The following is a 57671-nucleotide window of genomic DNA, read 5'->3' as shown; positions in this document are numbered from 1 at the left end:
CGCCGTGGCCGTGCGCGTCGTGCACGGCGTGCTGGATATGCTCGGAGCCGGCCCAGCGTTCCTTGCCGAAGAAGGTCAGGAACACCAGGCGCCAGGAGTAGAAGCTCGTCATCAGCGCGGCGAAGATGCCCATCCAGAAGGCGAACTGGCCGACCGGAGTGCCCGAGGCGAACGCCGCTTCGAGGATCGCGTCCTTCGAATAGAAGCCGGCGAAACCGACGAAGCCCGCGATGCCGACACCGGTGATGGCCAGCGTGCCGGCGGTCATCGTCCAGAACGTGAGCGGGATATGCTTCCTCAGGTTGCCGTAGAAGCGCATGTCCTGCTCATGGTGCATCGCGTGGATGACCGAGCCGGCGCCCAGGAACAGCAGCGCCTTGAAGAAGGCATGGGTGAACAAGTGGAACATGGCGGCGCCGAAGGCACCGACGCCCGCCGCGAAGAACATGTAGCCCAGCTGCGAACAGGTGGAATAGGCGATCACGCGCTTGATGTCCCACTGCGTGCAACCGACGGTCGCGGCGAAGAAGCAGGTCGCCCCACCGATGAAGGTGATGAAGTGCATCGCCGTTGGGCTGGTCTCGAACATCGGCGAGAGGCGGCAGACCATGAACACGCCGGCGGTGACCATGGTGGCGGCGTGGATCAGCGCCGAAACCGGGGTCGGACCCTCCATCGCGTCGGGCAGCCAGGTGTGGAGGCCGAGCTGCGCGGACTTGCCCATGGCGCCGATGAACAGGAGAATGCACAGCACCGTCATGGTATCGAACCGGCAGCCCAGGAAGCCGATGGTCGATCCCGCCATGCCTGGCGCGGCGGCCAGGATATCCGGGATGGAGACGGTGCCGAACACCAGGAAAGTGCCGAAGATGCCGAGCATGAAGCCCAGGTCGCCCACGCGGTTGACCACGAAGGCCTTGATCGCGGCGGCGCTGGCCGAAGGCTTGCGGAACCAGAAGCCGATCAGCAGGTACGATGCCAGGCCCACGCCTTCCCAGCCGAAGAACATCTGCACCAGGTTGTCCGCCGTCACCAGCATCAGCATGGCGAAGGTGAACAGCGAGAGGTAGGCGAAGAAGCGCGGCTGGTCCGGGTCTTCGGCCATGTACCCCCAGGAATAGAGGTGCACCAGCGCCGAGACCGAGGTGATGACGACCAGCATCACGGCGGTGAGCGTATCCACCCTGAGCGTCCAGTCGAAGCTCAGCGTGCCCGACTGGACCCACTTGAGCACCGGCACGACGTGTTCGCTCTGGCTTGCGGTCAGGAAACCGAGGAAAATCTGCCAGGACAGCGCGCAGGCGACGAACAGCGCGCCGGTGGTCAGCGACTTGGCTGCCAGGTTGCCCAGCTGCTTGTTGCCGAGCCCCGCGACGATCGCCGCCAGCATCGGCAGGAAGACGATAAGGAGGATCGGGTCCATCAGTTCAGTTCCTCGTCATCGCGAGCCGCAGGCGAAGCAATCCAGAGCCCCCACGCGCAGCCTTGGATTGGCGCGGCGCCGGCGCCGCCTCGCAATGACGAACGATGGGTGCGCATGGCGATCACCCCTTCATCCGGTTGACATCGTCGACGGCGATAGTGCCGCGGCCACGATAGTAGATCACGAGGATGGCCAGCCCCACCGCCGCCTCGCCCGCCGCCACCGTCAGCACGAACATCGCGAAGATCTGGCCGGTGAGGTCGTGCAGGAAGGCGCTGAAGGCCACCAGGTTGATGTTGACCGCCAGCAGGATCAGCTCGATCGCCATCAGGATCACGATCACGTTCTTGCGGTTCAGGAAAATGCCGAGCACGCCGAGCACGAACAGGATCGAGCTGACCACGACATAGTGTTCGATGCCGATCATGCGCTGGCTCCCGCCCGGTATATCCCCAAGACCCGCTCATGCCGCGCTTGTCGAAGCATGCCGATGCGGCGCGCCCGCCAATCGTCCTTCGACGGGACGAGCGGGGCTTTGGAACAGCCCTGGATCACAGCGAGACCCCCTTGCCGACTTCCGGCTTCACATTGACGGTCGCCTCGTCCGGGCGCCGCGCGATCTGCTTCGAGACCTTCTGGCCGCGCACGTCGGTGCGCTGGCGATGGGTGAGCACGATCGCGCCGATCATGGCGACCAGCAGGACCACGCCAGCCGCTTCGAACAGGAACAGGTAGCGGGTATAGAGCAGCGCGCCGATCGCCTCGATATTGGAGGCGCCGGCCGGCGTCGCGGCGGTGCCGTCGGGCGTGCCGAGCCGGAGCGCTCCGGCCCGGTAGGCGCCGATGCCGAGCACGATTTCCGCCAGCAGCACGATCGCCACCAGCGCGCCGAACGGAAAATAGCGCACGAAACCGGCGCGCAGTTCGGCGAAGTCGATGTCGAGCATCATGACCACGAACAGGAACAGCACTGCTACCGCGCCGACGTAGACGATCACCAGCAGCATGGCGATGAACTCGGCGCCGACCAGGATCATCAGGCCGGCGGCATTGAAGAATGCCAGGATCAGCCAGAGCACCGAATGCACCGGATTGCGCGACAGGATGGTGATCGCGCCCGAACCGACGGTCATCACCGCGAAGAGATAGAAGGCGATAACGTGGATCATGCGTATCCTCCCCGGAACGGGGAGGTGGCAGCGGCGCAGCCGCTGACGGAGGGGATCGGCCTCCTCACGCAGCGCCGCGGCGCGGCGAGAGTCCCCTCCACCATGCTTCGCATGGTCCCCCTCCCCGCTGCGGGGAGGACTTTGGTGGTGCCCCGATTCATCGCGTGCCCCCTAGCGATACGGCGCATCGGCTTCAAGGTTCGCGGCGATCGCCCGCTCCCACTTGTCCCCGTTCGCCAGCAGCTTGGTCTTGTCGTAGAGCAGTTCCTCGCGCGTTTCGGTCGCATATTCGAAGTTCGGCCCCTCGACGATGGCATCGACCGGGCAGGCTTCCTGGCAGAAGCCGCAGTAGATGCACTTGGTCATGTCGATGTCGTAGCGCGTGGTGCGGCGCGAGCCATCCTCACGCGGCGCCGCCTCGATGGTGATCGCCTGCGCCGGACAGATCGCCTCGCACAGCTTGCAGGCAATACAGCGCTCCTCGCCGTTGGGATAACGGCGCAGCGCATGCTCGCCGCGAAAGCGGGGCGAGAGCGGGTTCTTCTCGAACGGGTAGTTGATCGTCGCCTTGGGCTTGAAGAAATACTTCAAGGTCAGCCAGTGGGCTTTGACGAACTCCCAGAGCGTGAAGCTCTTTATCAGGTGGTTGAGGCTGCTCATGGCTGGGTTTGGGTCCGGAAAGCGGCCAGTTTCACGGCCGCAGTGTAAGTGCACATGCCGCCGATCCGCTTTGTCGGCTGCGTGGAAACACCGGCAGCCATGTTGGGAGGCAGATGGATGATCTCAGCCCTGAATGAATCGGACGAGGGCTCTTCGCCGTAAATCGTCAACATCGTCAACGGCGAGGTGCTCGATTTTTCGAAGTACTGATACTGAAACGTGTCGGGCCATTTGTCCGTCACGTAGAACATCGCCTTGGCGTTGGGCACCGTCTCGTGCAGCACGACCAGCCGCGAAGGGTCCGCAAACTGCGGCGACTTGTCGTTGGCATACTTGAGCCCGCCATACCAAACGGACACGCGATCGAGCTTCTGCAGGCTAGTCTGAAAATAGCAGTCGAAGCCCTGACCCTCGAACTCCCTCGCAGCGGGCTTGGCCGCGGCCGAGGTCGCCCCGCCGATCGCCGTAACCAAGGCAAGGGTTGCCAGCAGCCGCCTCACGCGAAATGCCCCGTAGCCATGAGATACCCGCTCACCAGCACCACGAAGCCGAGCGATACCGGCAGGAACACCTTCCAGCCCAGCCGCATAAGCTGGTCATAGCGATACCGCGGCACGGTCGCCTTCACCCACGAGAACACGAAGAAGAAGAACAGGATCTTGAGCAGCAGCCACACGAAGCCCGGCACCAGGTACAGCACCGGAATATCCAGCGGCGGCAGCCAGCCACCGAAGAACAGCGTCGCATTCAATGCGCACATCAGCAGCACGTTGGCGTATTCGCCCAGCCAGTAGGCGGCGAAGGCCATCGAGGAATATTCGGTCTGGTAGCCGGCGACCAGTTCGCTCTCCGCCTCGGTCAGGTCGAAGGGCGCGCGCTGGGTTTCGGCCATGCCGGAGATGAGGAACATCACCCACATCGGGAACAGCAGCGGGTTGAACGCAAAGCCGTTGAACAGGCCGAGAACGTGGCCTTGCTGCGCCTTGACGATGTCGTTGAGGTTGAACGTTCCCGCCCACAGCACCACGCAGATCAGGATGAAGCCGATCGAGACTTCATAGGAGATCATCTGCGCCGAGGCGCGCATCGCCGAGAAGAACGGATACTTCGAGTTGCTCGCCCAGCCCGCCATCACCGTGCCGTAGACGCCCAGCGAGGAGATCGCGAGCACATAGAGCAGGCCGACGTTGATATCCGCCAGCACCGCGCCCGAATTGAACGGGATCACCGCCCAGGCCAGCAGCGCGACGGTGAAGGTCACCACCGGCGCGATCAGGAAGATGCCCTTGTTCGCGGCGCTGGGTACGATGGTTTCCTGGAGGAACACCTTCAGGCCGTCCGCGAAGCTTTGCAGCAAGCCGAACGGGCCGACCACGTTCGGGCCCCGGCGCAGCGCCATCGCCGCCCAGATCTTGCGATCGGCGTAGATAATCATCGCCACGCCCAGCAGCAGCGGCAGCGCGATCAGCAGGATCCCGCAGATCGTGGCGACGAACCAGGCCCATTCGAAGGACATGCCAAGGGTTTGGAAGAAGGCGGTCATGACGTCAGATCCTCCCCACTCGTGGGGAGGTGGCAGCGGCGCAGCCGCTGACGGAGGGGAGTTGCCTCCGAACACGACGCTGTGCGAGGCCGCCAGCCCCCTCCACCACCCTTCGGGCGGTCCCCCTCCCCGTGCCGGGGAGGATTTGCGCGATCACGCTCATTCCGCCGCCTCCGCGAAGTGCTCGCCGTGCAACAGTTCGGCCGAGCAGCGCTGCATCGTCGCGCTGGCGCGGGCGATGGGGTTGGTCATGTAGAAATCCTTGATCGGGTAGGCGATCGTCCCGGCGGCGGAACCGCCGCCGGGAGGCAGTTCGCTCCCGTAGTCGGCCAGGCCTTCGCCGCCAAGCGCCGGAACCTGCGAAATCATCGCGCCGCGCAGTTCCTCGAAGCTGTCGAAGCCCACCGAAACGCCGAAGGCATCCGCCAGCGCGCGCAGGATCGTCCAGTCCTCGCGCGCGTCGCCGGGGGCGAACACGGCCTTGTCGGACCATTGCACGCGGCCCTCGGTGTTGACGTAAGTGCCCGCCTTCTCGGTATAGGCGGCGGCCGGCAGGATCACGTCGGCGGCATGCGCGCCCTTGTCGCCATGATGGCCGAGATAGACGATCATCGAACCGGCGAACCGGGCATAGTCGACCTCGTCCGCGCCGAGCGAGAGCAGCACCTTGGGCTTGGCCGCGACCAGATCGGCGATGCCGCCCTTCTGCGCGAAGCCCAGCATCAGCCCGCCCATGCGCGCGGCCGCCATATGCAGCACGTTGAAGCCGTTCCACCGCGAACCGTCTTCCAGGTCGCGCACCAGCTTGAACGTGCCGGCGAGCGCCAGCGCGGCTTCAAGCCCGCCCCGACCCAGCCCCGCCCCGCCGACGATGATCGCCGGCCGCGCGGCGCCCTTCAGCGCCTCCGCCACGTGCGCCGGCAGGTTGCCGAGCAGCGAAAGGTCCTCGCCCAGGAATTCGCCGCCGAATGTGGTTTCCCACTCGGGGCCGATCAGGAACACCTTGGCGCCGCGCTTCGCCGCCTTGCGCAGGCGCACGTTCACCAGCGGCGCTTCCCAGCGCACATGGCTGCCGACGATCAGCACCGCATCGGCGCTTTCGATGCCGGCGAAAGTGGAGTTGAAGTTCACCGCCGCAAGGTTGGACGTGTCATAGTCCATGCCCGTCTGGCGGCCTTCGAGTAGGCTCGATCCCAGCGCGGCGAGCAGCGTCTTCGCCGCGAACATCGTCTCGCAATCGGCCATGTCGCCGGCGGCGGCGGCGATCGAGCTGCCGGGGTTCAGCGCGGCGATGGCGGCGAACGCCTCGTTCCAGCTCACCGGCACCAGCTTGCCGTCGCGTCGCAGGTAAGGCCGGTCAAGCCGGCGCTTGACGAGACCGTCGACCATGTAGCGCGCCTTGTCGCTGATCCACTCCTCGTTGACGTCGTCGTTGACGCGCGGAAGCACGCGCAGCACTTCGCGGCCCCGGCTGTCGATGCGGATATTGGCGCCGCAGGCGTCCGACACGTCGATGCCCAGCGTCTTCTTCAGCTCCCACGGCCGCGCCTCGAAGGCATAGGGCCGGCTGGTGAGCGCGCCGACCGGGCAGAGGTCGATCACATTGGCGCTCATCTCGTGCCTGGCGGCATGTTCCAGATAGGTGGTGATCTGCATGTTCTCGCCGCGATAGAGCGCGCCGATCTCGTCGACGCCGGCGATCTCCTCGGAGAAGCGCACGCAGCGGGTGCAGTGGATGCAGCGCGTCATCACCGTCTTGATGAGCGGCCCCATGTACTTCTCGGTAACGGCGCGCTTGTTCTCATGATAACGCGAACCGCCGCGCCCGTATGCCACCGATTGGTCCTGCAAGTCGCACTCGCCGCCCTGGTCGCAGATCGGGCAATCGAGCGGGTGGTTGATGAGCAGGAACTCCATCACCCCCTCGCGCGCTTTCCTGACCATCTCGCTGTCGGTGCGGATTTCCTGCCCCTCGGCAGCCGGCAGCGCGCACGAAGCCTGCGGCTTGGGCGGCCCGGGCTTCACCTCGACCAGGCACATGCGGCAGTTGCCGGCGATGCTCAGGCGCTCGTGATAGCAGAAGCGCGGGATTTCCTTGCCGGCAAGCTCGCAGGCCTGCAGCACGGTGGCGCCCTGCGGAACTTCGAGTTCGACGCCGTCTACGGTGAGTTTAGGCATTATTGCATCGTCCCGGATGAATCTGTCGCAGCTCCAACCTGGGCTTCCCGATAGACGGCTTCGGCGAGCATGGCGGCAAGGGTGGATTTGTTCAGCGTCAGCGAGGCACCCTTGGCAAGGCATTCCGACAGCCTGGGCTTGAGCTGCTGAAGCGCCTTGTTTTCAGCGGTAGATCCAACCTGCGCGCGCACGAATTGCGCTGAGGTGGAAAAGTCGGCCCGCGCGACACAATCGCCGAAACTCACGCGCCGATAATAGTCGCTGTCCTGCGAGGCGTAGACGGAAAAATCGATCGGCACCGCCGCGAGCCCGGCCGGGTCTTTTGCGAAATCGCGTAAGTACAACGCACGAAAGATCGCGCCCCGCATAAGCACACTGGGAATAGTGAGCGCGCCATTGCCAAGGCATTTGCTGTTTACGACGAAGTCGTCGAGATAAACCTCGGTGTGTGATTCATCGGCCTTCATTGACAGATAAGTCTGTACCCTTCCCGGCGAACGGCCCACCATACATTCGGCAAAGGCATTGAGCGTGACACGGCCCTTGTCTGCTTCCGACAGACCCGAAATTCCCGTAATCACGGCGGGCTTTTGCCTGAGAATACGGGATCCGAAGTCTGTCGTGTTGTCGGCGGCATGTGCGCCGAACGGCGCGAGCAAAACGGCAGCGACCGCGCCGCGCGCCACTGTGCGCCGCCAGTGACGGCGCCGACGCGTCAAGGACGATGCGACCCGAATTCTCACTCCGCCGCCTCCCGCACGTTCTCGGCGATCCGCCGCTCCAGTTCCGGCCGGAAATGCCGGATCAGGCCCTGGATCGGCCACGCCGCCGCGTCGCCCAGGGCGCAGATGGTGTGGCCTTCGACTTGCTTGGTCACTTGCTGGAGCATGTCGATTTCCTCCACTTCGGCATCGCCGGTGCGCAGGCGTTCCATCACGCGCCACATCCAGCCGGTGCCTTCGCGGCACGGCGTGCACTGGCCGCAGGACTCGTGCTTGTAGAAGTACGAGAGGCGGCTGATCGCGCGCACGATGTCGGTGGACTTGTCCATCACGATGACGGCGGCGGTGCCCAGGCCCGAACCCAGCGCGCGCAGGCCGTCGAAGTCCATCGGCGCGTCCATGATCTCGGCCGCCGGGACCAGCGGGACCGAGGAACCGCCGGGGATCACCGCCAGCAGGTTGTCCCACCCGCCGCGGATGCCGCCGCAATGGCGCTCGATCAGTTCGCGGAACGGGATCGACATCTCTTCCTCGACCACGCAGGGCCGTTCGACGTGCCCGCTGATCTGGAACAGCTTGGTGCCCTTGTTGTTGTCCCGCCCGAAGCTGGAGAACCACGAGGCGCCGCGCCGCAGGATGGTGGGGGCGACGGCGATCGATTCGACGTTGTTGACCGTGGTCGGGCAGCCGTAGAGCCCGGCGCCGGCCGGGAACGGCGGCTTGAGGCGGGGCTGGCCCTTCTTGCCCTCCAGGCTCTCGATCATCGCGGTCTCTTCGCCGCAGATGTAGGCGCCCGCGCCGCGATGGACGAAGACGTCGAAGTCGTAGCCCGAACCACAGGCGTTCCTGCCCAGGAGGCCCGCCGCATAGGCCTCGTCACGCGCGGCGAACAGCGTCTCGGCCTCGCGGATATATTCGCCGCGAATGTAGATGTAGGCCGCCCGCGCGCCCATCGCGAAACCCGCCACCAGCGCGCCTTCCAGCAGCTTGTGCGGATCGTGGCGGATGATCTCGCGGTCCTTGCACGAACCGGGCTCGGATTCGTCGGCATTGATGACCAGGAAGCTGGGCTTGGGATTGCCCGCCGCATCGACCGGCGGCGCCTTGGGCATGAAGGACCACTTGAGGCCGGTCGGAAAACCCGCCCCCCCGCGCCCGCGCAGGCTCGAGGCCTTGACCTCCTCGATGATCGCGTCGCGGCCCTTGACGAGAATGTCCCTGGTATTGTCCCAATCGCCCCGCACCCGCGCAGCGGCGAGGTTCCACGGCTGGTAGCCATAGACGTTGGTGAAGATGCGGTCCTTGTCGGTCAGGCTCATGCGAAAATCCTCCCCACTCGTGGGGAGGTGGCAGCCGCGCAGCGGCTGACGGAGGGGACTCTCCATACCACGCAGCGCTGGAGGCGAGCCCCCTCCACCACCCTGCGGGTGGTCCCCCTCCCCGTGCCGGGGAGGATTTGCGAAAATCCCATCACCATTCCCCCCGGTAATCGTGGTTCTCGCCGACCATCGCCGCCAGGTTCGTCGGCGCGCCCACCGGCTCGACGGTGTGGCGTGCGGGGTCCTGCGTGCCGGGCTTGGGCGTCTCGCCCCGCGCCAGCGCGTCGAGCACGGCATCGAGCCGTTCGGGCGTCAGATCCTCGTAGTTGTCATCGTTGATCTGCACCATCGGCGCGGAGGCGCAGTTGCCCATGCACTCGACTTCGGTGAGCGACCACAGGCCGTCCGCCGTGGTGTGGCCCTTCTTCATGCCGCGCGCCTTGCAGGCGGCCATGATCTCGTCCGAGCCGCGCAGCATGCAGGGCGTGGTGCCGCAGACCTGCACGTGGAACCGGCCGATCGGGGCGATGTTGTACATCGTGTAGAAGGTAGCCACTTCGACCACGCGGATGATCGGCATGTCCAATTGCGCCGCGACATATTCCATCACCGGGATCGGCAGCCAGCCCTGGGTGTTCAATTCGGCACCGACCTGGCGCTGGGCCAGATCGAGCAGCGGCATCACCGCAGAACGCTGGCGCCCTTCGGGATAGCGCGCGACGATCTCTTTCGCCTTCACCGCGTTCTCGGCGCTCCAGGCGAAATTGCCCCAACGCGCCCGCAGTTCGGGCGAATCGGGTTCGATAGTGCGATCAGCCATGCTTGCCCCTGCGCTTCAGCCACTGGTCCTGGCCGAAAAAGAAAATCTCGAAACCGCCGATCCCCGCCGCGAGCATCGCGATCGTCGGCGAAGGCGTGCCGCCGGCGGAGAGCACGCCGAAGAACAGCGCGACGAGGAACAGCCCGGTCAGGGCGGCCCAGACACGGATCATTTCGATTGTCGTAAATCTCATCGGATGAACTCCACCCGGCTGCATTTTTCACCTTCGAAACTGTAGACGGCGAGGACATCGAACGGCTCCACCAGTTCCGAGCCGTCCGTCGCCGGACCGCGCGTCACACGCTCGCGGAAGACGACGTAGTTGTCCGTTACCTGACGGTCGACGATCTCGGCCTTGTTCTCCGGCCACTTGGCAAAAGCGGCCTTGAGACCGCCGCGCGTGCCTTCCTTGCCCTCGCGCACGACAGCGCCGCGATAGTTCGCCTCGCACGCGTCATCGGTCATCAGCGCGACATAAGCGTCGGCATCCTGCGCATTGTAGTGCGCGATCATCTGCTCGGCGATGGCGAGGCGAGTGGAATCCGGCATCATGAGTGATCGGTCAGGTCCAGGCGCCGTTCTATCCGCTCGGCGCGGTCCGCCAGGCGATCGAGACGGCTGTTCACGCCCGAAATGGCGATGATCGAACTGCCGAGATGCTCTTCGACCATCGTCATCCGCCCCTTGAGATCGCGGATGTCGAACTTCATCTCCGACATGTCCTCCTGCATCCTTTGCAGGACGGAATAGATCAGCTCGTTGGTCACTTCATCGGGCATGGGCCACTCCATTGTGCACATGCGGTATATCATTGCGGCAAGGCATGCGCAGCAAGCCGGCATCCTGCGCGATCATCTGCTCGGCGATTGCGAGGCGGCTCACCGATCACACTCCCCGAACACCACGTCGATCGCGCCCAGGATCGCGGTCGCGTCCGGCAGCATGTGGCCCTTGGACATGAAGTCCATCGCCTGGAGGTGACTGAACGCGGTCGGGCGGATCTTGCAGCGGTAGGGCTTGTTGCTGCCATCCGCCACGAGGTAGACGCCGAACTCGCCCTTGGGGCTTTCGGTGGCGACGTAGACTTCGCCCGCCGGCACGTGGAAGCCCTCGGTATAGAGCTTGAAGTGATGGATCAGCGATTCCATCGAACTCTTCATCTCGCCGCGCTTGGGGGGGGAGACCTTGCGGTCGTCCGAGGCGATCGGGCCTTCGGGCATCTCGGCCAGGCACTGCTTCATGATCCGGGCCGACTGGCGCACTTCCTCGACGCGGACCATGAAGCGGTCGTAGCAGTCGGAATTGGTGCCGACCGGGATCTCGAAGTCCATGCGGTCATAGACGTCGTAGGGCTGGCTCTTGCGGATGTCCCAGGGGATGCCGGCGGCGCGGATCATCGGGCCGGAGAAGCCCCAGGCCACCGCGTCCTGCTTGGAAACCAGCGCGATATCGACATTGCGCTGCTTGAAGATGCGGTTGTCCACCACCAGGCTCATCGCGTCCTCGAACAGGGTCGGCAGGCGCGTGTCGAGCCAGTCGGCGATGTCCGTCAGCAGCTTGAGCGGCACGTCCTGGTGCACGCCGCCGGGGCGGAACCAGGCCGAGTGCATGCGCGCGCCGCTCGCCCGCTCGAAGAAGTTGAGGCAGTCCTCGCGAATCTCGAACAGCCACAGGTTCGGCGTCATCGCCCCCACGTCCATCACGTGGCTGCCCATGTTGAGCATGTGGTTGCAGATGCGCGTCAGCTCGGCGAACAGCACGCGCAGATATTGTGCCCTGGGGGGCACGGGCAGGTTCAGCAGCTTCTCGATCGCCAGGACATAGCTGTGCTCCATGGCGAGCGGCGAGCAGTAATCGAGCCGGTCGAAATAGGGCAGCGCCTGGAGGTAGGTCTTGTGCTCGATCAGCTTCTCGGTGCCGCGATGGAGCAGGCCGACGTGCGGATCGATGCGCTCGATCACTTCGCCGTCCAGCTCCATCACCATGCGCAGCACGCCGTGCGCGGCGGGGTGCTGGGGGCCGAAGTTGATCGTGTAGTTGGTGACGACCTCGCCCTCGGTGGTGGGCGACTGTTCGAGCTGCATGCTCACTGGACACCTCCCGGGACCAGCCCGTCACCCTGAACTTGGTTCAGGGTCCATGTCACCGATTGACCGGTGGTAGCGTGAAATGAACTGGCTGCTTGGCTTGTTTGCGAACCGAGGGGAACCACGATAGACCCTGAAACAAGTTCAGGGTGACGGTGAAGAAGCATGGAAGTCATATCTTCTCTCCCCCCGCCTTCTCATCGCCCGGCAGCACGAATGCGGCATCTATTTGGCCAGCGCCTTCCCAGGGGCTCATGAAATCGAATGTGCGCAGATCCTGCGCCAGCTTCACCGGCTCGTAGACCACGCGCTTGTCCTCCTCGGAATAGCGCAGCTCGACATAGCCGGTGAGCGGGAAGTCCTTGCGGAACGGGTGGCCTTCGAAGCCGTAGTCGGTGAGGATGCGGCGCAAGTCCGGGTTGCCGGCGAAGATCACGCCGTACATGTCGAACACTTCGCGTTCCAGCCAGCCGGCGTTGGGCCACAGCGTGGTGACGGTGGGCACCGGGGTATTCTCCGCCGCGCCCACCTTCACCATCAGGCGATGGTTCCTGGTCAGCGAGAGCAGCATGTAGACGACTTCGAAGCGCTCGGCCCGCGAGGGGTAATCGACCCCCGCGATTTCCATGAGCTGCTGGTACTCGTGCTCGTCACGCAGCAGGCGCAGCGCGTCCTCGATCCCGTCGCGCGCGACGGTGAACACCAGCTCGCCGTGCTCTTCCCTCGCCGAGAGCAGCATGACGCCGAGCGCGGCCGAGAGGGTTTCGAGCACGCCCGCGTTGGAGGCGAACCTGGGGGCGGAATGGAGGACGGTCATGCCAGGCTCCAACCCTTGCGCCCGGCCTTCGACAGGCTCAGGCCGAGCAGGGTCGATGCTTTTTCCACAACAAGGGTCCGCTCATCCTGAGCTTGTCGAAGGATGCTCACGAAACTCACCTCTCCACCGTGCCGATGCGGCGGATCTTGCGCTGAAGCTGCATCACGCCGTAAAGCAGCGCCTCTGCGGTCGGCGGGCAGCCGGGGACGTAGATGTCCACCGGCACGATGCGGTCGCAGCCGCGCACCACGCTGTAGCTGTAGTGGTAATAGCCGCCGCCGTTGGCGCAGCTGCCCATCGAGATGACGTACTTGGGTTCCGACATCTGGTCATAGACCTTGCGCAGCGCCGGGGCCATCTTGTTGCACAGCGTGCCCGCCACGATCATCACGTCCGACTGGCGCGGGGAGGCGCGCGGGGCGGCGCCGAAGCGCTCCATGTCGTAGCGCGGCATGTTCACGTGGATCATCTCCACCGCGCAGCACGCCAGGCCGAAAGTCATCCACCACAGCGAGCCGGTGCGGGCCCACTGGAACAGTTCCTCGGTGCTGGTGACAAGGAAGCCCTTGTCGGACACTTCCTGGTTGAGGTCCTTGAAGAACGCCTGGTCGGGCGGCGCGATCGCCGTGCCCGAAAGCGGCTGTCCGGCGGAGTTCACGCCAAGAATGTTGTTTGCGGTGCTCATTCCCAGTCCAGAGCTCCCTTCTTCCACGCATAGGCGAGGCCGACGGCCAGTTCGCCCAGGAACACCATCATCGTTCCCCAGCCGGTCCAGCCGGTGACGTCCAGCGAAACCGCCCATGGGAACAGGAACGCGGCTTCAAGGTCGAAGACGATGAACAGGATCGCCACCAGGTAGAAACGCACGTCGAACTGGCTGCGCGGATCCTCGAAGGCGGGAAAGCCGCACTCGTACTCGCTGTTCTTCTCGGCATTGGGCTGGTGCGTGCCGGTCAGCGAGGCGACGCCCATCGGCAGGAACACGATCACCGCCGAAAGCAGGAGGGCAATCACCAGGAATATCAGGATCGGCAGGTATTGTGACAGATCAGTCAATGGTCTCTGGCCTCATACCGGGTGCGGCTTGCCGGACTCGTGCCTGGTGCGGCGTCCGGTCGTCGGGCGCGCTCTTAGGCCAGCCCTAACCCCGCCGCAAGGTGTCCGAGTGGATTAATCGGACCATCTTCATTGCATTGCAACACGGCTTGCGCATGCTGGCGCAATAATTTTCGCGGATGGCAATCGGCCGCCGGTCCATGGCCGATTGCCGTCCGGCACCGGAGCGGCCCCGGCGCTTGCTCCGGGGTCGACAAACCCCGGGCCGACCGGGTCCCGCCCACCCCAAAGGGCCATCCCGGAGGGGGTTCGGTCATTGCAATAGCGCCATCGCGACATTATCCGATCCTCAGCCGTCCAGTTTTCAGCGTGAAAGGCATTTCCCATGGCCCAGATCTCGTCATCCGACCCGATCGTCATCCTCTCCTACGCACGAACCCCGATGGGCGGCATGCAGGGAGCCTTCGCCGAGGTTTCGGCGACCGACCTCGGCGCGACGGCGGTCAAGGCGGCGGTGGAACGCGCGGGCGTTTCGGGTGAGGACATCGAGCGCATCTACATGGGCTGCGTGCTCCCGGCCGGCCTCGGCCAGGCCCCTGCCCGCCAGGCCGCGCTCAAGGCCGGGCTGCCCAAGTCGGTCCAGGCCACCACCGTCAACAAGGTCTGCGGCTCGGGCATGCAGACGGTCATCATGGGCGCGGAGGCGCTGGCGGCGGGTTCGCTCGACCTGGTGATCGCCGGCGGCATGGAATCGATGACCAATGCCCCCTACCTCTCGAAGAAGCACCGCAGCGGCGCCCGCATCGGCCACGACACGCTTTATGACCACATGTTCCTCGACGGGCTTGAGGACGCTTACGAGGGCGGCTCGATGGGCTCCTTCGCGCAAGTCACCGCCGACGAGTACCAGCTTACCCGCGATGCCCAGGACGAATACGCGATCGAGTCGCTGCGCCGTGCGCAGGAAGCGATCGCCTCCGGCGCGTTCAAGGACGAGATCGCGCCCGTCACCGTCAAGACCCGCAAGGGCGAAGTCGTGGTCGATGTCGACGAGCAGCCGGGCAAGGGCAACCCCGACAAGATCCGCACGCTCAAGCCCGCCTTCGCCAAGGACGGCACCATCACCGCCGCCAGTTCCAGCTCGATCTCGGACGGCGCCGCCGCCATGGTCCTGACCCGCCGGAGCGTGGCCGCCGCCAAGGGCCTCGTTCCGGTCGCCACCGTCGTCGGCGTCGCCGCGCATGCGCAGGAACCCGCCAAGTTCACCACGGCCCCGGTCGGCGCCATCGCCAAGCTGATGGAAAAGACCGGCTGGCAGATCGCCGATGTAGACCTGTTCGAAGTCAACGAGGCCTTCGCCTGCGTCGCGATGTTCGCGATGCACGACCTCGGCATTCCGCACGACAAGGTCAACATTCACGGCGGCGCCACCGCGCTCGGCCACCCGATCGGCGCCTCGGGCACCCGAATCATCGTCACCCTTATCAACACCTTGAAGGAAAAGGGCCTGAAGAAGGGCGTTGCCAGCCTGTGCATCGGCGGCGGCGAGGCGACGGCGGTGGCGATCGAACTGGCGTGATCCGCACGCCTTGGCTAACGCCCTGGATTGCCGCGATCTTGTCCTTCTTCATACCCTCAACTTGTTTAGGGCAATCCGATACCAAGTCTCTTTGAGCGAGACTCATCCCTCCCCCCCCCCCTTTGCCCCTTCGTCGCCCGCGAGGTGGCGAAGGGGAAGCGGAACGGGAGTTCCGATCAGTGATGCCTGGTATGAAGCAAAACCCGTTCACCCTGGGCTTGTCGAAGGGTGGGCTTGTCGAAGGGTGTTGCCCCCCGCGGCGCGCTGGCGCCTCCCTCACTCCCCTCAGTACGGCCCCCTCAGTACGGCCCCGTCAGTACAGCCCGCCCTGCTCTTCCGCGAAGTCCTGCGTGTCGGCCCCCGAGGCGCGCGCCATCGCCGCGCCATGTTCCTGGCGGGCCTGCCGGATTTGCGCGACAAGGGCGTCGCGGCGGCGGGTGAACTCGTCCTCGGCGGTGTACTGGCGCGGCTCGGTGTCCGGCTTGAAGGCCTCCCAGATCACCGAAGCCTTCACATCATCGCTGGGCTCGACGCCCATCACCCGCTTGCCGGTGACTCGATCGATGCGAACCATGCGGATGCCGGGCGGCGCCAGCAGCGGCCGCGAGCTCCAGCGCGGACGCGTCGCCAGCACGACGTCCTTGAAGATCGGCGCCGAGATGCGCCCGCCCTGGGCATAGCCGCCCAGCGATCGCGGCGCGTCGTAGCCGACATAGACGCCGCCGACATAGTCCTGATTGCCGCCCATGAACCACACGTCGGTCGGTCCGTTGGTGGTGCCGGTCTTGCCGAACAGCGGCAGGTCGAGATCGCGCAGGCGCACCGCGGTGCCGCGGATGACCACGCCTTCGAGCATATGGACGACCTGATAGGCGGTGCCCGCATCGATCACCTGCTTGCCCTTGCGATCGATGCGCGGCATCGGCTTGCCGTCCCATTCGGGCATGTTGCAGGTATCGCAGCGGCGGCTGTCCGCCCGCCAGATCACCTTGCCGTTGCGGTCCTGGACATAGTCGATAACCGAAGCCGGGAATTGCACGCCATTGTTGGCCAGCGCGGCATAGGCGTTGACCATGCGCGAGACCGTGGTCTCGCCCGCGCCCAGCGCGAAGGAGAGATAGGCCTTGTAGTCGCCGATGCCGACATTGCGGAAAGTCTTGATGACGCGCGGCATGCCGGTGTCGCTGGCGATCCGCACGGTCATCAGGTTGCGCGACTGTTCCAGGCCCCAGCGCATCGTGTGGCTGCCCGAGCCGCCCTCGTTGCCGAAGTTCCGGAAGCATTTGTTGCCAAGGCCGGCGCCTTGATAGACGCAGAACGTGCCGTCGAGCACCTGGGTGGCCGGCGTCATGCCGTACTGCAATCCCGTTGCGTAGACGAAGGGCTTGATGGTCGAGCCGGGCTGGCGCTCGGCCTGGACGGCCCGGTTGAACGATGCCAGCCCGGAATCGAAGCCGCCCTGCATCGCCAGGACCCGCCCGGTCGCCGGCTGTTCCATGACCATGCCGCCGGAGACTTCCGGTATGGTCCGCAGCGCCCAGGTTCCCGCCGAGACCGGCGCCGCCGCGACGAGATCGCCGGGCCTCGCGTTGTCGGCGATCCCGATCAGCGCGGCGATGTTGCCGTCCGGAAAACCGATGCGCCCGGTGCCGTCCGACTTGTCGAGGATGACGCCGACCCGCCAGTTCTGGTAGTTTATCGACTTGTTCGCGACGATCAGCTGCGACTGCCAGTTTTCCAGGTCGTTGAGATGCGCGATCGGGCCCGCCCATCCGCGATTGCCGTGGTAGTTCAGAAGACCCTTGCGCAACGCGTCCTGCACCGCCTTCTGCAACGGCGCATCGAGCGAGGTGCGCACCCACAGGCCGCCGGCATAGACGCTGTTCGGCCCGTCCTCGGCCTTTTCGCCATAGTGTTCGATCAGGCGGCGGCGCACTTCCTCGACGAAGTAGCCGTTGGCCGGGTCGTAAACCTCCGCGCGGCGCGGGATCAGGCCAAGCGGCTGGGCCTTGGCCGCGTCCGCCTCGGCGCGAGTCGCCCAGCCGTTGCCCACCATCTGGTCCAGCACCCAGTTGCGCCGGGTTATGGCCAGGTCCTCGTACTGCTTGCGGCCATAGCGTTCCGGCGCCTTGGGCAGGATCGCCAGGAACGCCGCCTCGTGCAGATCCAGATCGCCCACGTCCTTGCCGAAATAGGCGCGTGCCGCCGCCTGGACGCCGAAGCTCTGGCGGCCGAGCGGGATTTCGTTGAGATAGAGTTCGAGAATCTGCTGCTTGGTCAGCACACCCTCGATACGGCGGGCCAGGATCATTTCCTTGAGCTTGCGGGTTACAGAATACTCGTCGCCGATGAGGATGTTCTTGGCCACCTGCTGGGTGATCGTGGAGCCGCCCTTGGCCCGCCCGCCGGTGCCCAGCTTGGAAGCATAGTCCACCGCGGCACCGGCCAGGCCGGTCAGGTCGACGCCGCCGTGAGTCCAGAAAGTCTTGTCCTCGGCCGAAAGGAAGGCGTTGATGAGCGGGCGCGGAAAATCGACGAATCGCAGCTGCACGCGCCGTTCGCGGGCATAGCTGTAGACGATCTCGCCATCGATGCCGCGCACCATGGTCGGCAGCGGCGGCTGGTATTCGAGCAACCTGTTCGCGTCCGGCAGGTCGCGGGCCAGCACGAACCAGAACCCGGCCAGGCCGGCCAGCCCCGCCATGCCCAGATACGTGAAGCGGCGCAGCCACTTGCCGCCGCGCCAGGCGCGCCGGAACGCCGCCATCCGGCCGGTGGCCTCGCGACGAATGCGGAAGCTTGCGTCTTCGGGCGGCTGGTCGCCGGGGTCGGTGCCGGGATTATCGGTCGCGTCGCTCATTGCGCCAGCCCTCTAGCACGCCCGTTTCCCCCAAGGCCAGATCGAAGCGCGAAAATGCGGCGGGCGGCGGGGGGCGGCGGCGGACGGCGATACATTCAGGCGCCGCTGTTGCGCGCGAAATAGACGCGGATCGCGCGCGCGGCAGCCTCCGCCACGGTATTCTGGCCCTGCTTCGAACGCAGGAAGGCATAGTCCTGCGCGTTGTTGATATAGCCGGTCTCCAACAGGATCGAGGGGATGTCCGGCGCCTTGAGCACCGCCAGCGCCGCGGTTTCCACCCGGTCATGATGCATGCCGATGCCCGCTTCCCGCAGTTCGCGCAGCATGAGGTCGGCCAGTTCGGTCGAGCCCGCCTGCGCGCCGCGCTGCGAAAGGTCCAGCAGGATCGCACCGACACCGGCGCTGGTCTGCGAAAGCGCGACGCCGTTGACCTTGTCGGCCCCGTTCTCGCGCTCGGCGAAACGTTCGGCGGCCTCGCTCGAACCCTTTTCGGACAGCACGTAGATGCTGGCCCCGCGCGCCAGATCGCTCTCGGCGCTGTCGGCATGGACGGAGATGAACACGTCGGCGTTCAGCCGCCTGGCGATGTCGGGACGGTCGCCGAGCGAAATGAAGCGGTCGGTTTCGCGGGTCAGTGCCAGGCGCACCCCGCCGCCGGCCAGCAGCCGGTCGCGGATCGCCAGCGCGATCGCCAGCGCCACGTCCTTTTCCCGGACACCTTCCATGCCCGCGCCCGGATCGAAACCGCCGTGTCCCGCGTCGATCACCACCAGCGGGCGGCTGGCGTCCGCCGGACCATCGACCCGGGGCAGATCGACCGGCGCGTCCGCGCTCGGCAGGTCGAAGCGCACGACGTAGTCACGGTCGCCTTCCGCCATGCCGATCGTCCGGTTCAGCACGAAAACCGCGACCAGCAGCGCCAGGGGCGCGGACAGGATCAAGGCCAGCTGTATCGTGCGCGACATTTCGCCGCCCTGACTAGGTGCGTATGCCGCAACCGGCAATCCCGCCCCCGGTCGGTTCCCACGGTTTTCGGCAAGGAAGTGGTAACCATGATCGGCCTAAAACCACTTTAGGCAAGTAACTTGCCGTTGGCGGCCTTGAATGCTAGGCCAATTCGATCCGGGGCCAGGCAGCCTTCGGTCCTCGCAATCCGGACAGGCATCACCAGATGACACCGGGCAGGACCGGCAGGCCGGAACCCGGGCCGTCGATACCGGAAAATCCGTTTCCGGGTCCGAACAGGTTGATGCGAGCCATGAGAAGCCAATTGCCGCCTTGCCAGCCGACGCCCGTAGGGGCGTGGGCGGTCTGGCCGCAATTTTCCGCGTGTCCGATGTCGCCACGCGATCTTCCTCTCGCAGTCACGCCCGCTGCCCGCCGGGCAGCCGACACGTTAGCCGCACAAGGGGCGCTGGATTGCCCCGTTTTCATGCACACCCGTGCCAGGAACCCGAAGAACCTCGCCGCATCGCGCCAGGCGTTCATCCTGCCACGGGACATTTTCGAACAGAACCGCGCCACCCAGGCTGATCCGGCCGGGACCAGGCGCGTATGGAGATCAAGTAATGGCAACGCGCATGCTCATCGATGCGCGCCACCCGGAAGAAACGCGGGTGGCGGTACTCAAGGGAAATCGCATTGAAGAGTTCGATTTCGAATCGACCGAACGAAAGCAGATAAAGGGGAACATCTATCTCGCGAAAGTGACGCGCGTGGAGCCTTCGCTCCAGGCGGCTTTCGTCGATTTCGGCGGGAACCGGCACGGCTTTCTCGCCTTCAGCGAAATTCATCCCGACTACTACCAGATCCCCCGGGAGGACCGCGAGGCCCTGCTGGCGGAAGAAGCCGCCCATGCCGAGGAGGAAGCCGCTCTGCGCGCCAGCGAGAGCGACGAGGAGGACGAGGATGGCGCCTCCGACGGCGAGGATTACGGCGATGACGGCGGCCTGACCGAAGTCGATACTTCCGAGAAGGATCACGTCTCCACGATCGAGGCCGGCACTGTCGAGAACGGCTTCGACAACGGCGAAGGCGAGGAAGACAGCGAAGGCGGCGAGGAATCCGAGGATCGCGGCCGGCGCGGCCGGCGCCGCCAGGGCAGGCCCTCGGGCCGCTCGAAGGAGGCCGACGAGCTGCGCGCCAAGCGCATGGCGCTGCGCCGCCGCTACAAGATCCAGGACGTGATCCACCGGCGCCAGGTGCTGCTGGTCCAGGTCGTCAAGGAAGAACGCGGCAACAAGGGCGCGGCGCTGACCACGTACCTGAGCCTCGCGGGCCGTTACTGCGTGCTCATGCCCAATTCCAGCCACGGCGGCGGCATCAGCCGCAAGATCAGTTCGGCCACCGATCGCAAGCGCCTGAAATCCATCATTTCCGAGCTCCAGCTGCCGCGCAGCATGGGCTGCATCGTGCGCACCGCCGGCCTCCAGCGCACCAAGACCGAGATCAAGCGCGATTTCGACTATCTTGCCCGCCTGTGGGACGAACTGCGCGAAAAGACGCTCAAGTCCGCCGCGCCCACGCTGATCCATTCGGACAGCGATCTCATCAAGCGCGCGATTCGCGACATCTACAACCGCGATATCGAGGAAGTCGTGGTCGAGGGCGAGGAAGGCTACCGCGCCGCCAGGGACTTCATGAAACTGCTCATGCCCAGCCATGCGCGCAAGGTGAAGCCCTATTCCGATCCCGTGCCGCTGTTCCAGCGCCACGGCGCCGAGGACCAGCTGACGGCGATGTACGATCCGGTCGTGCAGCTGCGTTCGGGCGGCTACATCGTCATCAACCCGACCGAGGCGCTGGTCTCGATCGACATCAACTCGGGCCGCGCCACCAAGGAGCACGGCATCGAGCAGACGGCGGTCGCCACCAACCTCGAGGCCGCGCAGGAAATCGCCCGCCAGCTGCGCCTGCGCGACATGGCCGGGCTCGTCGTCATCGACTTCATCGACATGGAATACGGATCGAACGTCCGCAAGGTCGAGAAGGCGATGAAGGAAGCGCTCAAGAACGACCGCGCGCGCATCCAGGTCGGCCGCATCTCCAGCTTCGGGCTGATGGAGATGAGCCGCCAGCGCCTGCGCACCGGCGTGCTGGAGGCCACGACGCGCTCCTGCCCGCACTGCGACGGCACCGGCCTGGTCCGCACCGCCAGTTCGGCCGGCCTCGCGGCGCTGCGCCTGATCGAGGACGAGGCGGCCAAGGGCAAGGGCGTGGTGGTCTCGCTGTTCGCCTCGACAGAAGCGGCGATCTACCTGCTCAACGCCAAGCGCGCCGACCTTGCCGACATCGAGGCCCGCTACGGCGTCGTCGCCGAGGTGATCCCCGAGGGTGAGAACGAAGGCGCGAAGATGCGCGTCGTCTCTTCCGGCCCGCCGAACGAATTCGTGCCGCGCTTCGACCCGATCGCCGACGAAGTCGAGGATGAGGACATCCCCGACGAGGATGAGATCGAGAACGAAGACCTTCGCGAACGCGCCGAAGAGGACGGCGAAACGCCCGGCGAAGGCGCAGCCCGTCGCAGCAAGCGGCGCAAGCGCCGCCGCGGCCGCAACCGGGATCGCGGGGACGAGCAGACCCCCGGCGAAGTCGGCGAAGGCGAGGACGAAGCCGCCGAAGAGGAGGATGCTCCGGGCGAGGCCGAAACCGCGGAAGACGAGGATGCGGAAGCCCCGCGCAAGCGCCGCCGCCGGGGCGGACGCCGCAGGCGGGGTCGCCGCGCCGGTGAGGAAGAGGGCGAGAATGCCGTCGTCGGCGAAGCCGAGGGCGAGGTAGCGGGGCAAGCCGCCGCGCCGGAAGCGCCTGCCGAACCCGAAGCCGAAAGCGTGACCGGGGAAGCCCCGGCCAAGCCCAGGCGCGCGCGCCGCAAGAAGGCGGCAGCGGCCGAGCCGGTCGCCGAAGTCCCGGCCGGGGAACCCATGGTCGAGGAACCCATGGCCGAGGAACGCGCTGCCGAGGAAGCCCCGGCCAAACCGAAGCGCGGCCGCCGCAAGAAGGCGGAAGGGGCCGAAACCCCCGTCGTGACGACCGGCGAAGCGGCCGTTGAGGACGCGCCTGCCGAGAACGCGCCTGCCGAGGACGCACTGGCCGAGGACGCACTGGCCGAGACGGCACCGGCCAAGCCCAAGCGTGCCCGTCGCAAGAAGGCCGACGAAACCGCCGTGGCTCCGGAAGCTCCGGCGGAGGCCGCGCCCGCCAAGCCCAGGCGGTCACGGCGCGAGGCGCCCGCCGAAACCGTTGTGGCGGCCGAAGAAGCGCAAGCGGCGTTCGAACCCGTCGCGGAAGACGCTTCCCCGGCGGCTCCCGAAGCGGCGAACGACGTGAACGGCGGCACCGACACCGCCACGGAAGCCACCGCCGAAGGCGCCGCGGAAACCGAGGACCGGGAATCGCCCCGCCGCGGCTGGTGGCAGCGCACCTTCGGCAACTGACGAAGGCGGATCGCCGAAAGATCGAGGGCTCCCCGTCACCGCACGGGGGGCCCTTTTCCTTGTCCCGAGGGCCAGGAACCCGAAATCGGGATCAAGACCCGCCCACCCCGAATCTCACTGACCTGAACGAACGGGGCGGTTCGCGTTCTCGGTCCGAAGCTTGATGCCAAGTCTCTTGAAGCGAAGCTCACCTTCCCCCTCGTCGCCCGCGCCGCCTGCGGCGGCTCGCAATTGACCAAGGGAGAGATGAGTCTACTCAAAGAGACTTGGCATGCGGCGCCGCAAGAGCCTCTGACCGCCGGTCGTTCGAGCCATTTTCGTAATTAACTATTTCCTACACGAACCGATTTGGTTACAACACTCCCGAATAGCCCATCGGAGTGTTCGCCCATGCCACTGCTCGATTCGATTCTCGGCCCCATCGCTCGCCTCCTCGCTCGGCCCCTCGCGCGGATCATCGACCAGGTCGTTCCCGATCCCGAGGCGCGCGATCGCCCCAAGCCGGTACGGGCCGGGCGCCGCGGCCCGCGGGAACGGGAAATGCCGCAAACCGGCCTTTCCCCGCTCGTCGCCGAGGCGAGCTCCCCCGATCCCTGGACCAGCCGCGCGCGGCCGGGCTTTCTCTACGTGATGTACGCGATGATCCTGTGGGCGCTGCCGATGGGCCTTGTCAGCGCCTTCAGCCCGGATACCGCGCGCGCCATAGCCTCGGGCATGACGGCCTACCTGAACGGCATTCCCGAGCCGCTCTACGCGCTCTTCGGCACCGGATACCTGGGCTATTCGGCCATGCGCCAGTGGGGCAAGGTCAAGGGCTCGGATCGCTGAAACCACGGGAATTCCGCCCATGATAAGGAAACGCTAAGGCTTTTGACATAGGGAATTCCTGAATTTCCGCGTTCCGGCATGCGAGGAGCCCCGCTGATGTTTGGTAAGATCGCACGCGTCGCCCTGATCGTCACCCCGGCCCTTGCACTGATGGCCTGCGGATCGTCGCACGAAGAGGAAATGGCCAAGCAGCTTTCCGAGGCCAAGGCCACCGCCATCGAGGAAGCCGCCGCGCGCAAGGCCGCCGAACGCGAGGCGGCGGCGCTGCGCGCCCGGGCCCACGACGCCGCGCTGGCCGACTTCTATGCCAACGAGGGCGGCGACGAGGCCGAACCCGCGCCGGACGCCGACCAGCCGGCGGACGCGGGCGAACCGCCGGCGGACGATGCGCCGCCGAGCAACCCGGGCGCCCCCCAGCCGGTGGCGGCCGGCGCCTGACCGGGGTGGCTGCCGGCCGCACGGCGCGGCTTGCGCCCTCCTCCGCGACCGCTAAAGGTCATGCCACTCGCTCACCTGCGCGCCCGGGATATCTCAAGCATGGCAACCAAGCTGGTCTATGTTCTCAACGGCCCGAATCTCAACCGGCTCGGCAAGCGCGAGCCCGAGATCTACGGTTCGCAAACCCTCGACGATATCGCGGCCATGCTGGTGGCGCGCGGCCAGGCGCTGGGCTGCGGGATCGAGATGCGCCAGTCCAACCATGAAGGCCACCTGGTCGACTGGCTGCATGAAGCACAGGACGAAGGCGCGCATGCCGTGCTGCTCAACGCCGGCGCCTATACCCATACCTCGGTGGCGCTGCTGGACGCGATCCGCGCGATCACGGTGCCGGTGATCGAGGTCCATCTCTCAAACCCGCACACGCGCGAGGATTTCAGGCATCGGTCGTGGGTGGGCATGGCGGCGAAAGGCACCGTGGCCGGTTTCGGCGCGAACAGTTACCTGATGGCGCTGGAGGCGGCGGCCGGATTGTAGGCGGCTCGCAAGGGGGGAGACGGTCTCACTCAAAGAGACTTGGTATAAGATCGGGTATCACTTGACGTTCAGCGGCACCCGCCGGGGATCGGCGAACCATCGCCCCAGCGCCGTCAGCATCTTCACGTCCTCCACTACCCCGCCCAGTTGCAGCGGGCGCGAAAGGTGCGCGAGGTCGTCGCTCGGGCGGTGATAGTCACTGTCGAAGAAGGCGCGCATGCGGTCCATGTCGCCATAGGCGGTAGTCACCATCACCGCCGGGATATCGTGCTGGAGCAAGGCCCAGCCGTCCTGCCGCTTGACGTATTCGTTGGCCTCGTCGCTATCGCGCAGCTTGACCCGTTCGGCCTTGGCAACCCGGGCGATATCGGCATCCAGCCCGGTCATGCCCCGGCCGACGATGGCGAAGGGCGTTCCCCTTGGCGCGATCGCGTCGGAATCGATGTTGAACGCGGCGACGATGCGGTCCAGCGGCAAGGGCGGATTTTCCGCGAAGGCATGCGTGCCCAGCAGCCCGAGTTCCTCGGCGGTGGTGGCGAGGAAATAGACGTCGCGATCCATCTGCGGAACGCGCGAAAGGCGGCGCGCCACTTCGGTCAGCGCGGCGACGCCGCTCGCATTGTCGATCGCGCCGTTGCAGATCACGTCCTCCGCCGGCGGCTCGCCGCACTCGCCGAAGTGATCCCAATGCGCCAGGAACAGCACGGCGCCGCTCTCCGGATGGCGGCCGGGCAGCTTGCCGATCAGGTTGTGGGTGCGGACCGTCGTCTCGCGCGTATTGGCTTCGAGCGAGGCCGTCATGTCAAGGACGATCGGCGCGAAGCCCGGACTGGCCGCCGCCTGCTCAAGATCGGCCAGCCTATGCCCGGTTCCCTTGAGCAGCATTTCCATCGATGCGCGGCCGATGAAGGCCTCCAGGTCGCCGCCCAGCGAATCATCGGCCAGCGCATAGCCCGAACGCTGTCGCCGGGCGGCGACTTCGGCGATGCTGCGGCCTCCATCCAGCACCGTCAACACCGCCGACGCCCCCATCGCCAGCAGCTCGTTCTGCCGTTCGCTGTCGGGCGTATCGCCGTCGAGCACGACCGCGACGCGGCCGGCAAGCTCGTTGCGCGAGAAGTCCAGGCCGCGCGCGCGGCCCACGAACAGCAGCGGCGCGTCGCGTACCAGGCTGCGCTTGCCGGAGGTCAGCACCAGCACGTCGGGCGGCGAGAGGGGGGTCCGGAACCCCTTGCGCAGGAATTGCGCGGCGGAAGCCGCCGGCTCGCGCGCGACCAGCAGGACCGGCGCGAACCATTCGTTGCCGGGATCGTGGGTGCCGGAAACAAGGCCGATGTCGTACCATTGGCGGCCGAGGTAGCGCAGCGTCTTGGCCTCGCCCTCGGTCCCAGGTTCGCGGCCGTCGAAATCATCGCTCGCCAGCACTTCGATATGCGCGCGCAGGCGGGCTTCGAGTTCGCGGTCGGCGCGGTCCGGCGCGGCGGGAGATGGCGCGGAAAACGCCAGCAGCGCGCACAGCGAAGCCAGCCCCACCTTGCCTACCACGCGTGCCGCCGGACCCGAACTCATCGAACCCACTCTATACGACGAATTTCCGCCGCGCTCGGGAAAATTCGCGGGGGATATCGCGGCAAACGATATCGATTGATCCGCGAACGGCCGAGCGGCTAGAGCGACGATCACGAAATCCGGATATGACCAAGTCTTTTGGAGCGAGACTCAATCTTCTCCTTTCGTCCTTCTCCCTTCGCCGCCTCGCGGGCGGCGAAGGGAAGGGGAACAAGAGATTTTATATGAGATCCACTCGTCCTGTCGAAGGACGCTGGCGCGGCGCCGGGGCCAGCTCCCTTCGACGGGCGTGGGGTGAGCGGGGATGGAGCGGATTTTGAACGCGATGCGCCGGGCGCGCGGAACGGCTCGAACCCCGCCGGGCCATGAAAGGACTGCGAACGATGCGATTGAACAGGTTCGATCCCGGCAACATCCGCGTCAGCCAGGGCGGCGGGGGTTTTCCCGGCGGCGGCGGCGGCAAGCTGGGTTGCGGAACGCTGGTGATCGCGCTGATCGGCGCATTGGTTTTCGGGATCGACCCGGGCCAGATGCTCGGAACCATCGAGGGTGTTCAGCAACAAGGGCAGAGCTCTGCCCCGCAGCCGCAGGATGCCTCGACCGACCCGAACACCGTCTGCACGCGCAATGCCTATTCGCTGGAATCCTGCAATGCGCTCGATTCGCTCAACCGCACCTGGCAGCCCCTGTTCGCGCAGGCCGATATTCCCTTCGAGCAGCCGATGCTGCGCTTCTACGACGGCGCCGACCGGTCCGGCTGCGGCGCCGCGCAAAGCGCGATGGGGCCGTTCTACTGCCCGGCCGACCAGGGCATCTACATCGACACCAGCTTCTACGACCAGCTCGACCGGCAGCTCGGCGCCAAGGGGGACTTCGCGCGCTATTACGTGATCGCCCATGAATACGGCCATCACGTCCAGCACCTGCTGGGGCTCGACAGCCAGGTTCGCGCCGCCCAGCAGCGGGACCCTTCGCGGGCCAATGCGCTGCAGGTGCGGATGGAACTGCAGGCGGACTGCTATGCCGGCGTCTGGGCGGGCAAGCACAAGGACCTGATCGATCCGGGCGACATGGAGGAAGGCCTCGGCGCCGCGAGCGCGATCGGTGACGATGCGCTGATGCGCGGCGCCGGCCAGCGCGTCACCCCGGAAAGCTTCACCCATGGCTCGAGCGCCGAACGCATGCAGTGGCTCAAGCGTGGAATCCAGACCGGGAACGAGGACGCCTGCGATACGTTTGCCCAGGAGAACTGACCATCGTGCACCGGCGTCGTGAACCGACGCCGCGGCGGATGTCGGCGCAACCGGTGTGGTGGGCGCTTTTCCCTCCGGGCCGGCAACGCGGTCCGAGGCAAACTGGAGAATGAACATGCGCCGCCTGCTGCTGTGTACCGCCGTCCTGGTCTCGCTGACCGCCTCGCCCGCCCTCGCCCGGCAGCAGGACAAGCCCATCACCGATCGCGATCCGGACGCCACGGATGTCGCCAAGACACCGATCACCGACCTCAACGTCGGCCGTGACAACGAGATTCCGCCGCTGCTGACCGCCGCCGTCGCGCGGCCCTATGCGCTCGAGGGCCTGGGCAAGTGCCGGCAACTGGCCGCCGCGGTCCAGGCGCTCGACGACGTGCTGGGGCCGGACATCGACCTGCCGCAGGAAGAGCGCGATCGCATCAGCGGCGGCCGCGTCGCCAAATGGCTGGTGACCTCGTTCATCCCGTTCCGCGGCCTGATCCGCGAAATTTCCGGCGCCAACGACCAGGATCGCAAGGTCAATGCCGCGATCCAGGCGGGACTGGCCCGGCGCGGCTTCCTCAAGGGCGTGGGCGCGGCCCGGCGCTGCGGTTATCCGGCCGCCCCCGCGACGGCCGAAATCATCAACGCCCGGCGCCATGAACTGGAAGCCGGGGACGAGACCCGCCCCGCCAAAAGCGCGCCGCCGGCGGGCGGAGGGAACGTCACGTTCACCTCGCAGCCGGTCGTGCAATCTGTGCCCTAGATGCAATTGCAGTTGGCGAACGACGTGCTAAAGGCGCGGCATGCGCCTAACCGATTGCCACAACATCGCCGATTTCCGCCGCCTTGCCAAACAGCGCCTGCCCTGGCCGGTGTTTGACTATATCGACGGCGCCGCCGACGACGAACTGACCAAGGCGCGCAATACCGCCGCTTTCGACCAGGTGGACCTCGTGCCCAACGTGCTGGCGGGCGTTGCCGAGATCGATCCCTCGGTCACGGTGATGGGCCGCAAGTCCGCCCTGCCCCTGATTCTCTCCCCCACCGCGCTGCAACGCGTGTTCCATTGGCAGGGCGAGCGTGCCGTCGCCCGCGCGGCGCAGAAGTTCGGCCTGTGGTTCGGCATCTCCAGCCTCGCGACGGTCTCGATCGAGGAGATCGGCGCGATGGGTGACAATCCCAAGATGTTCCAGCTCTACGTCCACAAGGACAAGGGGCTGAACCGCTCGATGATCGAGCGCTGCCAGGCCGCGAAATTCGATGCCATCGCGCTGACGGTCGATACCATCGTCGGCGGCAAGCGCGAACGCTGCCTGCGCTCGGGCTTCTCCTCGCCGCCGCGTTTCACGCCTTCCTCGGCGCTGTCCTACGCGATCAAGCCGCGCTGGGCGCTCGACTACCTGCTGCGTGAGAAGTTCGCGCTGCCCAACCTGGACACCCACGTCACCGCCGGCACCGGCGAGGCGATCAGCATCCAGGGCTATTTCACCGAGATGCTCGACCAGTCGATGGACTGGAACATGGTCGCGTCGATCCGTGAACAGTGGGGCGGCACTTTCTGCCTCAAGGGCGTGATGAGCGTCGCCGATGCCCGCCGCGCGGTGGAGATCGGCGCGGACGCGATCATGATTTCCAACCACGGTGGCCGCCAGCTCGACGGCAGCCGCGCCCCCTTCGACCAGCTGACCGAGATCGTCGACGCGGTGGGCGGGCAGATCGAAGTGATCTGCGACGGCGGCGTGCGGCGGGGCACGCACGTGCTCAAGGCGCTGGCGGCGGGCGCCACCTGCGCCTCGGGCGGGCGGCTCTACCTCTACGCGCTCGCCGCCGCCGGCCAGCCGGGGGTCGAACGCGCGATCGGCATCTTCGCGGAAGAGATCGAGCGCGACATGAAGCTGATGGGCGTCACCCGCGTCGACCAGCTCACGCGCGAAAGGCTGCGCTGGCGCTGAACGGGTCGCCGGCGCCGCGAACGGGGCTGGCGCATCACTTAGCCGCCATCTGGTATTAACCCGATCCCGCTCACCCTGAGCTTGTCGAACGGTGTTGCCCCACAGCGTCTCGGCGTGAACGTACCGCCCCCGGATCACGCATCCGGCTCGGTTCGCGCATGCCGGCCCACGCTGGCCCAGTCGACGTTGCGGGTGGCGTACATGACCCCGGCGAGCGCCACGAACAACAGCACCGAGCCGATCATCAGCGACCAGGCTTCCAGGTTGAGCAGCACGAACAGCAGCGCATAAAGCCCCACCAGCAGCGCGCCGATGAAGCGCGCGCGCTTCCAGCTTCGCAGCACCGCCGCGCTATAGGCGGTCAGCAGGCCGATCACCGCGCCGCTCGCGGCGAGATAGGCGGCGGTGAAGCCGATCACTTCGGCGAAGGCCAGCAGCAGCACGAAGAACAGCACCAGCCCCGCGCCGGTCAGCAGGTACTCGACCGCCGCCACGCGCGCGCCGCCGACCACGTCGAACAGCAGGAACGCCAGGAACGTGAAGCCGATGAACAGGAAGCCGTATTTCACCGAGCGATCGACCTTGGAATAGAGATCCACCGTCTCGATCAGACTGACGCTGACCGCGCGGGCGGGACCGCCGACGACCTCGCCGGCGCCGCCCGCCGCCGTGCCCACGGCGGAGGGCGCCGTGGCCTCTCGAATGGCGTAAGTGCCCGTGTCCTGCGGCACGCCAAGGTCCTCCATCGCCACTGGCGGCTGGCCGAGCGCCAGCTTGTCGACCGCGTAGCCGGCCTTGAAACCCTTGTCGGAAACCTGCGGCTTTTCAGGCAGGAAGGCGCCCTCGAAGCTGGGGCTGGGCCAGGACGAGGAAACCTCCCAAAAGGTCGATCCACCGCGCGGCACCAGGCTGATGGTGCGGCTGCCGCGCAGGCCGAAGCCGTAGTCGACGGTCAGCTTGCCCAGGCCGTCCCAGTTCAGGAACGCGAAGAAGCCCTGCCCGCCCGAGGCCGCCGGCCCCTTGCCCGGCTGCACTTCGAGCCATTTGCCGTTGGCCGCGATCCTGCCTCCGGTGGTGAGGCCGCGCGCATCGGAAGCGCCGATCCGCAGCTCGGCGCGATCCCACATCAGCCGCTCCCGCGTGACGCCGAAGCGGGCGAGATCGGCCGGCAGGGCGAACACCGCCCTGCCCTGCGTCCGCGCGGTGAAAAGCACCGAGCGGTAGATCGACTTGCGCCGCTCCTCCGGATCGATCCGGGTCGAAACCCGATTGCTCACCGGCGAGACGTAGAGCAGTTTTTCCACTTCGACCACGCGGCTGACCTGCTTGCCGTCCACGATCTCGTTCTGGGTCTGGGTGGTGCGGAACGGCACGACCATGACCGGCCCAGACAGCACTTGCGCCCCGCCCCATCCCGCGTTGATCGCGCTCTGCGCCGTCTCCGACTGGCTCTGCCGGTCATAGACCAGCGCATAAGTCATCAGCAGCGGCACGATCAGCACCAGGCTGACCAGTCCGACGAAGAGGAGCTTCATGCCGGGCGAACGCTCGCGGCGCGGTGGTTCTTCCGCCATGTCCTCTTCCCTTTCCATTCAGCGCGTCCAACGCACGGGCTGGCGTAGATCGACCATCCCGTCTTTCCGCTGGCTGAACGCATAGCAGGAAAGGCGAATAGCCGCGACACGGCCCGCCAGGATCCCGGTTCGTGCCGACCGTCCTGGGCCGCTGCCCCGTTTTCACCGTATCGCAACGACGACGGGCAAGGGTTTCGGAGTCTCGATCGATGACCTTACGATATCAATCGTAACTTTCGTGCGCCTCGCGCCGCGCATCGGCGATCTCGCGGTCGAGATCGGCGAGAATCTCGGCGCGCACCCGGGCGTCGAGGTCGCGGTTCGAAGCGATCGAAGCGCGGGCCGAGCGCAGGGCATCGACCGCCGCCGTCATCGCCGCCCGGGGCTTTCCGGTGCAGATCACGACGGCGGCCTGCGATCCGTCGCGCTCGGAGCGTGAATCGCGGCGACCATCGGCGGGGCAGCCTTCGTCCAGGACCATTTCCCGTACCTGCTCGCGTCCGCCCTCGTTGCTGACGATGCGCACGATCCTGTGCTTGCCCTCCACGATCTCCTCGACGCGCGGCGCGCGGGCTTCGACCGTCCTGCGCCGGGCATCCGCGATGCGGCCCTGCTCATCGGCATGGCGGATCATGCGCGTCTCGACCGAAATCCTGGGCTCGGCGGGAGGGGCGGGAGGAGCCGGAGGCGCGGGTGGGACCGGTGGGACGGAGGTGTCGCCGCCGTGCGACCATTCGGGGAGCGCGGGCGGTTCCGGCGCCGGCGGCGGCTGCGGCGCTTCGGCCACCGCCGTGTGACCATGCGCCAGGGGTGCGGCAGGCGGGGCCGGGGCTGCGGGAACCGCGGATATCCCGGCAGGTTCCGGCTCCTCCACTTTGTCCGTGGTCTTGTCCATCGCCGCATAGCTGACGGTCGCCGTGGCCGGCACGGTGACGACAGCGAGGGCGAACAGGCAGCGGGCCAGCACGCGGCGCGCCGTGCTCACGTCCTTGCGCGCAAGCGCCTTGAGGCGGTGGATGATCGGCTTCTCGCCCGACAGCGGCCCGGCCATCGGCGCGATCAGCGCCAGGCCCGTGCCGCCGGCGAACGAGGCGATCAGGCTGCCGTACCGAACCTTGTCCTCGCCCCCGCGCCCGGCCATGACCCGCGCGTCGCAGGCGGCCTCCTGGTCGCTGCGCAGCGCGCGCCATGCCGCCCAGCTCAGCGGGTTGAACCAGTGCAGCGCGAAAAGCGGCTGCATGGCGAACAGCGCCAGCAGGTCGCTTCCCGCGTGGTGCTCCAGTTCATGCGCGATCGCGAGGTCGGAGATTTCGGAATCGACCGAGGCCAGGAAACCGCTCGGCAGGGCGATGATCTTGTCGAACACGCCAAAGGCCAGCGGCGCCGCCGCGGCCGGGCTTTCGACGATGCGCACGTCCCCTGCCCGCGCGACCAGCCGCGCGTCCCGCATCAGTTCGCGCCGCATCGCCTGGTAGCCGATCACGCGCCAGGCCAGGAACAGCGCCGCGCCGCCGAGCCACAGGGCCAGCAGCAGCGCGGTCCACGGCACTTGCGCCAGCAGGCCGGGATCGGCCGGGGTGGCCTGGGGCAAGGCCCGGACGAAAGCCGACTGGGCGACGACCGGAAAAGCCACCGCCTCGGCAGGGACACTGCTGGCCGAGGCGGTGATCGGCTCCACGCCGAACTCGAGACGCGGGACCAGGCCGCGCGGCAGCGCCAGCGGCGGCAGCACCAGCCGGATCATCGGCAGGGCCCAGAGCGCATAGGCCGCGCCGGAGCCGAACCAGCGCCCCACCGGCTTGCGGACAAGGAGCACCAGCGCCAGCAGCGCGCCGGTCATCACGAGCGTATCGGTAAGCCATTCGATCATGACTTGAGCTCCTTCAGCAGGGCCTCGATCTCGGCAATGTCATCCTGGGTCAGTGCTTCGGCCCGCGCAAGATGCGCGAACAGCGGCGCCGCGCGCCCGCCGAACAGGCGATCGACCAGGCGCCGGCTCTCGGTGCCGACATAGTCGGACCGGGCGATCCTGGGCGAATAGAGAAAGCGCTTGCCGTCCGGCTCGGTGGCCAGGGCCTGCTTGACGACCAGCCGCGAAAGCAGCGTCTTGACCGTGGCGAGGCTCCAGCCGCGCGGCCCGCAGACCTCGTCGCAGACTTCCTGCGCGGTAAGCGGCGAGCGGCGCCACAGCGCCTCCATCACCGCATGCTCGGCATCGGAAATGCGCTCGGGCTGCTCGGATGTTTCGGACACTCGGCACTCCATCGTCTACATACGTAATCGACTACGTATGTAGACATGAACGGTGGGTGAATGGCGCGGTTCCTGGCGCGCGCCCTGCGCTCGCTCGATTTGCCTCCACGAAGTGTTTCGCTTCCGATACGGTGCCGTTGATCCAGCACAATGTACTGCCGTCACGCCCGGCCCATCAGGTGCCCAGACCTTCCCGGGAGACCCGATATGACCAAGACCATGAAAGCCGCCGTCGTCCGCGGCTTCGGTGCGCCGCTTTCGATTGACGAAGTTCCCGTGCCAGAGGTTGGACCGGGCCAGATCCTGGTTTCGATCCAGGCTTCGGGCGTGTGCCACACCGACCTGCACGCCGCCGAAGGCGATTGGCCGGTCAAGCCCCAGCCTCCGTTCATTCCCGGCCACGAAGGCGTCGGCTTCGTCGCGGCGGTCGGCGCCGGGGTGAAGAGCGTCAAGGAAGGCGACCGGGTCGGCGTGCCCTGGCTCTATTCGGCCTGCGGACACTGCGTCCATTGCCTGGGCGGCTGGGAAACCCTGTGCGAAAGCCAGGTCAACACCGGCTATTCGATCAACGGCGGCTTCGCCGAATATGTCCTGGCCGATCCCAACTACGTGGGCCACTTGCCAGGCAACATCGGCTTCAATGAGATCGCACCGATCCTGTGCGCCGGGGTGACGGTCTACAAGGGCCTGAAGATGACCGACACCAAGCCCGGCGACTACGTGGCGATCAGCGGAATCGGCGGCCTGGGGCACATGGCGGTGCAATATGCCAAGGCCATGGGCCTCAACGTCGCAGCGATCGATATCGACGATGCCAAGCTCGACCTTGCCCGGCGGCTCGGCGCGACGATCACCGTCAATGCCCGCCACCAGGACCCCGCGACGGTCATCAAGCGCGAGACCGGCGGCGGCGTCCAGGGCGTGCTGGTGACGGCGGTGAGCGAAAAGGCGTTCGAACAGGCGATCGGCGTGGTCGCGCGCGGGGGAACGGTCTCGCTCAACGGCCTGCCGCCAGGCGATTTCCCGCTCAACATCTTCAACATGGTGCTGAACGGCATAACCGTGCGCGGCTCGATCGTCGGCACGCGGCTCGACTTGCAGGAATCGCTGGACTTCGCCAGCGACGGCAAAGTCAAGGCGACCATCGAGACCGCGAAGCTGGAAGACATCAACACCGTGTTCGACCGCATGCACAAGGGCCAGATCGAGGGCCGGATCGTGATCGACATGACGGCCTGACCGGCGGCCTTCCCAATTCCTCCCCGGAACGGGGAGGTGGCAGCCCTGCAAGGGCTGACGGAGGGGGCGAAGGCTTTCGAAATCGAGCGAGGCTGCGTTACGAGCGCTTTCGGCCCCTCCGCCCCTGCGGGGCACCTCCCCGTTCCGGGGAGGAATTGGGGAAGCCCGGCTTGCCCCGGCAGACTGCCCAAAATCCGAATCAAGACCCTCGCCCCGATCTTGCCGAAGGACGAGCGGGGTGGTCGGCATGTTCGGTTCGGCGCGCCCTAATCCTTCGCCACCGGCAGCCATACGGCGCTTGCCGCATCGCCGCCGCGGCGCACCGTCTCGGTCGCCTTCACGTAGTCCCCGGGCTTCGCCTCCATGATCGAGGGCACCCAGGACTGCGGATTGCGGTCGTAGAGCGGGAACAGGCTCGACTGGACCTGCACCATGATCCGGTGCCCCGGCAGGAACACGTGGTCGACATCGGGCAGCGACCATTTGAAGGCATAGTCCTTGCCCGGTTCGAGCGGTGCCGGGGTAGAGAAACCGTGGACGTAGCGCCCCCGGAAAATCTCGATGCCGATGCCCAGCTCGTACCCGGCCTTGTCCGGATCGGCCGAGTTCTCCTCCGGATAGACGTCGATCAGCTTGACCACGAAGTCGCTGTCCTGCCCGGTGGTGGCGGCGTGCAGTTCCACCCGGGGGGCGCCCTTGATGTGAACCGCCTTGTCGAGCACGCCGGTGGAATAGCTGAGCACGTCCGGGCGGCCATCGACGAAGCGCTGGTCGCGCACCAGCCAGGTCTTCCACTCCTCGCCCTCCAGGTGGATCGGGCGCGGCAGCATCGGCACCGGCTTGGCCGGATCGGAGACGTAGCTGTCGCTGCCAGCGGCCGGCTTGTCCCACGACAGGCCGAAGTTCCCGGCAAGGTAGAGCGGCGTATATTCGCCGTCCGGCCATTTGCGGGAGACTTCCCAGCGGTTCGCGCCGCTCGCGTAAGTCAGCACCGGCGGCGTATCGCACTTGGGCGGATCGGTCTTGAGATGGCAGTCGAGGAAAGGCTTCATCCAACCGGTGCGGAACTGCAGGCCGGTATCGCCTTCCCACTCCAGCGGGCCCAGCGCGCGGGCCTCGTAATTGACCTGGGAATGGCGCCACGGCCCGATCACCAGGCTGACCATGTCGTTGTTCGCGTCCTGCGGCTCCAGCGCCCGGTAGACCGCCGGGGCGCCGTAGCTGTCTTCCTGGTCCCACTGGCCGACCACCAGCATGGTCGGCACCGTCAGCTTGCGCGCGCCGAGCAGCTTGTCCACCGCCTGCCCCTGCCACCACGCGTCGTAGGCGGGATGTTCGAACACCTTGCGCGCCACCGGCAGGTCGAGCAGGCCATAGGCCTCGGCATAGGACCTCGCCGAACCGGCATTGAGGTAGGCGGTGTATTCGTCCCCGGTCCCCTTGGGCACCGCGCCGCCGCCTTCCTTGACGGTCTGCTCCAGGTCGTAGTCGAAGCCGAACGTGCGGAACGCGCCGTTGTGGAACCAGTCGTCGCCCATCCAGCCATCGACCATAGGGCTTTGCGGCACCGCCGCCTTGAGCGCCGGGTGCGGATCCACCAATGCCATCAGCGCCGTGAAGCCGAGGTAGGAGGAACCGGTGATGCCGACCTTGCCGTTCGATTCCCTCACGTTCTTCACCAGCCAGTCGATCGTGTCATAGGCATCGGTGGCATGATCGACCCTGGTCTTGTTGAGCGGCCCGCGCAGCGGGCGGTTCATCACATAGTCGCCCTCGGACTTTCCAAGCCCGCGCACGTCCTGATAGACGCGGATGTAGCCGTCATCGACGAACTCCTTGTCCATGACCGGCAGGATTTCCTCGATCTTCTGGCTGCGGTTGCGGCTCGTCGCCTTTCCCGCGTCGTAGGGCGTGCGGCTCAGCAGGATCGGCGCGTCGTGCGTGCCCTTGCGGAAGACGATGACGGTGAACAGCTTCTTGCCGTCGCGCATCGGGATCATCGCTTCGCGCCGCACGAAATCCGCCTGCGGACGAACCCAGTCGTAGTTCTTGACCTGCTCGTTCATCATGGGATCGGTGGGAGCGGCCGCGATCGGGGGGGCGGCCAAGGCGATTGCGAGCGGCGCAAGCACGAGGCTCGCCGCGATCCGGGGTCGGGTTGTCATGGACGCAATTGGTGGCGCGGACGTTTCACATGGTCAAGCGTGAAAGTTTGTTGCTTCCGGACGATATGACGTTTCCAGGAGGCGCGCGCTGTCATGGTGCGGAACCTGCGCAAACGGCCGCGATCCTCGCGCGCGCTGCTCCTGCAATTCACCAGAGCGTCGCGAAAAGGATTCCAGGCGCTGTTTCGTCTTCGTCGATCCCGCGCGGGCGGCGGGGGAAACCATCTCCCGGGCCTTGCTTGGCGCCGGCCCCGCGGGAGATGGCTCCGCCTTCGCGGGAATGACGGGCCGCTTGCTCGAACGGTGGCTATTACGCCGCCTGCTTGTGCCGCTCGGTCGCTTCCAGGTTGAGCAGGTCCGCCATCTCGAAGGCGAGTTCGATCGACTGCGCGCCGTTGAGGCGCGGGTCGCAATGGGTGTGGTAGCGGTCGGCCAGCGCCTCGTCGGTGATGGCGATGGCGCCGCCAGTGCACTCGGTCACGTCCTGGCCGGTCATCTCGACATGGATGCCGCCGGCATGCGTCCCTTCCGCGCGGTGAACCGCGAAGAAGCCGCGCACTTCGGACAGGATGCGCTCGAACGGACGGGTCTTGAAGCCGCTGTCGGCCTTGATGACGTTGCCGTGCATCGGATCGCACGACCAGACCACCGGATGCCCTTCGCGCTTCACCGCGCGCACCAGCCTGGGCAGCCCGTCCTCGACCTTGTCATGACCGAAGCGGCTTATCAGCGTCATGCGGCCCGGCTCGCGCGCCGGGTTGAGCGTGTCGAGCATGCGCAGCAGCGCGTCCGCCTCCAGCGAAGGCCCGCACTTCATGCCGATCGGATTGCCGACGCCGCGCAGGAACTCGACATGCGCCGAACCCTCGAAGCGGGTGCGGTCGCCGATCCACAGCATGTGCGCGGAACAGTCGTACCAGTCGCCGGTCAGCGAATCGCGGCGGGTCAGCGCCTGCTCGTAAGGGAGCAGCAGCGCCTCGTGGCTGGTGTAGAAGCTGGTGCCCTGCAACTGCGGCACGGTGGTGGGATCGACGCCGCACGCGGCCATGAAGTCCAGCGCCTCGCCGATGCGGTCGGCCATCTGCGCGAACTTTTCGCCCCAGGGGCTGCGGTCGATATGGTCCATCGTCCATTGGTGGACCTGGCGCAAGTTGGCATAGCCGCCGTGCGCGAAAGCGCGCAGCAGGTTGAGCGTCGCCGCCGACTGGCCATAGGCGCGCAGCATCCGCTCCGGATCGTTGCGGCGCGTCTCGGGATCGAACTCGATGCCGTTGATGATGTCGCCGAAATAGCTGGGCAGTTCCATGCCGGCCGATTTCTCGGTGGGCGCGGAGCGCGGCTTGGCGAACTGGCCCGCCATGCGGCCCAGTTTCACCACCGGCTGCTTGCTGGCGAAAGTCAGCACCACCGCCATCTGCAGCAGCACGCGGAACGTATCGCGGATGTTGTCGGCATGGAACTCCGCGAAGCTCTCGGCGCAGTCCCCGCCCTGGAGCAGAAAACCGCGACCGGCCGCCACTTCGGCAAGGTCCTTCTTCAGTTCGCGCGCCTCGCCGGCAAAGACCAGCGGCGGGAACTTCGCGAGCGTGGCTTCCACCTCGCCCAGCTTCGCCTCATCGCCATATACCGGAAGGTGGCGCGCTTCGTGCGCTTTCCAGCCATCCGGGGTCCAATTGCTAGCCACTTCGAATACTCCCGCGTTCCGGCCCGCGCCGGACAGAAAACAAGGCGCGCGCCATAGCGCCGGTAGCCCGATTTTGCAAAGCCGCTTTACCCGATGACCCTGATCGATCCTGCCATCATCTCCGCCATACCGGATTCGATGAACCTGATTCGCCCGGTCTCTCTTCCCTCCACCGAAGAAAGACGAAAAGCTGGAAGAGAATGGAGCCGTAATATCAACCTGCGTTGATATAAGACCACCCGACGCATTTACGGCCTAAACCCCTTCGCGGCTTGAATATTCCTGGGCAGCGATGCGCCGGCGTGCCCCGGGGAAGCGCCGAGAACGGAAACGGTCAGAAGATATCCGCGAAGTAGCGGGCCATGGCATCCGCCGCCTTTTCGGTAAGTTCGATGAAGGCACGGCGGCGGTCGCTGTCGTCGCAGACCCGCTGGAACAGGCCGGCGTCGATCATCTGCCCGATCCAGCGCAGCGCCGTGGTGGGCGGAACACCGGAAGCGATGCACAGCGAGGTGACGGAAACCCGCTTGTGCTCGACCCGCGCCGCCGTGAGATCGAGCAGCATGTCCCAGGCCGGATCGGCAAACAGCCCGGCGTCGAAATAGCGGGCACGCTGCTGGCGCTGGCGAATGATCTTGCGGACCAGCCGCGCATCGGGAAGCGCCGGGCGGACGGAGCGTCGCCCGCTCGCCGCCATCCCGCCCAGCCCCTCGCTCAAGCGCTCGGCGGTATCCTCGGCGAAGCGGAAAGCGCTCATCCGCGCATCCTTGACGTGCTTTTCATCCGGCGTGAGCCGTTCGATCCGCCCGGCGATCTGCCCGACTTGTTCGGAGAGCCGCAGCAGCATCAGCCGATCATCGTCCGAGAGTTCGCGCAGCCGCGCCGAAGGAAAGCCCGCCAACACCTGGCCGAGCGCGATCACGCGCTCCGCGCGGTTGGGATCGACCAGCAGCACCGGCGCCGACAGGTCCATGCACGCGAACACCTCGTCAAGCGCATCGACGCTGGTGGAGACGATCAGCCGCGCCTCGCAGCGCGCGGCGCGCAAGTCCAGCCGCGCCAGTGCCGCAAGCGCCCGCGCATCGACCAGCGGACAATCGACGAGCACGACATCCCCAAGCGGCCGGGCATCGCCATCCAGCAGATCCGACAACGACCCTGCCGCGGAGATCGTGAGGCCGGCCGCCTGCGCATCATCCTGCATGAGCGCGCGCAAATGCGCGCGGTCGGCGAAAATCGAGAGGGTCACCGCCGGCCCACCACTCGCGGTCGCCCCGGAAGCCGCCGACGCCGAATAGGTGAAGTCCTGCCGCGTGAAATCCGTGTCGCGCATTTGTTCCGCCTCCGTTCACTCTTGCATGAACAATATTAGAACAAAGATGGATCAAATCAAGATTTCAAACCCGTTCCGCGCGGTTAAATTGCTGTAATCCTCACCCCCGCCAACCCGCCAGCTCACGCCTGACCAGCGTTTCGAGCATGGCCATGCCGGGAGCCCGGTCATTGAGGCAGGCCAGCACCGCATAGCGTTCACCGCCAGCGCCTTCGAACACCTCGCGCCCGCGGATCGCCAGTTCCTCCAGCGTCTCGACACAATCGGCGGAAAACCCCGGTGCCGCCACGGCGAGGCGCCGGGTGCCGGCCTGCGCCTCGCGTGTCAGCACCGCCTCGGTCGCGGGCTCCAGCCACTTCGCGCGGCCGAAGCGCGACTGGAAGCTGGTCTCGATCCGTACCCCCGGCAGGCGCTTCATCAGCCGTTCCCCGAGCAGGCGCGACGTCTTGCGGCAATGGCAGTGGTAGGGGTCGCCGAGATGCAGCGTGCGTTCCGGCATCCCGTGATAGGAAAGCAGCAGGACCTGGGGCACGAAATCCAAAGCCCGGACCTGCGCGGCGATGTCCTCTTCAAGCGCGGCGATGTAGGCCGGATCGTCATGATAGGGCGGCAGCGTGCGCAGCGTCGGTTGCCAGCGCATCGCGCGCAGCGCCGCATGCAGGCTATCCATCACCGAGGCGGTCGTCGCGCCCGAATATTGCGGATAGAGCGGCGCCACCAGGATACGCTCGCAGCCGGCATCCTTCATCGCCCGCAGCTTCGCGGGGATCGAGGGATTGCCGTAGCGCATCGCCCAGTCGACGTGCACGCCCGCGCCCAATCTCTCGCCCAGCCTCTCATGCAGGCCGTGCGCCTGCCCGGCGGTGATCGCCGCGAGCGGAGAGCCTTGATCGGTCCAGACTTGCGCATAGGCCCGGGCGGACTTCGCCGGACGCGTGCGCAGGATCACCCCGTGCAGGATCGGTTTCCAGACCAGCCTCGGGATCTCCACCACGCGCGGATCGGAAAGAAACTCCGCGAGATAGCGGCGCACGGCGGCCGGGGTCGGCGCGTCGGGCGTTCCAAGGTTGACGAGCAGCACGCCGACGCCCCCGGTCGCGAGGGGGGGATGATCGGACGGCGGTTCGGGCGGCAGTTCAGGCGGCGGCATCACAATTCCTCGGCGAAAAGCGGGAGGCGACGGAACCGCAGCCCTGTCGCCGAGAACAGCGCGTTGGCGACGGCGGGCGCCACCGCCGCCACGCCGAGTTCGCCGGGGTCGGCGGGATCGGCCGCGCTCCGGACGAATTCGACCTCGATCGCGGGGCAGTCGGCCAGCACCGGCAGGCCCAGCCCGGCAAGCCGCTCGCTGTCGGGGCGTCCGCCCTGATAGCCCACCGAGCACCCCAGCACGATGCCGAGACCGAAGACCAGCCCGCCCTCCACCTGCTGGCGCGCGATGTCGAAATTGACGATCCGGCCGATATCGGCAACCGCGCTCAACCGGTCCACCCGCACCCCATTCTCGTCGCGCCGGGCGCTGGCGACGACGGCGATCCGGCCCCCTGCGCCATTCCGGCCGCCGATGACGTGGCAGGCGATGCCCTGCCCGCTGTTGTCCCCGCCGCCGCCCCACTGCGCCAGCGCGGCGGCGCGTTGCAGGCATTCGGCGAGGCGCGGGTCCTTGCCCAGCATCGCCATCCGATAGGACAGCGGCTCGCGGCCCGCCTTGTGCGCCAGTTCGTCCACGAAGCTCTCGTTGAAGAAGGCGGTGTAGCCATGGGCATTGCCCCGCAACCGCGCAGTGGGCAGCGCGATCCTGGCCGGCACGTGGTCGATCGCGACGCTGGGAATGTCATATGGCGGAACGGCGCCTTCGAGCGCGAGGGGATCGTCCTTGCCGGCGACCGCCGCGATCGCTTCAGCGGGTGTGTCGCGGCCGAACAGGCGCCGGCCGAATTCCAGCGCTGTCGCCGGCATGGCCACGCGCGCGCGCCAGCCGGCTACCCCGCCCTCGGTATCGGGCCGGGCCGCCATGACGGCCACGACCGGCGTACGCGGCAGGCCGGCGCGCATCTCCTCGCACCGTGACCAGGTGAGCTGGACCGGCCGCCCCACCTCCTTCGCCAGGATCGCGGCTTCCGCCGCATGGCCGGATTCGAGCCGCCGATCGAAACTGCCGCCGAGCGGCATCGGATAGAGCACCACGTTCGACACATCGATCCCGATCGCGCGCGCCGCCGCCGCGCGCGCCGCTTCGGGCGCCTGGGTGCCGATCCAGAGCTCGAGGCGCCCCGGGCCCAGCCGCGCGGTGGCGCTGGCGGTCTCGATCGTGGCGTGCACGGCCGGCGCGACCGCGTAGCGCAATTGCAGCGGCAGGGCGCCTTCGATCACCTCCATGTCGCCCGCCGCGTGAACGCGGTGCGCCGTGCCGGTGCGCATGGCCTGGTCCATCGCATCGTCGACATCGCCGCTCTCGATACCGGCCGCGACCTTGAAGCGCAGCGCCATGCGGGCAAGCGCCGTCTCCGCCGTCCACCAGTCGCGCGCGACGGCGGCCACCCAGCCTTCCCCCTTCACCGCCCGCAGGAAGCCCTTCGTCCCTTTCGCCGCATCCTCGTCGAGCGAAGCCAACGAGACGCTGGCGCCAAGCGGTGCGTGACGGATCGCGGCATGGACCATGCCGGGCAGACGCACGTCGCCCGCGAATGTCCAGGAGCCGTCCACCTTGGAAGGCAGGTCGAGCCGGGGGTAGCGCAGCGACGCGCCGGGCGGGAACTCGTCCGGGTTCTCGGCCATGGCGTCGACGCGCAGCGGCGGGGGGGACGGCGGCGCGAAGGCAGCGGCCTCCTCCGCCAGGGCGCCGAACGGCAGGCGGCGGGCCTCCTTGGCGCCCTGGTGGACGACAAAGCCTTCCTTCGCGTCGCATTCCTCCCAGGCGACGTTCCAGCGGGCGGCGGCCGCCTGCATCAGCATGGCGCGCGCCGAAGCGGCGGCCGCGCGCGCCGGGGCTTCGTAGGCGGCGAGCGACATGCCATCGGCCGTGGCGTTGAAACGGCGATCCTCGGCCCAGCGGCGGGTAATCACGCCGTCGGGATCCTCGGCCAGCGAGGGCAACAGCGGCAGCCACAGCGGTGCCCAGCGCGCGGCAAGCGCGAAATTGGCATAGAGCGCGCTGGCCGGCGCCGGCTCGACCGCCATCTGCCGCCAGTCGGCACCGAGTTCGTAGGCGACGACTTGCGGAAGCAGCGTCGTCACGCCCTGCCCCATCTCGACTTGCGGCACCGCCACCGAGACGACGCCGTCCGTGCCGATCTTGATCCAGGCATCGAAGGCGAATTCGCCGCTGCCCGGCTGGAGCGGCAACGGGAAGCGGCGCGGCCGCAGGAAATAACCGAGGACGAGCCCTCCCCCGGCAAGCGCCCCGATCAGAATGCCGCGGCGCGTGACGGCCATCAGCCCTGGTCCAGCCAGTCCGCGACCTTGCGCGCCAGATCGGCGAAAGCCCTGGCCTGCGGCCCATCGCCGGCGGCCGTGGGCGTACCGGCATCGCCTTCGCGGCGGATCGTGATATCGAGCGGGATGCGGCCGAGGAAAGCCGCGCCCATGTCGCGCGCGGCTGCTTCGGCGCCGCCGCTGCCGAAGGGATCGCTCACCTCGCCGCAATGCGGGCAGGCATAGCCGGCCATGTTCTCGATCACGCCGATCACCGGCACGCCGCCCTTGGTGAACAGTTCGGCGGCACGGGTGGCGTCCATCAAGGCGAGGTCCTGCGGGGTGGAGACGATCACCGCGCCCGCCGGCTTGAACTTCTGCAACATGGTCAGCTGGATATCGCCGGTGCCGGGGGGCAGGTCCACCACCAGGATCTCGGCATGATCCCAATGCCCTTCGAGCAGCTGCGTCAACGCGCCGGAGGCCATCGGCCCGCGCCAGGCGATCGCCTGGCCGGGTTCCGACAAGTGCGCCATCGAGAGCACCGGCACGCCCCAGCGGCTCTCGATCGGAACCAGCCGGCTGTCATGGGCCACCGGCCGCCGCCCTTCGGTGCCCAGCAGCCGCGCCTGCGAGGGACCGTAGATATCGGCATCGACGAGGCCGACCTTGCGCCCCGCGCGCGCCAGGGCAACCGCCAGGTTGGCGGCAACGGTGGACTTGCCGACCCCGCCCTTGCCCGAACCCACCGCGATGATCCTGCGGACCGGCTTGTCCGCCGTCATCGCCACGCGCACTTCGGCGACGCCGGGCGCGCCTTTCAGCGCATCCGTGATCTCGGCTTCGAGCGCGCCGCGCGCGGGCGCGGCAAGCCCGGTCGCGTCGAGCACCAGCGTCGCCCGCCCCTCGGCCAGCCGCACCGACTGCACCCGGGCGGAGGTCTGCGGCGGAAGCAGGGCTTTCAGTCGGTCGCCCGGTCGGTCAGCGGTGTCGTTGGTCATGCGATCTCCAGGCCGCGTGCATGTCGGCGACTTCGGCGCTCAGGTGGCCCAGCCGGGGAAAAAGGGCAAGAGAGGCCCTGTATTTTGCAATGGGCGTACCTATAGATAGCGCCATGAAAGCGATCGGTGATGCAATCATGAGCATGCGCGCGGGCCTGGCGATGGCCGGACGCAACAGCCCGTGGGGTGGCGGCAAGGGCGGCGGCAAGGGCGGCAGCGCAGGCAAAAGCGGGGACGAGGCGGAGCCCGACGGAGACAACCATGGCCAGGGCGACGAGGGAACCGACGCTCCCACCGGCAAGGGTGATGGCGAGAACAAGGGCCCGCGCAACCCATGGCTGCCCAGCGGCGATGCCCCGCCGCGCCGTTCCGCCAGCATCGAGGATATTTTCCGCAGCCGCGACCCGCGCCGGCCGGGCGGCGGTCCGCGCGGCCCAGGAGGCGGCTTTCCACGCTTGCCGCGCCGGCCGGATGGCAAGTCGTGGCTGCCGCTCGGCATCGGTGCCGCGCTCGCCGCGCTCGTGGTGCTGACCAGCTTCCACATGCTCGGCCCCAAGGAACAGGGCATCGTCACGCGCTTCGGCAAGTTTTCGCGCATCATCGATTCCGGCATCAGCGCGACGCTGCCCTGGCCGATCGAAAATGTCGAAGTGCAGGACGTGCGCTCGTTCAACGTCGACATGATCCCGGACAACGACAACGAAAAGCTGATGCTGACGAGCGACAAGAATCTCGTCGATCTCAGCTATATCGTGCGCTGGAACATCAAGGACCTGAAGGACTACACGTTCCGCCTGGCCGATCCGTCGGAAACGGTGAGCGAGGTGGCGGAGGCGGCGATGCGCGCCTCGATCGCGCAAGTCTCCCTCAATGACGCGCTCTCCGGTGCCGGCCGCGCCCGGCTGGAGCTGGACGTGCGCGAGCGCATGCAGCGCATCCTCGATTACTACAAGGCGGGCGTCGCCATCCAGGGCGTCGAGATCAAGAAGGCCGACCCGCCGGCCAAGACCAAGGCCGCCTTCGAACAAGTCACGGTCTCCCAGCAGGAAGCCGAGCGCGACCGCTCGGAAGCGCGCGCCTGGGCGCAGCAGCTCCTGGCCCAGGCCCAGGGCAACGCCGCTTCTTTCGACAAGGTCTACGAGCAGTACAAGCTGGCTCCCGAGGTGACCAAGCGCCGGATGTATTACGAAACGATGGAACGGGTCCTGCGCGATAACGATACCGTCATCGCAGACGCTCCGGGCGTAACGTCCTATCTGCCGCTTGCGGAAGTGAGACGCCGTTCCGCCCCGACCGGCGGAGACACGGCAACGGTAACCGTCGACCCGAAGGAAGGCCAGTGATGGGTAATATCTGGCAGGACTACAAGGCCGCCTGCATCGCGGCGGGCGTGGTCGTCATCGCCCTGATGATGAGCGTCATCATCGTTCCGGAAGATGAACAGGCGGTCGTGATCCGGGCGGGCAAGCCCAATCGCGTCTACAACGAATACATCGCCGGAGCGCCGTTCGGCGCGACCGACGCGGGCATCCACATGCGCATTCCCGGCTACGAGCGCGTACAGCGCATCGACAAGCGCCTGCTCTCGGTCGACATGCAGCAGCAGCAGGTGCTCTCGACCGACCAGCAACGCCTGAACGTCGATGCCTTCGCGCGCTATCGCATCGTCGATCCGGTGAAGATGGTCCAGGCCGCCGGCACCACCGAACGCGTGACCGAACAGCTCGAGCCGATCCTGTCCTCGGTCGTGCGCCAGGAACTGGGCAAGCGCACGTTCCAGTCGCTGCTGACCGCCGAGCGCGGCAAGGCGATGGAGAACATCCGCGACCTTCTCGACCGCGAGGCGCGCGAATATGGCGCCCAGATCGTCGACGTGCGGATCAAGCGCGCGGACCTGCCCGAAGGGGCGCTCGCCAGCGCCTTCGCCCGCATGGAAGCCGCACGCCAGGAAGAAGCCAAGACGATCAGTGCGCAAGGCCAGCGCGACGCCCAGATCATCCGCGCCGATGCCGAGGCCCAGGCTTCCAAGACTTATGCCGACAGCTTCGGCAAGGACCCCGCCTTCTACGACTTCTACCGGGCCATGCAGAGCTATAGCGTGTCGTTCGCCAAGGATGCGACGGGCAAGACCATTCTGCTGTCCCCGGACAATACCTACCTGAAGCACTTCAGGGAGCCATGACCAGGCCGACATGGCGGAAAATGGGGGCGCAACGCCGGCGCCATTCAAATCCGGTTAAGCCATCGGCGCTTCAATCGGACCGGGGTCGGATGGATGGTGCGGTGGCACCATCACAATGGAGGAATCAGAGGACGTGAAGCCCGTGCGATATGCTTATGGATTTACGACGGCGCTCCTGCTCGGGGGCGCGACCCTTACGCTGGCGACCGGCTATCCCGCAGGAGCGCAAGTCGCCCAGAACGAGGCGAGCCAGATATCGAAGGTGGTTCCGCGCGCCGGCGCGCCGGCCAGCTTCGCTGACCTGACGCAGCAGCTGGCACCGGCGGTCGTCAACATCTCCACCCGCCAGCGCGTGCAGGTGCAGGCCAACAATCCCTTCGCCGGCACACCGTTCGAAGGCCTCTTCGGAGGCGGCCCGGGAGGCAACGGCGGTCCGCAAACCCGCGAGGCGCAGTCGCTGGGTTCGGGATTCATCATCTCGGCCGACGGCTATGTGGTGACCAACAATCATGTCATCACCGCCGACGGCAAGGGCGAGGTGGAATCGATTACGATCACCATGGCCGACGGTGACGAGTATCCGGCCAAGCTGATCGGCAAGGATGCCGCATCGGACCTGGCGGTGCTCAAGATCAGCGCCAGCAAGCCGTTGCCGTTCGTGAAGTTCGGCGATTCCTCGAATGCGCGGGTCGGCGACTGGATCATCGCCATCGGCAACCCGTTCGGCCTGGGCGGCACGGTGACCTCGGGCATCATTTCCGCGGTCTACCGCAATACCGGCGCGGGCGGTGCCTACGACCGCTACCTGCAGACCGACGCCGCCATCAACCGCGGCAATTCGGGCGGCCCGATGTTCGACATGAACGGGCAGGTGATCGGCATCAACAACGCGATCTTCTCCCCCACCGGCGGCAGCGTCGGCATCGGCTTCGCGATTCCCGCGGAGACCGCCGCCCCGATCGTGCAGAAGCTCATCAAGGGTGAGGCGATCGAGCGCGGATACCTGGGCGTGCGTATCCAGCCACTCAACGAGGACCTCGCCGATTCGCTCGGCATCGAGCACAACAAGGGCGAGTTCATCCAGGCCGTCGAGCCGGACGGCGCCGCCGCCAAGGCCGGAATCCAGGCGGGCGACGTGATCCTCAAGGTGAGCGGCAAGGAAGTCACCCGCGACCAGACCCTGTCCTTCCTGGTGGCCAATATCGCGCCGGGCAGCCGGGTTCCGGTCGAACTGATCCGCAACGGCCGCAGGATGACGGTCAGCGCCACAGTCGCCAAGCGCCCGAGCGATGAAGAACTGCAGCAGTCGTTCAACCCCGACAACGAGCAGGACAGCGATGCCTTCAACAATCCTCCCGCGCAGCAACAGCAGGGCTTGGTGGAGAAATCGCTGGGCATGTCGGTCGCCGCGCTGACACCGCAGATCGCCCGCCAGCTCGGCGTCTCGGATGGCACCAAGGGGCTCGTCATCGTCGCCGTCGATCCCAGCTCGGATGCCGGCCAGAAGGGCTTTGCGCGCGGTTTTATCATCCTTTCGGCCAATGGCCAGGACCTCAATTCGAAGGCCGAACTCGAAGCAGCCGTCAAGGCCGCCCAGGCCGACGGCCGCTCGGCGATCCTGCTGCGCGTCCAGCCGCGCGGCCAGTCCCCCATCTTCGTGCCCGTCCGCCTGCGCTGACCGCACCGAACCCGCGAGACGAGACGCCCGCCGGATCACTCCGGCGGGCGCTTTCGTTTGGCAGGGGGGCTGCCCGTAGACACAGCCACCGATCCCGGATCAGGTTCGGGATGATGGAATTTGTCAAAATTTCAAGCGGGTGCCATCACGCCGATGGCACGCCGCCCGCCTTCCTCAGGGAACGCCCGCGGGCGAGCGCGTCGGCGATGGGCGCGGGGTCGGCGAGATTCGCGGCGTGGGCGTGCCCACTCCCTGCCCCGTCCTCAATCCCGGGTCCTGTGCAGAGCCGCCCTTGCCCGTCGCCCGGTCGAGGAAGTCGTTGCCGGCCGCCGCCGGCGGGCCGTAGTCCGGGACCTGCGCCGATCCGGGGCCCGGTCCGGGGCCGACGCTGCCGTCTTCGTAGCGCGGCTGATCGTCGGGTGTCGTGCCACTGCCCGGCTTCACCAGGTTCCCGTTCTCATCGACGTAGTAGTAATCGTCCGGATTGCCCTGGAGCTGTTCGTCGTCGGGCTCGAGCTGCCATTCGGGAAGCTGGAGCTTGGTGTCGAACTGTTCGACCGGGCGCCGGGCGACCGCCACCTTCATGTAGTCCGCGAAGGCCCGCGCCGGGGCATGGCCGCCCGACAGGCCGGACACGGCCCTGGCATCGTCGCGGCCCATCCACACGCCGGTGGTGATACCGCTCGAGAAGCCCAGGAACCAGCCGTCCTTGTTCGAGGTGGTGGTGCCGGTCTTGCCCGCCACCGGCCGGCCGATCTGCGCGGCGCGTCCGGTTCCGGTAGCGACGGCGGTCTGCAGCAGGTCGGTGATCCCGGCGGCGACGTAGTGCGGCACCAGGACCTGGCCCTGCACCGACTTGTGCTGATAGAGCACGTCGCCGTCCTGGGTCGTGACCTTGGTGATGCCGTAGGGCTCGACCGAGGTGCCGCCGGCCGAGACCGCGGCAAAGGCGCGCGTCATGTCGATCAGGCGCACTTCGGAAGTGCCCAGCACCATCGCCGGCTTGGTGTTGATCGCAGTGGTGATGCCGAAGCGGCGCGCCATGCTGGCGACGGTGCCGAAGCCGACCTCGTTGCCGAGCTGCGCGGCGATGGTGTTCTTCGAATAGGCGAAGGCGGTGCGCACGTCGATCTCGCCCGCGAAATTGCGGCCGGAATTCTGCGGGCTCCAGCCATCGATGGTCACCGGCTCGTCGACCACCCGGTCGCTGGGGGTATAGCCCGCCTCCAGCGCGGCGAGGTAGACGAACAGCTTCCAGGCCGAGCCGGGCTGACGCACGGCGTTGGTGGCGCGGTTGTAGTTGGAATTGACGTAGTCGGTGCCGCCGACCATCGCCAGCACCGCGCCGTCGCGATCGAGGCTGACCAGCGCGCCCTGGGTGCCCTTGGGCACGTTGGCGTCGATCGCGGCAGTTGCCGCCTTCTGCATGGCGGGATCGAGCGTGGTCCAGACCTCGATCGGCTCGCTGGTTTCGGGCAGCAGCGTATCGAGCTGGGGCAGCGTCCAGTCGGTGAAGTAGCGGACCGAGTTCTGGCCCTTTTCCTTGGCGATCTTGACTTGCGACAAGTCGATTTCGTCCGCCTCGGCCGGGGTGATGACACCCGCCCGCGCCATCAGCGAGAGCACGACCTTGCCGCGCTCGATCGCGGCGTCGACATCGGCGGTGGGCGAGTAGTTGGAGGGCGCCTTGACGAGCCCGGCGATGATCGCCGCCTCAGCCGTCGAAAGACCGGTCGCGGGGTGGCCGAAGAACTTGCGGCTGGCCGCATCGATGCCGTAGGCGCCGCCGCCGAAATAGACCTTGTTCAGGTACAGCTCGAGGATCTGATCCTTGCTGAACTTGCGTTCCAGCGCGAGGGCCAGCACCGCCTCGCGCGCCTTGCGACCCATCGAGCGGCTGTTGTTGAGGAAGACGTTGCGCGCCAGCTGCTGGGTGATCGTCGATGTCGCCTTGGCCCGGCCGCCCGTCGTCAGCGAGACATAGACCGCGCGCATCAGGCCGATCGGATCGACCCCGGGATGGTCGCGAAAACGCCGGTCCTCGACCGAGACCATGGCGTCCTTCATCACTTGCGGGATCTGGTCGTAAGGCAGCCACTTGCCATAGCTCGGCCCCAGCGAGACCAGCTCCGAACCGTCCCGCGCGCGCACCACGATCATCTGCCCGTTCTGGCTGCTCTTGAGCGCGTTGTAGTCGGGCAGTTCGCGCTCGGTGAAGAACACGGCGGTGCCAAGGAAGATCGCGCCCAGCAGCGCGAGCGCGAACCCCCAGATCATGGCCCCGCGCAAGGCACGGCGCCATAGGGGCTTCTTGACGGGTTGGGAGGAAAGACCGCTCGACTTGCGGTTCGGGCCGGAATTCTTGGCCATGTGTTAGGTGCAAACCCCTCTAGCGGACAGGCAGGTCCGGTGGCTTCCTACACCTTGCACCGCGATTTGTAACCCGAGGTTAACGGTTCCCGGCACGGCGCGGAGCGCGAGCCGGGACCGACGGCCTCACGCCTTCGGCTTGAAATCCAGCGAGGCGCTGTTGATGCAGTAACGCATGCCCGTGGGCCCCGGACCATCGGGGAACACGTGGCCGAGATGCCCGGCGCATTTCGCGCAGGTCACTTCCGTGCGGAGCATGCCGTGCGACATGTCGCGGTGCTCGTCGACGGCGTCCTCGCCCACCGGCGCGGTATAGCTCGGCCAGCCGGAGCCGGAATCGTACTTCGTCTCCGAGGAGAACAGGGGCGCGCCGCAGCCGGCGCAATAGTACATGCCTTCCTGCTTGTTCTTCTCGTACTTGCCGGTGAAAGCCCGCTCGGTCCCCGCCTCGCGCAGGACGTGATACTGCTCCGGGCCCAACTTCTCGCGCCATTCGGCATCGGTGAGCTGGATCTTGTCGGTCATCGCGGCTGCCTCCTTCAGGGCTCCTTGTCGGGCCGGATATGGGCGCTTTTTCGCCATTGTCCAGTCCGCACCGGACGCAAGCCCGCGATCCGGCAGGATCGCGATCGCCGCGCGTTCGATTTGACTTTTGTTCCCTTTATGTTCAAATAGCCCGATGAAAGCGGTCAAAGGCAGAGGAACTGCAAGCAGCGCCGGAAGCGCCCGCTTCAACTTGCCCGCGAAAGAGGCCGACGGGGATTGGCTGGACAACGCCGGGATCGTCGACGGACCACGGCGCAATCCGGCCACCACCGTAACCGAGGAACATCCCCGTTCGATCCTGTCCTTCAACAAGTCGCCCGACATTCCCTTCGATCGTTCGATCAACGCCTATCGCGGCTGCGAGCATGGCTGCATCTACTGTTTCGCGCGGCCGACCCATGCCTATCACGACCTTTCCCCCGGGCTCGACTTCGAGACCAGGCTGTTCGCCAAGCCCGCCGCCGCGCGGCTCCTGCGCGAGACGCTGGCCAAGCCCGGCTACCGGCCCGCGCCGATCGCCATGGGCACCAACACCGATCCGTACCAGCCGATCGAGGGACGTTACCGCATCACCCGCCGGGTGCTCGAACTGTGCCTGGAGACACGGCACCCGGTAACCATCACCACCAAGTCCGACCGGGTGCTGCGCGATCTCGACCTGCTGGAGGAAATGGCCCGCCGCGATCTTGTCGCCGTCGGGATTTCGATCACCAGCCTCGATCCCAGCCTTTCGCGCCTGCTGGAGCCGCGCACCAGCGCGCCGGCGAAACGGATCGCCGCGCTGGGGCGCTTGGCCGCCGCCGGCGTCCCCGTCCACGTCTCGATCGCGCCGGTCATCCCCTCGATCACCGACAGCTTCCTGGAAACCATCCTCGCCGAGGCGGCCGCGCAGGGTGTCCGGGCGGCGACCTGGATCATCATCCGCCTGCCCCACGAAGTCGCGCCGCTGTTCCGCGAATGGCTGGAAACCCATTTCCCGGATCGCGCGGGGAAAGTCATGGCCACCATCCGCTCCATACGCGGCGGACGTGACAACGATCCGGACTTTTTCACCCGGATGAGACCGGACGGGGTCTGGGCGGACTTGTTCCGCCGCCGCTTCCGGGTCGCCGCGCAGCGCCTGGGCATCGGCGGACCGCAAATCGCGCTCGATTGCACGGCCTTCCAGCGCCCCGCGTTGGACGGTCAATTGTCGTTGGGGATTTGACCGGGGCATCGCGTCCAAGATTCGTCCCGCTATGCCAAGTCCTTTGAAGCGGAGACTCATCTTATCCCTCGTCGCCCGCGAGGCGGCAAAGCCGCCGAAGCAATCCAGCGCAGGCTCAAATCGCCCTGGCCAGGTCCTTCGACGCGCTCGATGCGGCCGGTCTCGATTCGGATTTCGGGCCCTTCGCCCTCCACGCGATTCGCGTTCAGGCGACCAGCCGCAAGTGCTCCGCGCCGCGGCGGGCGGTCAGCGAAATATTGGACAACCCGGCGACGGACGCCAGCCGTTCGGCAAAGTCGCCGTCAAGCGCGAAGTCGCGCCCCAGGCGGACCTGCTGCTGGCGACCGTCGCCCAGGTGCAGGGTGGCGATCACTTCACCGCAGCCCTTGGCGCCCGGCCGCATCAGCAGCGCCAGTTCCTGCACCGCCTCGACCCGGTCGATATCGAGCCGCAGCACCATGCGCGCGTCGGCCTTGACTTCGGCAAGAGGCCGCGCGCCGCGCACGGTGACGCGCGGGGGCTCATCGGCGCTGGGGCTGTCCAGCTCGACGTTGAGAAGCACGCAGACCCCCTCTCTGGCCCACTTCACGAAACTCTCGACCAGGCTCTCCTCGAAGCACGAGGCGGAGAAATTGCCCGACTGATCGGAGAAGTCGGCCATCACGAAGTCCTTGCCCTTGCGGGTCTTGCGCTTCTGCACGTTCTCCACCATCGCCGCCATGACCGCGCCGGTGCGCCCCCCGCCGCCCCCGCCCAGGATCAGGCTGGCATGGGTACGCGCGCCATTGGCCGAAGCCACCGCGCGGAACTGCTCCACCGGGTGCGCGGCGAAGTAGAAGCCGAAGTTCTCGCGCTCCTTGGCCATCTGGTCCGCGCGGCTCCACGGCGGGCAGTCGACAAGGCGCAGGCCCTGTTCGACATGCTCCTCCCCGCCGAACAGGCCGTGCTGGTCGCTGTTGCGCTCGCGCGAGGACCGGTCCGCCTCGGCCAGCAGGATGTCGGCGCTGGCGAGAATCCTGGCGCGGTTCGGCTCCAGGCAATCGAACGCGCCGGCGGCGGCCAGGCTTTCGAGCTGGCGGCGATTCATCGAACCGGCGGGCGCGCGGCGAAACAGGTCATCAAGGTTGGCGAAGCGGCCATTGGCCTCGCGCTCGGCGACGATCGCGTCCATCGCCTTTTCGCCGACATTGCGGATGCCCGCGAGCGCATAGCGCACCGCATGGCTGTCCGGCGTCTCCTCGACGATGAACTCGGCCTCGGACATGTTGATATCGGGCGCCGCGAGTTCAATGCCGTTGCGGCGCATGTCGTCCACGAAGATCGCCAGCTTTTCCGATTGGTGCATGTCGAAGCACATCGCGGCGGCGTAGAATTCATGCGGATAGTGCGCCTTGAACCACGCGGTGTGATAGGCCAGCAGCGCATAGGCGGCAGCGTGCGACTTGTTGAAGCCATAGCCGGCGAACTTGTCGATCAAGTCGAACAGTTCGTTGGCCTTGGCCTTGTCGATACCGGATACCGCCTTGCAGCCATCGACGAAGCGCTGGCGCTGGGCATCCATCTCGGCCTGGACTTTCTTGCCCATCGCGCGGCGCAGCAGGTCGGCGTCGCCCAGCGAATAGCCGGCCAGGATCTGCGCTGCCTGCATCACCTGTTCCTGGTAGACGAAGATGCCGTAAGTCTCGCCCAGGATGCCGGCCAGCTTCTCATGCGGGTACTCGATCGCCTCCAGCCCGTTCTTGCGGCGGCCGAACAGCGGGATGTTGTCCATCGGACCCGGGCGATAGAGCGAAACCAGCGCGATGATGTCGCCGAAGTTGGTCGGCTTCACGGCCGCCAGGGTGCGGCGCATGCCTTCCGATTCGAGCTGGAACACGCCGACGGTATCGCCGCGCTTGAGCAGTTCGTAAACGGCAGGATCGTCCCACCCCAGCGTCGACAGGTCGATCGAGACGCCGCGCCGCTCCAGCAGGTCGCAGGCCTTGCGCAGCACCGACAGCGTCTTGAGGCCGAGGAAGTCGAACTTCACCAGCCCGGTGTCCTCGACATATTTCATGTCGAACTGGGTCACCGGCATGTCCGAGCGCGGATCGCGGTAAAGCGGGATCAGCTGTGCCAGCGGGCGGTCGCCGATGACGACACCGGCCGCATGGGTCGAGGAATTGCGCGGCAGGCCTTCCAGCTGGACCGCCAGGTCGACCAGCCGCTTCACCTCGGGGTCGGTATCGTACTCGCGGCGGAAATCGGCGGCGCCGTTGAGCGCGCGGTCGAGCGTCCAGGGATCGGTGGGATGGTTGGGCACCATCTTGCACAGGCTGTCGACCCGGCCATAGCTCATCTGCAGGATGCGCCCGCAGTCGCGCAGCACCGCGCGCGCCTTCATCTTGCCGAAGGTGATGATCTGGGCGACGTGGTCGTGCCCGTACTTGCCCTGCACGTAACGGATCACTTCGCCCCGCCGGGTTTCGCAGAAGTCGATGTCGAAGTCGGGCATCGAGACGCGTTCCGGGTTGAGGAAGCGTTCGAACAGCAGGCCGAGCCGCAGCGGGTCGAGATCGGTGATGGTCAGCGACCAGGCCACCAGCGAGCCGGCGCCCGAACCGCGGCCAGGCCCCACTGGAATGCCATTGTCCTTGGCCCACTTGATGAAGTCGGCAACGATCAGGAAGTAGCCGGGAAAGCCCATCCCGATGATGATCTGGATTTCGAAGTCCAGACGATCGGCATATTCGAGGAAGTCCTCTCCAACGCCTTTTTCGCGCAGGATTGCGTAGGCGGCCTTGCGCTCCTCTCCCTCCAGCGCCAGCGCTTCGGCAAGGTCCTGCTCGGCGGCGTCCGGCCAATAGGGCGCGAGGCGCTTGGCCAGGCCCGCGCGCGCGTCGCCGGCCAGCATCCGCGCCTCGCCCTCGCGGTCGCCGGCAAGGCTGGGCAGCAAGGGCTTGCGCTTGGGCGGCGCATAGGCGCAGCGCCGGGCGATGACGAGGGTATTCGCCAGCGCCTCGGGCAGGTCGGCGAACAGCTCCTCCATGGCCCCGGCCGGCTTGACCCAGCGTTCGGAGCTGGAGCGCGGCCGCTCGGCGGCATCGACATGGGTCGAATTGGCGATGCACAGCATGGCATCGTGCGCGGCGTGGAAATGCTTCTCGGCGAACTGGGCCGGGTTGCTGGCCACCAGCGGGATGTCGTGCCGATAGGCCAGTGCGATCAGATCCTCCTCGCTCTCGTCCTCCTCGGGCTCTCCGGTGCGGGTGATCTCGATGTAGAGCCGGTCGCCGAACAGCGCCCGCAAACTGTCGCAATAGCTTTCCGCCGCCTCGTGCCGGCCCTGCGCATAGAGCCGCGCCAGCGCGCCCTCATGACCGCCGGTGAGGCAGATCAGCCCGTCGGCATGCCCGCGCAGGTCGTCCAGTTCGACATGCGGATCGAACTCCAGCGGCCGATCGAGATGCGCGCGGCTGACGAGATGGCAGAGATTGAGCCAGCCGGCCTCGCTCTGCGCGAACAGCGCCAGCCAGTCGATCGGCGGCTCCTGCCCCGGCGCCGCTCCGCCTCGCTGGGGCCTTGCCACGGCCAGGAACGTGCCGATGATCGGCTGCACCCCTGCCCCCCTGCACGCTCCGGCAAAGGTCGGCGCGCCATAGAGGCCGTTGCGATCGCAGATCGCGGCCGCGGGAAACTTGCGTTCCTTGGTCAGCTTGGCGGCGGCCTTCGGATCGATCGCCCCGTCCAGCATGGTGAAGCTGGAGAAGATGCGAAGCGGAACGAAGGGAGCGAAAGCCATGCCCGGAGGATATGTCCGCTTTCCAGGCGGGATCAAGAACGGCGCGCCATAAAGCCGGGGAAACGCGACGCCGCGCTGGCCAAACCCGCGAACTTGTGGTTCACTCGGGCAAAGGGATGCGTGCCATGGAGGGAGAGGACATGGACAACGGAATCGCCGGGCAAAAGCCCATCGTCGAGCGGGTCAAGGCAATCCTGCTGAAACCGAAGGAGGAATGGCCGGTAATCGCCGCCGAGACCACGCCCCCGGGAGCCGTTCTCAAGGGTTACGTCCTTCCGCTGGCCGCGATCGGCCCACTCGCCGCCTTGGTGGGCGGGCAGCTTTTCGGCTACGGCGCGCTGTTCGTGCGCTACCGCCCGGGGCTGGTGACCGGGCTTACCACCGCGATCGTGAGCTACGTGATGGCCCTGATCGGCGTCTTCGTGCTGGCCTGGATCACCAACTTCCTGGCGCCGAAATTCTCGGGGACCGCGAACAAGGCTGGCGCGTTCAAGCTGGTGGCATGCAGCATGACGGCGGGCTGGGTCGCGGGCGTCTTCAGCCTTGTCCCGGCGCTCTCGGTGCTGGGGATCGTCGGCCTCTACAGCCTCTACCTGTTCTATGCAGGGGCGCCGGTGCTGATGAAAGTGCCGGAAGACAAGGCGGTGGGCTTCACGGCGGTCACCGTGGTCTGCGCGCTCGTTCTCGGAATCCTCGCATCGGCCCTCACCGCGTCGATGGTGGGCCTGTTCGCCGCGCCCGCGATGTTCTCGCCCGCCGATCACGAACGGGTCGAAGGCAGCGTGTCGGTGCCCGGGGTCGGCACGGTCGATGTCGGCAAGCTCGATGCCATGAACAAGCAGCTTGAAGACGCGGCCAACGGAAAGACCAAGGCCGTGGCGGCGGACAGCCTCAAGGGCCTGCTGCCCGAAGCCATCGGCCCTTATGCCCGCACCGCGCTCGAAACCGTGGGCGCGGGCCCCATGGGCACTTCGGCGCAAGCGAAGTACACCGCCGGCGACAGGAGCTTCACCTTGCGCGTCGCCGATCTCCATGGCCTGGGCGCGATTGCCGGCATGGGCGCGGCGATGGGGGTCGAGCAATCGAGGGAAGACGCCGACGGTTACGAGAAGACCGGCACCGTCGACGGCCAGATGCAGACCGAGGCGTGGAACAATTCCAGCCAGAGCGGCAAGTTCGGACACATGGTCGGCAACCGCTTCCTGGTCGAGGCCGAAGGCTCCGCCGGCAGCATCGACGAACTCAAGTCCGCGGTGGCCTCGATCGACACGGGCAACTTGGAGAACCTTGCAGAATGAAGGCCAACCCGCCCGCTCCGCCGATGCCGAAGCGAACAGCAAGCGCGCAGAACTGGCACCCAACCGCTGATGGCCCTTGCCTGCGATGTCGGAAACGTTAAAGGGAACCCCGTACTTGAGACCGCTCCGCGATCCCGAGTATCCGTCATGGGCCGGTGAGGTGGCCTTCAGTTCCACCTCCACGGACCACGCCTGAAGTGTCGGGGAGTAGCGCAGCCCGGTAGCGCGCCTGCTTTGGGAGCAGGATGTCGCAGGTTCGAATCCTGTCTCCCCGACCAATATTTCAAGTATATGTAATGAGCTATACGGGTAGCGAAAGCTGCCCGTTTCCGTATGGGCGCATTGAGTAAGTATCCCCCGGCAGAGCCGGGGGCTTTACGATGTGAGCCGCTCAAAGCGGCTGGTTCAGGTCGCTAACGCGGCCTGACGGTTTGGAACGGCTTTGTTGCACAACTCGAGATGGGTCTGAATCATCCTTTATTTGGGATTACTACCCGACGCGGACTGTATTGGGCGTTCCGATTTGCGAAAAGCGATTGAGGATTGCGGCACGGACTTTGAGCTCGGTTATCTGACGATCGAAGGTGCGCGCCATGACGCGCTGACCGAGCAGCTTGAAGCAGTGTATTTTCGTTTCGACGAGGCTGCGGCGATGATAGCCGCTCCACTTCTTCCAGATAGTGCGCCCGAGCCGTTTGATCGCACGCAGCGTTTCATTGCG

The 57671-nt window shown here is 66.7% G+C and carries 46 protein-coding genes, 1 tRNA gene and 2 pseudogenes (1 of these 49 running past the window's edge); 16 read left to right on the top strand and 33 right to left on the bottom strand.

All coding sequences use genetic code 11. From position 1 onward, the window contains the following. From nuoL to BM052_RS14900, 17 genes and pseudogenes are all read right to left on the bottom strand, one after another. Window positions 1-1423: the 5' portion of an NADH-quinone oxidoreductase subunit L gene (nuoL, locus tag BM052_RS14980; RefSeq protein ID WP_091148186.1), read on the bottom strand. It extends 623 nt beyond the left edge of the window; only the first 1423 of its 2046 coding nucleotides appear in the window; it begins with the start codon at window positions 1421-1423; the stop codon falls past the left edge of the window. A 121-nt stretch (window positions 1424-1544) separates the two neighbouring features. Beyond that, complete coding sequence (nuoK, locus tag BM052_RS14975) at window positions 1545-1850, bottom strand: NADH-quinone oxidoreductase subunit NuoK (protein ID WP_091148185.1); 306 nt, start codon at window positions 1848-1850, stop codon at window positions 1545-1547. Between the two features lie 124 nt (window positions 1851-1974). Beyond that, complete coding sequence (locus tag BM052_RS14970; protein ID WP_091148184.1) at window positions 1975-2592, bottom strand: NADH-quinone oxidoreductase subunit J; 618 nt, start codon at window positions 2590-2592, stop codon at window positions 1975-1977. A gap of 171 nt (window positions 2593-2763) precedes the next feature. Beyond that, the gene (gene nuoI / locus BM052_RS14965) at window positions 2764-3252 is read right to left on the bottom strand and encodes an NADH-quinone oxidoreductase subunit NuoI (protein WP_091148183.1); all 489 of its coding nucleotides are present in this window, start codon (window positions 3250-3252) and stop codon (window positions 2764-2766) included. Beyond that, window positions 3249-3752 carry a hypothetical protein gene (locus tag BM052_RS14960; RefSeq protein WP_091148182.1) on the bottom strand — a complete coding sequence of 168 codons (504 nt, stop codon included), beginning with the start codon at window positions 3750-3752 and terminating at the stop codon, window positions 3249-3251. Before BM052_RS14960 ends, nuoI begins: the two co-directional genes overlap by 4 nt. Continuing rightward, a complete protein-coding gene (gene nuoH / locus BM052_RS14955) occupies window positions 3749-4795 on the bottom strand; it encodes an NADH-quinone oxidoreductase subunit NuoH (protein ID WP_091148176.1) in 1047 nt (348 codons plus the stop codon). Before nuoH ends, BM052_RS14960 begins: the two co-directional genes overlap by 4 nt. A gap of 159 nt (window positions 4796-4954) precedes the next feature. Next, complete coding sequence (gene nuoG, locus BM052_RS14950; RefSeq protein WP_091148174.1) at window positions 4955-6973, bottom strand: NADH-quinone oxidoreductase subunit NuoG; 2019 nt, start codon at window positions 6971-6973, stop codon at window positions 4955-4957. Then, window positions 6973-7659 (bottom strand): hypothetical protein, encoded by a 687-nt coding sequence (locus BM052_RS14945; RefSeq protein ID WP_091148173.1) that lies wholly within the window; start codon window positions 7657-7659, stop codon window positions 6973-6975. The genes nuoG and BM052_RS14945 overlap by 1 nt, the downstream gene beginning before the upstream one ends. 53 nt (window positions 7660-7712) lie before the next feature. Continuing rightward, the gene (nuoF, locus tag BM052_RS14940; protein WP_091148172.1) at window positions 7713-9014 is read right to left on the bottom strand and encodes an NADH-quinone oxidoreductase subunit NuoF; all 1302 of its coding nucleotides are present in this window, start codon (window positions 9012-9014) and stop codon (window positions 7713-7715) included. Window positions 9015-9165: 151 nt separating this feature from the next. Next, window positions 9166-9834: a complex I 24 kDa subunit family protein gene (locus tag BM052_RS14935; RefSeq protein WP_091148171.1), complete on the bottom strand. Its 669-nt coding sequence runs from the start codon at window positions 9832-9834 to the stop codon at window positions 9166-9168. Further along, window positions 9827-10027, bottom strand: a complete 201-nt coding sequence (locus BM052_RS14930) for a hypothetical protein (RefSeq protein WP_091148169.1) — start codon at window positions 10025-10027, stop codon at window positions 9827-9829. The genes BM052_RS14935 and BM052_RS14930 overlap by 8 nt, the downstream gene beginning before the upstream one ends. Continuing rightward, on the bottom strand, window positions 10024-10386 hold the full coding sequence (locus BM052_RS14925; protein WP_369821545.1) for a nuclear transport factor 2 family protein: 363 nt from the start codon (window positions 10384-10386) through the stop codon (window positions 10024-10026). The genes BM052_RS14930 and BM052_RS14925 overlap by 4 nt, the downstream gene beginning before the upstream one ends. Then, window positions 10383-10613 (bottom strand): hypothetical protein, encoded by a 231-nt coding sequence (locus tag BM052_RS14920; protein WP_091148228.1) that lies wholly within the window; start codon window positions 10611-10613, stop codon window positions 10383-10385. Before BM052_RS14920 ends, BM052_RS14925 begins: the two co-directional genes overlap by 4 nt. 99 nt (window positions 10614-10712) lie before the next feature. Beyond that, entirely contained in the window at window positions 10713-11918 is a 1206-nt protein-coding gene (locus BM052_RS14915) for an NADH-quinone oxidoreductase subunit D (RefSeq protein WP_177198502.1), read from the bottom strand. A gap of 193 nt (window positions 11919-12111) precedes the next feature. Then, window positions 12112-12738: pseudogene (locus BM052_RS14910) on the bottom strand (NADH-quinone oxidoreductase subunit C); the annotation flags it as partial. 115 nt (window positions 12739-12853) lie between these two features. Next, window positions 12854-13423 carry a NuoB/complex I 20 kDa subunit family protein gene (locus BM052_RS14905; protein WP_177198501.1) on the bottom strand — a complete coding sequence of 190 codons (570 nt, stop codon included), beginning with the start codon at window positions 13421-13423 and terminating at the stop codon, window positions 12854-12856. Continuing rightward, window positions 13420-13794 carry an NADH-quinone oxidoreductase subunit A gene (locus BM052_RS14900; protein WP_091148160.1) on the bottom strand — a complete coding sequence of 125 codons (375 nt, stop codon included), beginning with the start codon at window positions 13792-13794 and terminating at the stop codon, window positions 13420-13422. The genes BM052_RS14905 and BM052_RS14900 overlap by 4 nt, the downstream gene beginning before the upstream one ends. A 385-nt stretch (window positions 13795-14179) precedes the next feature. Here BM052_RS14900 and BM052_RS14895 point away from each other — a divergent pair, with 385 nt between their 5' ends. Further along, entirely contained in the window at window positions 14180-15373 is a 1194-nt protein-coding gene (locus BM052_RS14895; protein ID WP_091148158.1) for an acetyl-CoA C-acyltransferase, read from the top strand. A gap of 313 nt (window positions 15374-15686) precedes the next feature. On the opposite strand, the gene BM052_RS14890 is transcribed toward BM052_RS14895, so the two are convergent. Together BM052_RS14890 and BM052_RS14885 are read right to left on the bottom strand one after the other, a co-directional pair. Continuing rightward, window positions 15687-18233, bottom strand: coding sequence for a penicillin-binding protein 1A (locus BM052_RS14890; RefSeq protein ID WP_177198500.1), 2547 nt, complete (start codon window positions 18231-18233; stop codon window positions 15687-15689). 95 nt (window positions 18234-18328) lie between these two features. Then, window positions 18329-19198, bottom strand: coding sequence for an N-acetylmuramoyl-L-alanine amidase family protein (locus BM052_RS14885; RefSeq protein WP_091148156.1), 870 nt, complete (start codon window positions 19196-19198; stop codon window positions 18329-18331). Between the two features lie 603 nt (window positions 19199-19801). Between BM052_RS14885 and BM052_RS14880 the strand changes: the two genes are divergently transcribed. The 4 genes from BM052_RS14880 (at window position 19802) to aroQ (ending at window position 24469) form a co-directional block, all read left to right on the top strand. Next, window positions 19802-22666: an Rne/Rng family ribonuclease gene (locus BM052_RS14880; protein WP_091148154.1), complete on the top strand. Its 2865-nt coding sequence runs from the start codon at window positions 19802-19804 to the stop codon at window positions 22664-22666. Between the two features lie 390 nt (window positions 22667-23056). Continuing rightward, window positions 23057-23494 (top strand): holin family protein, encoded by a 438-nt coding sequence (locus BM052_RS14875; RefSeq protein WP_091148152.1) that lies wholly within the window; start codon window positions 23057-23059, stop codon window positions 23492-23494. 96 nt (window positions 23495-23590) lie between these two features. Continuing rightward, the gene (locus BM052_RS14870) at window positions 23591-23932 is read left to right on the top strand and encodes a hypothetical protein (protein WP_091148151.1); all 342 of its coding nucleotides are present in this window, start codon (window positions 23591-23593) and stop codon (window positions 23930-23932) included. A gap of 99 nt (window positions 23933-24031) precedes the next feature. Continuing rightward, entirely contained in the window at window positions 24032-24469 is a 438-nt protein-coding gene (aroQ, locus tag BM052_RS14865; protein WP_091148149.1) for a type II 3-dehydroquinate dehydratase, read from the top strand. 57 nt (window positions 24470-24526) lie between these two features. On the opposite strand, the gene BM052_RS14860 is transcribed toward aroQ, so the two are convergent. Continuing rightward, the gene (locus tag BM052_RS14860; RefSeq protein ID WP_091148147.1) at window positions 24527-26038 is read right to left on the bottom strand and encodes a M28 family peptidase; all 1512 of its coding nucleotides are present in this window, start codon (window positions 26036-26038) and stop codon (window positions 24527-24529) included. A gap of 383 nt (window positions 26039-26421) precedes the next feature. Between BM052_RS14860 and BM052_RS14855 the strand changes: the two genes are divergently transcribed. The 3 genes from BM052_RS14855 (at window position 26422) to BM052_RS14845 (ending at window position 29225) form a co-directional block, all read left to right on the top strand. Beyond that, on the top strand, window positions 26422-27291 hold the full coding sequence (locus BM052_RS14855; RefSeq protein ID WP_091148145.1) for a KPN_02809 family neutral zinc metallopeptidase: 870 nt from the start codon (window positions 26422-26424) through the stop codon (window positions 27289-27291). A 109-nt stretch (window positions 27292-27400) separates the two neighbouring features. Continuing rightward, window positions 27401-28036, top strand: a complete 636-nt coding sequence (locus tag BM052_RS14850) for a hypothetical protein (protein ID WP_255406175.1) — start codon at window positions 27401-27403, stop codon at window positions 28034-28036. 40 nt (window positions 28037-28076) lie between these two features. Beyond that, window positions 28077-29225: an alpha-hydroxy acid oxidase gene (locus BM052_RS14845; RefSeq protein ID WP_091148144.1), complete on the top strand. Its 1149-nt coding sequence runs from the start codon at window positions 28077-28079 to the stop codon at window positions 29223-29225. Between the two features lie 134 nt (window positions 29226-29359). Here BM052_RS14845 and creD read toward each other — a convergent pair whose 3' ends face one another. The 3 genes from creD to BM052_RS14830 all read right to left on the bottom strand — a co-directional run bounded on the left by creD (window position 29360) and on the right by BM052_RS14830 (window position 33064). Continuing rightward, the gene (creD, locus tag BM052_RS14840; RefSeq protein ID WP_091148220.1) at window positions 29360-30799 is read right to left on the bottom strand and encodes a cell envelope integrity protein CreD; all 1440 of its coding nucleotides are present in this window, start codon (window positions 30797-30799) and stop codon (window positions 29360-29362) included. Window positions 30800-31022: 223 nt separating this feature from the next. Further along, the gene (locus tag BM052_RS20385) at window positions 31023-32669 is read right to left on the bottom strand and encodes a M56 family metallopeptidase (RefSeq protein ID WP_091148143.1); all 1647 of its coding nucleotides are present in this window, start codon (window positions 32667-32669) and stop codon (window positions 31023-31025) included. Next, window positions 32666-33064, bottom strand: coding sequence for a BlaI/MecI/CopY family transcriptional regulator (locus tag BM052_RS14830; protein ID WP_091148141.1), 399 nt, complete (start codon window positions 33062-33064; stop codon window positions 32666-32668). Before BM052_RS14830 ends, BM052_RS20385 begins: the two co-directional genes overlap by 4 nt. A 195-nt stretch (window positions 33065-33259) precedes the next feature. On the opposite strand from BM052_RS14830, the gene adhP reads away from it, so the two are divergent. Continuing rightward, window positions 33260-34291, top strand: a complete 1032-nt coding sequence (adhP, locus tag BM052_RS14825) for an alcohol dehydrogenase AdhP (RefSeq protein ID WP_091148139.1) — start codon at window positions 33260-33262, stop codon at window positions 34289-34291. Window positions 34292-34557: 266 nt separating this feature from the next. On the opposite strand, the gene BM052_RS14820 is transcribed toward adhP, so the two are convergent. Together BM052_RS14820 and BM052_RS14815 are read right to left on the bottom strand one after the other, a co-directional pair. Beyond that, on the bottom strand, window positions 34558-36456 hold the full coding sequence (locus BM052_RS14820; RefSeq protein WP_091148138.1) for a CocE/NonD family hydrolase: 1899 nt from the start codon (window positions 36454-36456) through the stop codon (window positions 34558-34560). A gap of 310 nt (window positions 36457-36766) precedes the next feature. Next, window positions 36767-38140, bottom strand: a complete 1374-nt coding sequence (locus tag BM052_RS14815) for a class II 3-deoxy-7-phosphoheptulonate synthase (RefSeq protein ID WP_091148136.1) — start codon at window positions 38138-38140, stop codon at window positions 36767-36769. A 93-nt stretch (window positions 38141-38233) separates the two neighbouring features. Between BM052_RS14815 and BM052_RS20280 the strand changes: the two genes are divergently transcribed. Continuing rightward, complete coding sequence (locus BM052_RS20280; RefSeq protein ID WP_255406174.1) at window positions 38234-38368, top strand: hypothetical protein; 135 nt, start codon at window positions 38234-38236, stop codon at window positions 38366-38368. A 106-nt stretch (window positions 38369-38474) separates the two neighbouring features. Here BM052_RS20280 and BM052_RS14810 read toward each other — a convergent pair whose 3' ends face one another. The 4 genes from BM052_RS14810 to BM052_RS14795 form a co-directional block, all read right to left on the bottom strand. After that, on the bottom strand, window positions 38475-39473 hold the full coding sequence (locus BM052_RS14810) for a helix-turn-helix domain-containing protein (protein ID WP_091148135.1): 999 nt from the start codon (window positions 39471-39473) through the stop codon (window positions 38475-38477). 100 nt (window positions 39474-39573) lie between these two features. Then, window positions 39574-40623, bottom strand: a complete 1050-nt coding sequence (gene hemH, locus BM052_RS14805; protein ID WP_091148133.1) for a ferrochelatase — start codon at window positions 40621-40623, stop codon at window positions 39574-39576. Beyond that, window positions 40623-42908 carry a molybdopterin cofactor-binding domain-containing protein gene (locus BM052_RS14800; protein ID WP_091148132.1) on the bottom strand — a complete coding sequence of 762 codons (2286 nt, stop codon included), beginning with the start codon at window positions 42906-42908 and terminating at the stop codon, window positions 40623-40625. The genes hemH and BM052_RS14800 overlap by 1 nt, the downstream gene beginning before the upstream one ends. Then, complete coding sequence (locus tag BM052_RS14795) at window positions 42908-43888, bottom strand: Mrp/NBP35 family ATP-binding protein (protein ID WP_091148130.1); 981 nt, start codon at window positions 43886-43888, stop codon at window positions 42908-42910. The genes BM052_RS14800 and BM052_RS14795 overlap by 1 nt, the downstream gene beginning before the upstream one ends. Before the next feature lie 161 nt (window positions 43889-44049). Between BM052_RS14795 and hflK the strand changes: the two genes are divergently transcribed. The 3 genes from hflK to BM052_RS14780 all read left to right on the top strand — a co-directional run bounded on the left by hflK (window position 44050) and on the right by BM052_RS14780 (window position 47748). Beyond that, the gene (gene hflK / locus BM052_RS14790; protein WP_091148218.1) at window positions 44050-45231 is read left to right on the top strand and encodes a protease modulator HflK; all 1182 of its coding nucleotides are present in this window, start codon (window positions 44050-44052) and stop codon (window positions 45229-45231) included. Next, window positions 45231-46070, top strand: a complete 840-nt coding sequence (gene hflC, locus BM052_RS14785) for a protease modulator HflC (RefSeq protein WP_091148129.1) — start codon at window positions 45231-45233, stop codon at window positions 46068-46070. The genes hflK and hflC overlap by 1 nt, the downstream gene beginning before the upstream one ends. A 115-nt stretch (window positions 46071-46185) precedes the next feature. Continuing rightward, entirely contained in the window at window positions 46186-47748 is a 1563-nt protein-coding gene (locus tag BM052_RS14780) for a Do family serine endopeptidase (protein WP_091148128.1), read from the top strand. 174 nt (window positions 47749-47922) lie between these two features. Here the strand turns inward: BM052_RS14780 and BM052_RS14775 are convergent, their stop codons facing one another. Continuing rightward, window positions 47923-50118, bottom strand: a complete 2196-nt coding sequence (locus tag BM052_RS14775) for a transglycosylase domain-containing protein (RefSeq protein ID WP_091148127.1) — start codon at window positions 50116-50118, stop codon at window positions 47923-47925. A 126-nt stretch (window positions 50119-50244) separates the two neighbouring features. Then, window positions 50245-50643, bottom strand: a complete 399-nt coding sequence (gene msrB, locus BM052_RS14770; protein WP_091148217.1) for a peptide-methionine (R)-S-oxide reductase MsrB — start codon at window positions 50641-50643, stop codon at window positions 50245-50247. A gap of 154 nt (window positions 50644-50797) precedes the next feature. Here msrB and BM052_RS14765 point away from each other — a divergent pair, with 154 nt between their 5' ends. Continuing rightward, window positions 50798-51871: a PA0069 family radical SAM protein gene (locus BM052_RS14765; protein WP_091148125.1), complete on the top strand. Its 1074-nt coding sequence runs from the start codon at window positions 50798-50800 to the stop codon at window positions 51869-51871. 205 nt (window positions 51872-52076) lie between these two features. Here the strand turns inward: BM052_RS14765 and dnaE are convergent, their stop codons facing one another. Beyond that, complete coding sequence (gene dnaE / locus BM052_RS14760) at window positions 52077-55652, bottom strand: DNA polymerase III subunit alpha (protein WP_091148123.1); 3576 nt, start codon at window positions 55650-55652, stop codon at window positions 52077-52079. 140 nt (window positions 55653-55792) lie between these two features. Between dnaE and BM052_RS14755 the strand changes: the two genes are divergently transcribed. Together BM052_RS14755 and BM052_RS14750 are read left to right on the top strand one after the other, a co-directional pair. Continuing rightward, window positions 55793-56950, top strand: coding sequence for a Yip1 family protein (locus BM052_RS14755; protein WP_091148215.1), 1158 nt, complete (start codon window positions 55793-55795; stop codon window positions 56948-56950). A gap of 201 nt (window positions 56951-57151) precedes the next feature. Continuing rightward, a tRNA-Pro gene (locus tag BM052_RS14750) sits at window positions 57152-57228 on the top strand. A gap of 212 nt (window positions 57229-57440) precedes the next feature. Here BM052_RS14750 and BM052_RS14745 read toward each other — a convergent pair. Continuing rightward, window positions 57441-57671, bottom strand: a pseudogene (locus tag BM052_RS14745) (IS5/IS1182 family transposase); the annotation flags it as partial.

Origin of the sequence: Novosphingobium sp. CF614 (assembly GCF_900113255.1) — a bacterium.
Taxonomy (GTDB): domain Bacteria; phylum Pseudomonadota; class Alphaproteobacteria; order Sphingomonadales; family Sphingomonadaceae; genus Novosphingobium.
This window is presented reverse-complemented; position numbering and strand designations above follow the sequence as displayed.

What these genes read in the sequence shown, in the direction of transcription:
- nuoK (WP_091148185.1), bottom strand. Translation starts at nt 1,850, where the DNA reads ATGATCGGCATCGAACACTATGTCGTGGTCAGCTCGATCCTGTTCGTG.
- BM052_RS14970 (WP_091148184.1), bottom strand. Translation starts at nt 2,592, where the DNA reads ATGATCCACGTTATCGCCTTCTATCTCTTCGCGGTGATGACCGTCGGT.
- nuoI (WP_091148183.1), bottom strand. Translation starts at nt 3,252, where the DNA reads ATGAGCAGCCTCAACCACCTGATAAAGAGCTTCACGCTCTGGGAGTTC.
- nuoH (WP_091148176.1), bottom strand. Translation starts at nt 4,795, where the DNA reads ATGACCGCCTTCTTCCAAACCCTTGGCATGTCCTTCGAATGGGCCTGG.
- nuoG (WP_091148174.1), bottom strand. Translation starts at nt 6,973, where the DNA reads ATGCCTAAACTCACCGTAGACGGCGTCGAACTCGAAGTTCCGCAGGGC.
- nuoF (WP_091148172.1), bottom strand. Translation starts at nt 9,014, where the DNA reads ATGAGCCTGACCGACAAGGACCGCATCTTCACCAACGTCTATGGCTAC.
- BM052_RS14935 (WP_091148171.1), bottom strand. Translation starts at nt 9,834, where the DNA reads ATGGCTGATCGCACTATCGAACCCGATTCGCCCGAACTGCGGGCGCGT.
- BM052_RS14930 (WP_091148169.1), bottom strand. Translation starts at nt 10,027, where the DNA reads ATGAGATTTACGACAATCGAAATGATCCGTGTCTGGGCCGCCCTGACC.
- BM052_RS14925 (WP_369821545.1), bottom strand. Translation starts at nt 10,386, where the DNA reads ATGATGCCGGATTCCACTCGCCTCGCCATCGCCGAGCAGATGATCGCG.
- BM052_RS14920 (WP_091148228.1), bottom strand. Translation starts at nt 10,613, where the DNA reads ATGCCCGATGAAGTGACCAACGAGCTGATCTATTCCGTCCTGCAAAGG.
- BM052_RS14915 (WP_177198502.1), bottom strand. Translation starts at nt 11,918, where the DNA reads ATGCAGCTCGAACAGTCGCCCACCACCGAGGGCGAGGTCGTCACCAAC.
- BM052_RS14905 (WP_177198501.1), bottom strand. Translation starts at nt 13,423, where the DNA reads ATGAGCACCGCAAACAACATTCTTGGCGTGAACTCCGCCGGACAGCCG.
- BM052_RS14895 (WP_091148158.1), top strand. Translation starts at nt 14,180, where the DNA reads ATGGCCCAGATCTCGTCATCCGACCCGATCGTCATCCTCTCCTACGCA.
- BM052_RS14890 (WP_177198500.1), bottom strand. Translation starts at nt 18,233, where the DNA reads ATGAGCGACGCGACCGATAATCCCGGCACCGACCCCGGCGACCAGCCG.
- BM052_RS14885 (WP_091148156.1), bottom strand. Translation starts at nt 19,198, where the DNA reads ATGTCGCGCACGATACAGCTGGCCTTGATCCTGTCCGCGCCCCTGGCG.
- BM052_RS14880 (WP_091148154.1), top strand. Translation starts at nt 19,802, where the DNA reads ATGGCAACGCGCATGCTCATCGATGCGCGCCACCCGGAAGAAACGCGG.
- BM052_RS14875 (WP_091148152.1), top strand. Translation starts at nt 23,057, where the DNA reads ATGCCACTGCTCGATTCGATTCTCGGCCCCATCGCTCGCCTCCTCGCT.
- BM052_RS14870 (WP_091148151.1), top strand. Translation starts at nt 23,591, where the DNA reads ATGTTTGGTAAGATCGCACGCGTCGCCCTGATCGTCACCCCGGCCCTT.
- aroQ (WP_091148149.1), top strand. Translation starts at nt 24,032, where the DNA reads ATGGCAACCAAGCTGGTCTATGTTCTCAACGGCCCGAATCTCAACCGG.
- BM052_RS14860 (WP_091148147.1), bottom strand. Translation starts at nt 26,038, where the DNA reads ATGAGTTCGGGTCCGGCGGCACGCGTGGTAGGCAAGGTGGGGCTGGCT.
- BM052_RS14855 (WP_091148145.1), top strand. Translation starts at nt 26,422, where the DNA reads ATGCGATTGAACAGGTTCGATCCCGGCAACATCCGCGTCAGCCAGGGC.
- BM052_RS14850 (WP_255406175.1), top strand. Translation starts at nt 27,401, where the DNA reads ATGAACATGCGCCGCCTGCTGCTGTGTACCGCCGTCCTGGTCTCGCTG.
- BM052_RS14845 (WP_091148144.1), top strand. Translation starts at nt 28,077, where the DNA reads ATGCGCCTAACCGATTGCCACAACATCGCCGATTTCCGCCGCCTTGCC.
- creD (WP_091148220.1), bottom strand. Translation starts at nt 30,799, where the DNA reads ATGGCGGAAGAACCACCGCGCCGCGAGCGTTCGCCCGGCATGAAGCTC.
- BM052_RS20385 (WP_091148143.1), bottom strand. Translation starts at nt 32,669, where the DNA reads ATGATCGAATGGCTTACCGATACGCTCGTGATGACCGGCGCGCTGCTG.
- BM052_RS14830 (WP_091148141.1), bottom strand. Translation starts at nt 33,064, where the DNA reads ATGGAGTGCCGAGTGTCCGAAACATCCGAGCAGCCCGAGCGCATTTCC.
- adhP (WP_091148139.1), top strand. Translation starts at nt 33,260, where the DNA reads ATGACCAAGACCATGAAAGCCGCCGTCGTCCGCGGCTTCGGTGCGCCG.
- BM052_RS14820 (WP_091148138.1), bottom strand. Translation starts at nt 36,456, where the DNA reads ATGACAACCCGACCCCGGATCGCGGCGAGCCTCGTGCTTGCGCCGCTC.
- BM052_RS20280 (WP_255406174.1), top strand. Translation starts at nt 38,234, where the DNA reads ATGACCCTGATCGATCCTGCCATCATCTCCGCCATACCGGATTCGATG.
- BM052_RS14810 (WP_091148135.1), bottom strand. Translation starts at nt 39,473, where the DNA reads ATGCGCGACACGGATTTCACGCGGCAGGACTTCACCTATTCGGCGTCG.
- hemH (WP_091148133.1), bottom strand. Translation starts at nt 40,623, where the DNA reads ATGCCGCCGCCTGAACTGCCGCCCGAACCGCCGTCCGATCATCCCCCC.
- BM052_RS14800 (WP_091148132.1), bottom strand. Translation starts at nt 42,908, where the DNA reads ATGGCCGTCACGCGCCGCGGCATTCTGATCGGGGCGCTTGCCGGGGGA.
- BM052_RS14795 (WP_091148130.1), bottom strand. Translation starts at nt 43,888, where the DNA reads ATGACCAACGACACCGCTGACCGACCGGGCGACCGACTGAAAGCCCTG.
- hflK (WP_091148218.1), top strand. Translation starts at nt 44,050, where the DNA reads ATGGCCGGACGCAACAGCCCGTGGGGTGGCGGCAAGGGCGGCGGCAAG.
- hflC (WP_091148129.1), top strand. Translation starts at nt 45,231, where the DNA reads ATGGGTAATATCTGGCAGGACTACAAGGCCGCCTGCATCGCGGCGGGC.
- BM052_RS14780 (WP_091148128.1), top strand. Translation starts at nt 46,186, where the DNA reads ATGGAGGAATCAGAGGACGTGAAGCCCGTGCGATATGCTTATGGATTT.
- BM052_RS14775 (WP_091148127.1), bottom strand. Translation starts at nt 50,118, where the DNA reads ATGGCCAAGAATTCCGGCCCGAACCGCAAGTCGAGCGGTCTTTCCTCC.
- msrB (WP_091148217.1), bottom strand. Translation starts at nt 50,643, where the DNA reads ATGACCGACAAGATCCAGCTCACCGATGCCGAATGGCGCGAGAAGTTG.
- BM052_RS14765 (WP_091148125.1), top strand. Translation starts at nt 50,798, where the DNA reads ATGAAAGCGGTCAAAGGCAGAGGAACTGCAAGCAGCGCCGGAAGCGCC.
- dnaE (WP_091148123.1), bottom strand. Translation starts at nt 55,652, where the DNA reads ATGGCTTTCGCTCCCTTCGTTCCGCTTCGCATCTTCTCCAGCTTCACC.
- BM052_RS14755 (WP_091148215.1), top strand. Translation starts at nt 55,793, where the DNA reads ATGGACAACGGAATCGCCGGGCAAAAGCCCATCGTCGAGCGGGTCAAG.